The organism is Exilibacterium tricleocarpae (assembly GCF_007004655.1).
In the GTDB taxonomy this organism is placed as follows: domain Bacteria; phylum Pseudomonadota; class Gammaproteobacteria; order Pseudomonadales; family Cellvibrionaceae; genus Exilibacterium; species Exilibacterium tricleocarpae.
In genome coordinates this window covers 29,851-87,521 of record NZ_ML660108.1, presented here as the reverse complement: position 1 = coordinate 87,521, position 57,671 = coordinate 29,851, and the positions used below count along the sequence as shown (strand labels likewise).

41 protein-coding genes (1 of these 41 running past the window's edge) are annotated in these 57,671 nt (G+C 53.6%); 20 read left to right on the top strand and 21 right to left on the bottom strand.

What is annotated here, in order from left to right:
• The 6 genes from FKG94_RS24550 to FKG94_RS24525 all read right to left on the bottom strand — a co-directional run.
• Positions 1–9,421, bottom strand: partial view of an amino acid adenylation domain-containing protein gene (locus FKG94_RS24550; protein WP_142929601.1) — the 5' portion only. The gene continues 989 nt to the left of window position 1, outside the view; only the first 9,421 of its 10,410 coding nucleotides appear in the window; its start codon is at positions 9,419–9,421; its stop codon lies beyond the left edge, outside the window.
• Positions 9,421–14,214, bottom strand: coding sequence for a non-ribosomal peptide synthetase (locus tag FKG94_RS24545; protein ID WP_142929600.1), 4,794 nt, complete (start codon positions 14,212–14,214; stop codon positions 9,421–9,423). Before FKG94_RS24545 ends, FKG94_RS24550 begins: the two co-directional genes overlap by 1 nt.
• A 1,087-nt stretch (positions 14,215–15,301) precedes the next feature.
• Positions 15,302–15,526, bottom strand: coding sequence for an MbtH family protein (locus FKG94_RS24540; RefSeq protein ID WP_142929599.1), 225 nt, complete (start codon positions 15,524–15,526; stop codon positions 15,302–15,304).
• A 161-nt stretch (positions 15,527–15,687) separates the two neighbouring features.
• Entirely contained in the window at positions 15,688–17,811 is a 2,124-nt protein-coding gene (locus FKG94_RS24535; RefSeq protein ID WP_142929598.1) for an AMP-binding protein, read from the bottom strand.
• Positions 17,812–17,931: 120 nt separating this feature from the next.
• The gene (locus FKG94_RS24530; RefSeq protein ID WP_142929597.1) at positions 17,932–18,651 is read right to left on the bottom strand and encodes a 4'-phosphopantetheinyl transferase family protein; all 720 of its coding nucleotides are present in this window, start codon (positions 18,649–18,651) and stop codon (positions 17,932–17,934) included.
• Between the two features lie 294 nt (positions 18,652–18,945).
• The gene (locus FKG94_RS24525; RefSeq protein ID WP_142929596.1) at positions 18,946–19,431 is read right to left on the bottom strand and encodes an RNA polymerase sigma factor; all 486 of its coding nucleotides are present in this window, start codon (positions 19,429–19,431) and stop codon (positions 18,946–18,948) included.
• A gap of 591 nt (positions 19,432–20,022) precedes the next feature.
• Here FKG94_RS24525 and FKG94_RS24520 point away from each other — a divergent pair.
• From FKG94_RS24520 to FKG94_RS24505, 4 genes are all read left to right on the top strand, one after another.
• On the top strand, positions 20,023–20,898 hold the full coding sequence (locus FKG94_RS24520) for a helix-turn-helix transcriptional regulator (RefSeq protein WP_142929595.1): 876 nt from the start codon (positions 20,023–20,025) through the stop codon (positions 20,896–20,898).
• Between the two features lie 94 nt (positions 20,899–20,992).
• The gene (locus FKG94_RS24515; RefSeq protein WP_142929594.1) at positions 20,993–22,213 is read left to right on the top strand and encodes a cytochrome P450; all 1,221 of its coding nucleotides are present in this window, start codon (positions 20,993–20,995) and stop codon (positions 22,211–22,213) included.
• 194 nt (positions 22,214–22,407) lie between these two features.
• Positions 22,408–24,726: a TonB-dependent receptor gene (locus tag FKG94_RS24510; RefSeq protein WP_179957807.1), complete on the top strand. Its 2,319-nt coding sequence runs from the start codon at positions 22,408–22,410 to the stop codon at positions 24,724–24,726.
• Positions 24,707–25,168: a GFA family protein gene (locus FKG94_RS24505; protein ID WP_142929592.1), complete on the top strand. Its 462-nt coding sequence runs from the start codon at positions 24,707–24,709 to the stop codon at positions 25,166–25,168. Before FKG94_RS24510 ends, FKG94_RS24505 begins: the two co-directional genes overlap by 20 nt.
• Before the next feature lie 10 nt (positions 25,169–25,178).
• Here FKG94_RS24505 and FKG94_RS24500 read toward each other — a convergent pair whose 3' ends face one another.
• Positions 25,179–27,506, bottom strand: a complete 2,328-nt coding sequence (locus FKG94_RS24500) for a LemA family protein (protein ID WP_142929591.1) — start codon at positions 27,504–27,506, stop codon at positions 25,179–25,181.
• 126 nt (positions 27,507–27,632) lie between these two features.
• On the opposite strand from FKG94_RS24500, the gene FKG94_RS24495 reads away from it, so the two are divergent.
• Positions 27,633–28,079 carry a hypothetical protein gene (locus FKG94_RS24495; protein ID WP_142929590.1) on the top strand — a complete coding sequence of 149 codons (447 nt, stop codon included), beginning with the start codon at positions 27,633–27,635 and terminating at the stop codon, positions 28,077–28,079.
• A gap of 83 nt (positions 28,080–28,162) precedes the next feature.
• Entirely contained in the window at positions 28,163–28,531 is a 369-nt protein-coding gene (locus FKG94_RS24490) for a VOC family protein (protein ID WP_142929589.1), read from the top strand.
• A gap of 505 nt (positions 28,532–29,036) precedes the next feature.
• On the opposite strand, the gene FKG94_RS24485 is transcribed toward FKG94_RS24490, so the two are convergent.
• Both FKG94_RS24485 and FKG94_RS24480 read right to left on the bottom strand, forming a co-directional pair.
• Positions 29,037–29,375, bottom strand: a complete 339-nt coding sequence (locus FKG94_RS24485; RefSeq protein WP_142929588.1) for an MbtH domain protein — start codon at positions 29,373–29,375, stop codon at positions 29,037–29,039.
• Between the two features lie 116 nt (positions 29,376–29,491).
• Positions 29,492–29,878 (bottom strand): MbtH domain protein, encoded by a 387-nt coding sequence (locus tag FKG94_RS24480; RefSeq protein ID WP_142929587.1) that lies wholly within the window; start codon positions 29,876–29,878, stop codon positions 29,492–29,494.
• 218 nt (positions 29,879–30,096) lie between these two features.
• Here FKG94_RS24480 and FKG94_RS24475 point away from each other — a divergent pair, with 218 nt between their 5' ends.
• Positions 30,097–31,686 (top strand): alkaline phosphatase D family protein, encoded by a 1,590-nt coding sequence (locus FKG94_RS24475; protein WP_142929586.1) that lies wholly within the window; start codon positions 30,097–30,099, stop codon positions 31,684–31,686.
• A gap of 324 nt (positions 31,687–32,010) precedes the next feature.
• On the opposite strand, the gene FKG94_RS24470 is transcribed toward FKG94_RS24475, so the two are convergent.
• A complete protein-coding gene (locus FKG94_RS24470) occupies positions 32,011–33,096 on the bottom strand; it encodes a MerR family transcriptional regulator (RefSeq protein ID WP_142929585.1) in 1,086 nt (361 codons plus the stop codon).
• A gap of 115 nt (positions 33,097–33,211) precedes the next feature.
• Here FKG94_RS24470 and FKG94_RS24465 point away from each other — a divergent pair, with 115 nt between their 5' ends.
• The 4 genes from FKG94_RS24465 (at position 33,212) to FKG94_RS24450 (ending at position 38,209) form a co-directional block, all read left to right on the top strand.
• Positions 33,212–34,354 carry a sigma-70 family RNA polymerase sigma factor gene (locus tag FKG94_RS24465; RefSeq protein ID WP_142929584.1) on the top strand — a complete coding sequence of 381 codons (1,143 nt, stop codon included), beginning with the start codon at positions 33,212–33,214 and terminating at the stop codon, positions 34,352–34,354.
• Between the two features lie 42 nt (positions 34,355–34,396).
• Complete coding sequence (locus tag FKG94_RS24460; protein WP_142929583.1) at positions 34,397–36,169, top strand: AMP-binding protein; 1,773 nt, start codon at positions 34,397–34,399, stop codon at positions 36,167–36,169.
• Between the two features lie 436 nt (positions 36,170–36,605).
• A complete protein-coding gene (locus FKG94_RS24455) occupies positions 36,606–37,292 on the top strand; it encodes a nucleoside/nucleotide kinase family protein (protein WP_142929582.1) in 687 nt (228 codons plus the stop codon).
• Positions 37,289–38,209 (top strand): DMT family transporter, encoded by a 921-nt coding sequence (locus tag FKG94_RS24450; protein ID WP_142929581.1) that lies wholly within the window; start codon positions 37,289–37,291, stop codon positions 38,207–38,209. The genes FKG94_RS24455 and FKG94_RS24450 overlap by 4 nt, the downstream gene beginning before the upstream one ends.
• 117 nt (positions 38,210–38,326) lie before the next feature.
• Here the strand turns inward: FKG94_RS24450 and FKG94_RS24445 are convergent, their stop codons facing one another.
• Positions 38,327–39,055, bottom strand: coding sequence for a TetR/AcrR family transcriptional regulator (locus FKG94_RS24445; RefSeq protein ID WP_142929580.1), 729 nt, complete (start codon positions 39,053–39,055; stop codon positions 38,327–38,329).
• Positions 39,056–39,609: 554 nt separating this feature from the next.
• Here FKG94_RS24445 and FKG94_RS24440 point away from each other — a divergent pair.
• The 3 genes from FKG94_RS24440 (at position 39,610) to FKG94_RS28820 (ending at position 41,816) form a co-directional block, all read left to right on the top strand.
• Positions 39,610–40,470, top strand: a complete 861-nt coding sequence (locus FKG94_RS24440; RefSeq protein ID WP_179957804.1) for an alpha/beta fold hydrolase — start codon at positions 39,610–39,612, stop codon at positions 40,468–40,470.
• Between the two features lie 354 nt (positions 40,471–40,824).
• Positions 40,825–41,151 carry a hypothetical protein gene (locus FKG94_RS28825; protein ID WP_179957803.1) on the top strand — a complete coding sequence of 109 codons (327 nt, stop codon included), beginning with the start codon at positions 40,825–40,827 and terminating at the stop codon, positions 41,149–41,151.
• Positions 41,148–41,816, top strand: coding sequence for a DUF2461 domain-containing protein (locus tag FKG94_RS28820; protein ID WP_179957802.1), 669 nt, complete (start codon positions 41,148–41,150; stop codon positions 41,814–41,816). Before FKG94_RS28825 ends, FKG94_RS28820 begins: the two co-directional genes overlap by 4 nt.
• A 164-nt stretch (positions 41,817–41,980) precedes the next feature.
• Here FKG94_RS28820 and FKG94_RS24430 read toward each other — a convergent pair whose 3' ends face one another.
• Entirely contained in the window at positions 41,981–43,786 is a 1,806-nt protein-coding gene (locus FKG94_RS24430) for an ABCB family ABC transporter ATP-binding protein/permease (protein ID WP_142929577.1), read from the bottom strand.
• 214 nt (positions 43,787–44,000) lie between these two features.
• On the opposite strand from FKG94_RS24430, the gene FKG94_RS24425 reads away from it, so the two are divergent.
• The 3 genes from FKG94_RS24425 to FKG94_RS24415 all read left to right on the top strand — a co-directional run bounded on the left by FKG94_RS24425 (position 44,001) and on the right by FKG94_RS24415 (position 47,268).
• Positions 44,001–44,354, top strand: coding sequence for an FHA domain-containing protein (locus FKG94_RS24425; protein WP_142929576.1), 354 nt, complete (start codon positions 44,001–44,003; stop codon positions 44,352–44,354).
• Between the two features lie 16 nt (positions 44,355–44,370).
• A complete protein-coding gene (locus FKG94_RS24420; RefSeq protein ID WP_142929575.1) occupies positions 44,371–46,779 on the top strand; it encodes a serine/threonine-protein kinase in 2,409 nt (802 codons plus the stop codon).
• Between the two features lie 135 nt (positions 46,780–46,914).
• Complete coding sequence (locus tag FKG94_RS24415; RefSeq protein ID WP_142929574.1) at positions 46,915–47,268, top strand: FHA domain-containing protein; 354 nt, start codon at positions 46,915–46,917, stop codon at positions 47,266–47,268.
• A gap of 179 nt (positions 47,269–47,447) precedes the next feature.
• On the opposite strand, the gene FKG94_RS28815 is transcribed toward FKG94_RS24415, so the two are convergent.
• Positions 47,448–47,951, bottom strand: coding sequence for a fibronectin type III domain-containing protein (locus tag FKG94_RS28815; protein WP_179957801.1), 504 nt, complete (start codon positions 47,949–47,951; stop codon positions 47,448–47,450).
• Positions 47,952–48,355: 404 nt separating this feature from the next.
• Between FKG94_RS28815 and FKG94_RS24405 the strand changes: the two genes are divergently transcribed.
• Both FKG94_RS24405 and FKG94_RS24400 read left to right on the top strand, forming a co-directional pair.
• Positions 48,356–49,246, top strand: coding sequence for a hypothetical protein (locus FKG94_RS24405; protein ID WP_142929573.1), 891 nt, complete (start codon positions 48,356–48,358; stop codon positions 49,244–49,246).
• A 138-nt stretch (positions 49,247–49,384) separates the two neighbouring features.
• Entirely contained in the window at positions 49,385–49,609 is a 225-nt protein-coding gene (locus tag FKG94_RS24400) for a cold-shock protein (RefSeq protein WP_142929572.1), read from the top strand.
• 92 nt (positions 49,610–49,701) lie between these two features.
• On the opposite strand, the gene FKG94_RS24395 is transcribed toward FKG94_RS24400, so the two are convergent.
• The 8 genes from FKG94_RS24395 to FKG94_RS28810 form a co-directional block, all read right to left on the bottom strand.
• Complete coding sequence (locus FKG94_RS24395; RefSeq protein WP_142929571.1) at positions 49,702–50,142, bottom strand: VOC family protein; 441 nt, start codon at positions 50,140–50,142, stop codon at positions 49,702–49,704.
• 51 nt (positions 50,143–50,193) lie between these two features.
• Entirely contained in the window at positions 50,194–50,544 is a 351-nt protein-coding gene (locus FKG94_RS24390) for a hypothetical protein (RefSeq protein ID WP_142929570.1), read from the bottom strand.
• A gap of 76 nt (positions 50,545–50,620) precedes the next feature.
• On the bottom strand, positions 50,621–51,499 hold the full coding sequence (locus tag FKG94_RS24385; RefSeq protein WP_142929569.1) for a PDZ domain-containing protein: 879 nt from the start codon (positions 51,497–51,499) through the stop codon (positions 50,621–50,623).
• Positions 51,500–51,746: 247 nt separating this feature from the next.
• Complete coding sequence (locus tag FKG94_RS24380) at positions 51,747–54,266, bottom strand: PQQ-dependent sugar dehydrogenase (protein ID WP_142929568.1); 2,520 nt, start codon at positions 54,264–54,266, stop codon at positions 51,747–51,749.
• A gap of 180 nt (positions 54,267–54,446) precedes the next feature.
• Complete coding sequence (gene pspC / locus FKG94_RS24375; protein ID WP_142929567.1) at positions 54,447–54,911, bottom strand: envelope stress response membrane protein PspC; 465 nt, start codon at positions 54,909–54,911, stop codon at positions 54,447–54,449.
• A 55-nt stretch (positions 54,912–54,966) separates the two neighbouring features.
• Positions 54,967–55,212: an envelope stress response membrane protein PspB gene (gene pspB / locus FKG94_RS24370; RefSeq protein ID WP_142929566.1), complete on the bottom strand. Its 246-nt coding sequence runs from the start codon at positions 55,210–55,212 to the stop codon at positions 54,967–54,969.
• A gap of 173 nt (positions 55,213–55,385) precedes the next feature.
• A complete protein-coding gene (pspA, locus tag FKG94_RS24365) occupies positions 55,386–56,084 on the bottom strand; it encodes a phage shock protein PspA (RefSeq protein WP_142929565.1) in 699 nt (232 codons plus the stop codon).
• 43 nt (positions 56,085–56,127) lie between these two features.
• Entirely contained in the window at positions 56,128–56,277 is a 150-nt protein-coding gene (locus tag FKG94_RS28810; protein ID WP_179957800.1) for a hypothetical protein, read from the bottom strand.
• A 205-nt stretch (positions 56,278–56,482) separates the two neighbouring features.
• Here FKG94_RS28810 and pspF point away from each other — a divergent pair, with 205 nt between their 5' ends.
• Positions 56,483–57,508 (top strand): phage shock protein operon transcriptional activator, encoded by a 1,026-nt coding sequence (pspF, locus tag FKG94_RS24360; protein WP_142929564.1) that lies wholly within the window; start codon positions 56,483–56,485, stop codon positions 57,506–57,508.
• Positions 57,509–57,671 lie beyond the last annotated feature (163 nt).

Here is a 57,671-nt window from a genome sequence, read left to right as displayed (position 1 = left end):
TATCAAAGAAGTTTTCATATATGCTATGGACGTCATACTCCAATAAGTCTTCTACAATATTAGTCAATTTTAGTTCGATTTCATTACGAGGTTTTACTTTAGCCACGCCACTACTTTGATCAGGTTTAGGTAGGGCTTCGCGGTCCACCTTGCCATTGGGTGTTAATGGCAAACGGTCTAAAAATACAAACTTTGATGGAATCATGTAATCAGGTAGAGAAGCCAACAAATGTTTCTTTAGACTACTGGACGAAACCTCAGAACTGGAATCAACAACCAGATAGGCAACTATGTTCTCGTCGCTTCTATCTTTCCTAAGCGCCAGTGCCGACACAGCCACTTCATCTACGCCACCTATTTCTCGCAATACGTTTTCTATTTCACCTAACTCAATACGGAAACCTCGAATTTTAACCTGATGATCAATGCGACCAATATACTCTATATTCCCGTCGGAGAGATACCTACCCAAATCACCACTCCGATATAATCGATTACCGGCCGTATCGCTGTATGGATTGGGAATGAAATTCATTGCCGTTAATCCTGGGCGATTGCCGTAACCACGACCGACGATACTACCACCTACATATATCTCGCCTACAACATTGTTCGGAAGCGGATTCAATTGCTTGTCCAAGATATATATGTTTCCATTATCAACAGGTCGACCTATCGGGACAACACTTAATGGGCGGGAGAGATCGCAAGCCCAATAGGTACTATCAATAGTCGCCTCTGTTGGGCCATAAAAGTTATATAGCACTGCAGAACTATGCAGCTTCTTAAACTTATGAAGTACCGCAGGCGGCAACTCTTCACCGCCACAAAATAGGTAGCGCAATGACTTTATCTGGTCTCTTGACGCTTCTGCTATCAATTCGTTCAGTAATGATGGAACAACTTGAAAAGCTGTAACCTGCTGCTCTGCTACTAGGTCAATCAAGTACTCGGGGTCTCGATGGCCGCCCGATTTCGCGATTAGAAGTTTGGAACCAACAACTAGTGGTACAGACCACTCCCAAACAGAAACATCGAAGCCAATAGGTGTTTTATGCAAAACGACATCTTCACTGTTAAAACCAAAAACACGTTCTTTCCATGCTATATGAGCAGATAGACTGGCATGAGTGATCATAACTCCTTTTGGTTTACCAGTAGATCCAGATGTATAGATAACATAAAGTAAGTTATCCGGGCTCACGAAAATGTCAGGGGCACTAATGGGCTCTTCCGCGATAATGGGCCAATCCCTATCTATACACAAACGCGGGGTCCTTATGTTAACCGGCAGGATATCGCACAGATTTTCCTGAGTAATTAGCAGGTATACACTGCTATCTTCAATCACATACTCTATTCTCTGCTTAGGGTAGTCCACTTCAATTGGTACATAGGCTGCTCCTGCCTTAGCCACCCCCAATATACCAATAATCATATCAAAAGAGCGCTCTATAAAAATTCCCACTTTTGATTCCGGACCTACACCTTTCTTGAGCAGGTAATTGGCCAATTGATTGCTAGCGACATTCAACTCATCATATGTCAATATCCGGTCATCGTATATCAATGCTACTGAGTCCGGAGATTTGCCAGCTCGCCTCTGAATTAACTGGTGAATGCAGCGATCATCAGGTGAATAAACTGTCGTTTTGCTCAGATCTTCTATGATATGTCTCTTATCTTTTTCACTAAGTAGGGATATAGACGATAACTTCTTATGGGGGCTATTAGTCATACCCTTTAATATGTTCTTATAGTACTCAACAAATTTTTGCACAGTCGCCTTGTCAAACAACGCCACATTGTACTGCAAGATCCCCATGATACTGTCGCCTTTCTCAACCAAGCTCATTGACAAATCGAACTTCGCAGAGTAAACGCCACCAAAAACTGGGGATACATCAGCTTCAGGTAAGACAAGGCTATTGCGCTCAGTATTCTGTAAACTGAACATAACCTGAAACAATGGCGAATGGCTTAAGCTACGTGTAGGATTTAGTATCTCCATGAGACTTTCAAAAGGCAAATCCTGATGCGCATAGGCGGACAGTGCCACTTCCTTCGTCTTTGCCAGCAAATCTGTCACATGTTCCTCATCATCCAAAAGAGTGCGCAGAACCAAAGTATTTACAAAAAATCCTATAAGCCCTTCAAGCTCCGGACGCTGCCTATTAGCAACTGTAGTTCCAACACAAATATCTCTCTGGCCGCTGTATTTTGCTAATAGAATATTAAACCCGGCAAAAAGTGTCATAAAAATCGTTGTGCTGGATTTTTTGCTTAGTTCACGGACTTCTTGTAGTAATCCAGCTTCTATTTCAAAGCGATAGCTTTCCCCACTATAGGTTTGCGTTGCTGGTCTAGGCCTATCTGTAGGCATTTCCAATAAGGCTGGAGCCCCTTGAAGCTGCTTCTTCCAATATTTTACCTGTTCATCTAGAACATTTTTTTGCAACCATTTTTTCTGCCAAATAGCAAAGTCAGCATACTGAATACTTAAAGGCTCAAGAACAGCTTTCTTTCGTTCCTTATAGGACTTGTATAAGGCAGATAAGTCGTGGTTTAAGACGCTTATGGACCAACCATCAGAAATAATATGATGCATGTTAACTAGCAATATATGATCGTCTTCAGATAGTAATAGCAGAGTTAGCTTTATCAATGGTCCGTTAGACAGGTTAAAATTTGATGCGGTATTAGATCTTATATGTGAGGAAGAATCCTTTTCACAGATAGATATAACAGGAATATTAACTTCGAGGTATTTACTCACAACCTGCGCTGGCTCTCCATCAATATCGTGAAATGTGGTGCGTAAACTTTCATGGCGTTTTATCAAGGAATTGAAGGCTTCCTCCAAGGCACTAACATCCAACACACCGGTTAGTCTTAAAGCCCATGATAAATTGTATTGGGTCTGCCCATCACCCTGTAACTGATATAAAAACCAAAGCCTCTGCTGCGAAAAAGACAGCGGTGAAGACGCACCGCGCTCAAGAGAAATCAAAGGGTACTCGTCTCTGTCCAACAGGGGACTCGCGATCATAGAACCCTCTACAACAGCTCCCAGTTCTCGGATAGTGGTGGCGGCAAACAGGGTACGGATAGGTACTTCTACACTAAAAATCTTCCTGATATGACTGGCGACCCGAGCAGCAAGTAGAGAATGCCCACCTATATCAAAGAAGTTCTCATCAATTCCAATCTTTTCTACCGGTAGCTTCAGGACATTCGCCCATATTCTAGAAAGCTCTCTCTCTACTTCAGTCCTGGCAACCGCATGCTCTACTCTACAAAAGTCTTCTTCGTTAGGTGGAGGCAGGGATGATCGGTCTATTTTCCCACTCGGGGTAAGAGGGAGAGCCTCTACGGTAACGAAGATAGAGGGGACCATATACTCAGGCAAACCACACTTTAATTTATCGCGTAACTCTAGCTTATCCACCTCTCGACCTTCTTCTGGTACGACATAAGCCACCAAAATTGTAGACCGTAAGCTTTCACCCTGCTGGTGGTCTATTACTACTACTTCCTGAATTGACTCTTCCTCGATAAGAACATGCTCTATTTCACTAGGTTCCACCCTAAACCCACGGACCTTCACTTGATTATCTGTACGTCCTTTGTACTCGATAGAGCCATCTGAGCGATATCGAACCAAATCACCGGTTTTATATAAGCGCCGACGCTGTGAATTCATATCGTCAGTAAAAGTACACTCAATAAACCGTTCCTTTGTAAGACTATCCTGACCAAGATAGCCATTAGCTAAACCGTTTCCCGCTATGTAGAGTTCTCCATAGACACCTATCGGCACTGGATTTAAGTATTTATCAAGAATATAAGTTTTGATATTACTTATAGGTCGCCCAATAGTAGGCAGATATTCCCAAGTATTCGGGTCGCCTTTTAACTCAAGCGCAGTGGCTACATGAGTTTCAGAGGGGCCATATTGGTTAAATAATTTACAATCCTCTAAAACAGTAAAGAGAGTTCGGATATTTGGAGTTATCTGTAATTGCTCTCCTGCTGTTATGATCTCTCTAACAGAAGAGCTTGCTCTAGATTCTTTTGAAAGGGGGAAAGCCTCAGCTAGTTGTTGCAAGGCGATGAATGGCATAAATAGCCTATTAACTCGCATAGAAGAAATTAACTCCCACGTAGAAAATGGATCTCTGCGGGTTTCCTCCTGAGTTAAAACTAATGTACCACCGCTACAAAAAGTGGAAAACACTTCTTGGACTGAAACATCGAAGCTTAGCGAACTAAACTGCAAAGTCCTCGATCCAACAGTACAGCTAGAATTTTTATTCTGCCACTGAATAAGGTTTGTTAGTGCCAGGTGTGGCATAGTTATAGCTTTAGGACGCCCAGTAGAACCAGACGTGTAGATTATGTATGCCAGGTCAGATAAAGATTTTTTTATGTGTACCTTTTCCAGGGGCATCTCACTCTCTATACTGTAGTCTCTAATCTCCTCCAACCAGATAGTGTTATAAGAATCGTGCTCTACATCACCTGAATAACACCTATCCCGTAGTAAAATAGATACTCCGGCTTGTTCCAACATGTAGTCAATACGATCTTTAGGGTATCCAGGATCTATGGGAATATAGACACCACCCGCCTTAAAGATGCCTAAAATCGACACCATAAACTCAACAGACCTTTCTGCTAAAACGCCAACTTTAACACCAGTAACTACACCTTTACGATTTAGTCGATCAGCCAAGATATTACTTTTGTAGTTAAGCGCGCCATAAGTCAACCTCTTTTCACCGTCAACTATCGCAATGACATCTGATGCCTTCGTAGCTTGCACTTCGAACAAACTGCATACGTCTAAATCGATAAAGCTACTGACATCAGTACTATTCCAATCATTCACCACACAGCTGAACTCCTTTCCATCGAGCAATGGAATGGAAAAGAGCAAACTTTCTGGGTTTTCAATAACCTTTTCCAGAAGATAGATGTAATGATTTAGTATTCGCTGTACTGTTTCTTCTGAGAAGATATCAACATTATACTGCAACTTACCGTGAATGCTTCCATTCTTTTCTGTCAACGCGAAAGTAAGATCAAACTTTGATATTTTAGTTTTGCTGTCTTCTAAAACCACGTCGATACCAGTAAGCGAGAGTGATTCTTGCTCGGCGTTCTGCAATACAAACAGAATTTGAAATAGCGGTGAATAGCTCAAACTACGTTCGGGATTTAGTATCTCTACCAGATTTTCAAATGGGATGTCTTGGTTTTCATAAGCAGCAATAGCTGTTTTCTTCACAACCTGCAACAGTTGCCGAAAGCTAGAATTTAGATCCACTTTATTTCTCAAAACTAGCGTATTGGAGAAGAACCCTATCAAATTCTCCAATTCTGGCCTCTGTCTATTAGCTATAGGGCTGCCTACAAAAATATCCTCCTTACCGCTATAGCGTGCGAGAAGTAAATTGAAAACTGCCAGTAAAGTCATGAATAGAGTAACTTCAGACTGATTACTCAACTCCTTTAACCTACTAGTTAGCTCTCTGGAGACTACGCACTTGCAACTACTTCCGACATTGCTCTGGATTGAGGGACGGGATTTATCGGTTGGTAAATCGAGCAAAGGAGGCAAGCCTTTTAGTTGCTCCTTCCAATACTCCGCCTGACGGTCGAGCAGCCCATCTTTCAACCATTTCTTTTGCCACACTGAAAAGTCTGCGTATTGTATCTTTAACTCATCCAAAGAAGGCTTTTTACTCTGGCAGTAGCTAGAATATAAACAAGAGAGTTCTCTATATATGACACTCATTGACCAACCATCCGAGATGATGTGGTGCATATTGAGCAATAGTAGATTTTCTTTTAATGACAAACTAAGTAGCACTACTTTTATCAAGGGACTCTTGGATAGATCAAAAACATGCTGACAATAATTATTAATGTAACTTTCTACATTCCGCTCTTCAATGTGAATTACTTCAATATCGAGGTTCATGGTTGTACTAATTACTTGTTTCGCCTCACCGTCAATATTCTCGAAAGTGGTACGAAGAACTTCATGCCTCTTTACAATGCTATTAAACGCAAGAGAAAGGGCACTAATATTTAGGATTCCTTTCAATCTTATCGAAAGCGGAATGTTATAGTGTACACTCCTACCTTCTTCAAGCTGATTTAAAAACCATAACCTTTGTTGTGCGAATGACAACGGCGGATGTTCTCCTCGCTTAACACGTGCAATAGGATGCTGAGTCTCCTCAGTTAAAGAAGGCTTAGCTTCTGACATATTAAGCAAACACGCCAAATCCTCTATCGTTTTTCCAGACAGAATATCAGCGATATTCATCTCATAATTTATTGCTTCCCTTAGTCTATTCACCAATCTAGCGGCAAGAAGAGAATGCCCTCCCAAATCGAAAAAATTATCTTTCACACTTACATCTTTAACAGAAACTGCCAGTATTTCCGCACATATATCAACTAATAACTTCTCACCTTTTGTTTTAGGCTCTACAACGACATTTGAAGAAAAGCTACTATCGGTAGGATTCGGTAAACACTTCCTATCTACTTTTCCGTTGCGGTTTAGAGGTAATCTGGGCATAAAAAGAAAGAAGCTTGGCACCATATAGCTCGGAAGCTCTTCTTGGAGTCTGTTTCGAAGTATATTTTTGTTAACGATGCTTTCGTCGGCTACAATGTAAGCAGTAAGAAAGGTACCCTTTTTATCTCCTTCTATTGAAGCCGGCAAGACAACTGCTTCAAAAATACCACACTGATCTAGCAACACACGCTCAATCTCACCGAGCTCAATTCGGAACCCGCGCACCTTAACCTGAAAATCAATACGCCCATTAAATTCAATTTCACCGTCATCCCTATACCTAACAAGGTCGCCAGTCTTATATAGTCTCTCTCCTCCTGTTTTGCTGAATGGATTGGGTAAAAAAGACTCCGCTGTTAAATCTGCTCTGTTTACGTATGCCCGCGCCAGCCCATCTCCAGAGATATACAATTCTCCGACGAAGCCTATAGGTACAGGATTTAATAACTCATCGAGTACATATACAGTGGTGTTACTAATTGGGCGACCTATAGAAGGAGGGCCCTTATCCCCTGGATGCACTACACCTGAAGTCGAAATGACAGTCGCTTCCGTTGGACCATAGTTGTTAATTAGTGTATAGCCTGTATTTTTCGCTGGAATATAATTGAGGACATCCCCACCGGTAAACATATATCGAAGCGATGTGTTCTTTTTCCAATCCCTTGCCAATAACCTCTCTGCCAGTGCCGTTGTTAGAAAACTGTGAGTTATATTTTCGCTTTCGATTTTTTTAATTAATGTGTCCGGCTCAAGAACAATTGGTTGATCTACTATGCATACTTCGGAACCTAAGAGCAAATACGGCCAAATCTCCCACACCATCGCATCAAAGCCAATGTTTGCTAACTGTGTGGTTTTAGAGGAGCCAGTCACTGAAAATTCCTGCTGATGCCAAGCGCATAGCTTCATTAAGCTTCGGTGACAAACACCAACTCCTTTTGGCTTTCCGGTTGACCCTGAAGTATAAATCACATACGCTAAATTTAGCGGGTCCATTTCGACCGTTGGGGGTTCTATAGGATATCCGGAAACTACAGACCAGTTATTATCTGAACACAAATATGGAATTTTCCAACCATCAGACTTATCTATAGATATAGCTCGTTCTGTAACGAGGAGACTTAAATCACTATCGTTAATGACAAAGTTAATACGGCTTTTCGGATGAGTAGGATCGATTGGGACATAAGCGGCGCCGGCTTTCAAAATACCTAGAAGTCCTATAATCATCTCGTAGGAACGTTCAATTAGCAAACCTATCTTGGCTTCCGGACCGGCGTTTCTTTCTACAAGACAATTCGCTAGCTGATTGCTCTTCTCATCAAGTTCTCTATAAGAAAACTGTCTTTTCCCCCACCTAACCGCAATTGCGTCTGGGACCTTACTAGATTGCTTTCGAAACAAATCATGAACACAATGATTTGTTGGATAGGCCCTCTGGGTATTATTCCAATCGTATACCACCAGATCCCTCTCTTCTTGCCCAACTAGTGGCAGTTCACTCAACGGCCTGTTGGGATTTTTTGCTGTTTGTTCTAACAATTTACCAAAACAGCGAGACAATCGTGCTATGGTTTCTTTACTAAATAAGGAAGCATCATAGACAAAATCAACTACAATATCGTCTTTACGACTTACCACCAATGCCAATGGATAGTGCGTCTTTTCATATGCTTTCACTAGTGACATACGAAAAGCACCGTCGACGGAGTCTCCTAGTGCTGTATCAACAGGGTAATTTTCAAATACAAAAATTGAATAGAAAAGACTTGCTCCTCCACTAATCTCGCTCCACATGGAAATATCTGCTAAGGGAGTCGACTGATATTGAATTTGATCAATCTGGGAAGCATGTAGCGCCCGCAGCCAGGATAGCAAGTTGGCTAAAGGGTCGATATGCACCCTTAGTGGTACCGTATTGATGAAGGGACCAACCATTGATTCCACCCCTTCAAGATCAGACGGACGACCGGATACTACTTTACCGAACACTACGTCATTTTCTCGACTGTAACTGCCTAGTACTATAGCCCATACCCCTTGCATAAGAACATTTAACGTTATTCTTTCACTGCGGACTATGGCATCCAGAGCTTCACCTATTCTACCACTTACATGCGATCGAATCTTTTTAGATCTATCCTCATTTTGACCATGCTGCTTGCCGTGAGAGTCTTTCAATAATGAAGTGGGTGTATCAAAACCAGTGAGATATTGCTTCCAGTATGACTCACACTTTTTCTGGTCTTGCCGACTTAGCCAACGGATATAATCCTTATAGTTCCTATTCATCTGCGGTGAGAAAGAGACTTTATCGAGAACAGCTTTGTATTGACCAAGCAGCTCTCTGTATATGATAGGACCTGACCAACCATCAAAAATAGCATGGTGTCGACTCCATACAAACCAGTATTTTAGCTGCTCCAAACGGATTAGATATAACCGCATTAAAGGCGCTTGTTTTATGTTGAAACCTTGTTTTTTATCTTCACTCAAAAGTTCTTCTAAGCGGGAATAATGTTCGGCTGAGGACATACTCCGCCAGTCTTTTTCCTGCCAAGGAAAGTCAGCTTTCTTTAGCACAACTTGCACAGGTTTTTCAGTATCTACATTAGTGAAAAAAGTGCGAAAAACGGCATGCCTTTCAGATATTCGTGACCAAGCCTCTCGAAACGCCTGCGAGTTAACTCTTCCATTTAACTCAAATACAAATTGCCCCACATATAATCCACCAGAAGGCATCAAACTGGAATGATAAAGCATGCCTTGCTGTATTGGAGACAATGAATAGATATCTTCTATTTGTGGCTTGTGAGTATTCATTAATTGACCTCTAAATCCTTAACTATCTCGTCCAGCTCTTTCGCCGAAATTTCGACATCCGGAAAATCGGTCGGAGTGTAACCGTAGCTGTTTGAGTCTGTACAATGCTGTATTAGCGCCCGCAAAGCCTCTAAAAAGTATGAACTTAGCGCAGCTATTGTTTCTGTCCGATATTCAATGCAACTGTAGGCTATCGGCAGGTGTAGGCATCCATTTTTTACAGAACAGTTAATGACAAGTGAATACCGACGGCTATGATTTTTGCTTTGAAGCCCAGTTACAGATTCAGGCGCCCATTGGAATAATTCATCTCTACTAACCAGTTGATCAAACTGTCCAAGATAATTGAATACTACTTTTGCTTCCGGCATTAACTCCATAACCCTAGCAACTTCAGGGTCACGACAGCAGTAGCGCAGCAAACCATAGCCAATCCCTCGCTCTGGAATTCTTCGCAATTTTTCTTTTACGGCTTTTAAGGAAGAACCAATATGTGAGGACGAACTTAGCTCTAAAACCACGGGAAACACAGATGTAAACCATCCTACTGTGCGAGAGACATCCACATCGTTAAAGATATCTTCCCGTCCATGCCCTTCCAAATCTATTAACAGCTTATTTTGTCCGGACCATTTGTAGAAAGCTATCATCAGCCCAGTTAAAAGAACCTCATTTATCTGCGTGCTATAAGCAGTCGGCACTTCCTGCAGTAACTTCTGAGTCTCCTCAAATTTTAGGCTAGCTCTATGGATAACCTCAGAACCGACTGTTTTTTCACTATCTTGAATAGTAAAGTCTTGAGGGAAAGAAGTTAACTCACACTTGGAAATATCGTTCCAGTAGTGCCACTCTTTAAGTAGCTGCTCAGACTGGCTGTAACTTTGGAGTTTTTCCGACCAAGCCTTATATGATGTTGTCTTGGTAGGTAATTTTATAGAACTCCCAGATGAAATCTGCATGTAGGCAGTTTTAATGTCTTCAAGTAAAATCCGCCAGGAAACACCATCGATGGCTAAGTGATGAACAGCTATAAGTAAACGATCTGGATTTCCCTCCCCCATTGTAAATAGCACCGCCCGCAACAAGGGACCTTTTTCTATGTTCAGTTCCTTTTGAGTGGCTGAACACTTTGACTCCATTTGATCTATTTTTTCGACCATAGGAAGATCGGATAGATCAAATACTTCCAAAAGCTTTTCTGGTTTATACTCTTTGAAAAACTGTACCCATCCTGAGCCCTCTTTCAAAAATCTAAGCCTAAGAGCATCATGATGCAATACTAAACTTTCTATCAACGTTACTAGTATTTCTTTACTAATTTTCTCCGAAATTATAAATAGAATAGATTGATTAAAGTGATTAAAGTCCAATTTAGTATTTTCGAAGAAGCGGCGCTGAATCGGGGTCAGTTCAACTTCACCGGAAACTAACCCTTGATCAGCTATAATTTCATCAGAACTTTTCACTGCGACTTTCGCCAATTCGGAAATGGTTTGATTTTCAAACATCTGACGGGGAGTTAGTTGTATACCTTTATTTCTAGCTCTGGCAATAATTTGGAGACTCAAGATGGAGTCACCGCCCAGATCGAAAAAATTAGTATTAACCCCCAAATTCTCAGTTTTTATTCGTAGAACGTCAGACCATATATCAACTAAAGCCAGCTCGGTCTCCGTTCTAGGTGCCGCATAGCTTTGATCAGGCAACTCAGATATATCAGGTTCCGGAAGCGCTTTTCTATCCAACTTGCCGTTTTCCGTTAAAGGTAAAGCTTGAAGAAGTATAAAAAAGGAAGGAATCATGTATTCAGGTAGCAGTCTTTTTAGTTCATCGCGTAATTTACTTTGATCACAAGAGCTCTTTGATTTCAAAACAATATAGGCAGCCAAGTAATAGCTTTGAGACACTTGATCTCGACAATGGGCTACTACTACGGCTTTGTCCACTTCCGGAATTTCAAAAAGTGCACTTTCTATCTCGCCAAGTTCAATACGGAAACCGCGAATCTTCACTTGATAATCTATACGACCTATATACTCCACATCCCCGTTTAGAAGATAACGCCCCAAGTCGCCACTTCGATATAGGCGATCACCAGCGATTTCGCTATACCGATTAGGGATGAAATTCAGAGCGGTTATATCCTGTCGATTATCGTACCCGCGCCCCAAAATATCGCCACCAATATATATTTCTCCCACGACACCAATTGGGACGGGATTTAGACTTTTGTCCAAGATATAGATCTGCCCGTTGTCTACAGGTCGACCTATAGGAACGACTTCAGACTGCTGTGACGTGTCAAAAAGCCAGTATGTGCTATCAATCGTGGCCTCGCTAGGGCCATAAAAGTTATACATCAAAGTTTGGCTATTTAAATCTTTAAACTTACTACACAACCCTGGCGACAGAGGTTCGCCGCCACAGAATAAGTATCGTAAGGATCGAATTTTCTTTTCATCCGCTTCTCTTAACAGCTCACCCAAAAGCGATGGGACAGCTTGCACAACTGTAATTCTCTTACTTTCTATTAAATCAAGCAGGTACGCAGGATCCCGATGCCCGCCAGGTGCGGCAAGTTGTAGGTTAGCACCAGTAACTAACGGCACAGACCATTCCCAAACTGATACGTCAAACCCAATAGGCGTTTTCTGCAAAATAGTATCTTCGGCATTTAAGCCAAAAACGCGTTTCTTCCAAGCAATGTGTGCAGACAGGCCAGCATGAGTTACCATTACACCCTTCGGCCTACCTGTTGAACCGGATGTATAAATAACGTAAAGCAAGTTTTCAGGATGTACACTAACTTTAGGAGGTGCACAACTTTCTCTAGCTATCGTCGGCCAACTTTCGTCTATATACAGATGAGAGACAGCCTTAAGGTTTGCCGGTAGTTTCTGTAGACTTTTTTGGACAAGTAAGATGTAGATGCCACTATCTTCTATTAGGCTTTCTATTCTTTGTGACGGGTATTCTGTATCGATTGGAACATAGGCTGCACCTGCTTTGATAATACCCAATATTCCAATAATCATATCCAGTGAGCGCTCTATACAGAGACCAACTCTAACTTCGGGGCCAACGCCATTCTTTATAAGATGGTTAGCCAATTGATTACTTCTTATATTCAGTTCATTGTATGTTAGTCTTCTTTCATCATAAGTGACGGCTATAGAGCTGGGAGTTTTTTCAACTTGCAAAAGAAATAGTTCATGAATACACAGTTCTTTCGGACGTATGAACTTCGTCGAGTTCCAATCAAGGAGTATTTCCTGTTCATCTTTTTTATCTAACACGCTAATTTCGTCAACGAAGCGATAAGGCTCACTAATCATCTTATCTAACAGCAATCGGAAACTTCTAACCATGCGGTCAACAGTGCTTTTACGAAACAAGCCTGACTTATATTTTAGAATTCCTTGTATTTCTCCTCCAACTTCGGCCAAATCCATGATTAGATCAAATTTTGATGTATACTTTTCACTAACAACTGGAAGAACAGAAACATTAGGAAGCTCCAAGGTTGGCTCAGGAGTGTTCTGTAAGGAAAACATTACCTGAAATACAGGAGAATAGCTTAGACTTCTATTCACCCCCAACGCTTCAAGCAAGTATTCAAAGGGCACAGCTTGATTCTCATATGCAGATAGACAGGTGTCTCTAACGTTTTCAACAAGCTCTTTGACAGCAAGGCGATCATGAAATTTTGTGCGTATGACAAGCGTATTTACGAAGAGCCCGATTATACTCTCTAATTCTGAGCTTCTTCTTCCAGCTACGGGTGTTCCAATACAAATATCACTGTCCCCACTGTACTTTGCTAATAAAGCATTGAAAGCGGCTAAAAGAGTCATAAATGGGGTGGCATTCACACCGCGACTAAATTTCCTAATGGCTATGACAAGTTCAGCAGGTAGTGTAAATCGAATGCTGCTACCGCGATAACTTTGCTCAGCCGGTCTCGGCCAATCAGTTGGGAGTCGCAACAAAGTGGGAGAACCCGACAGCTGGACTTTCCAGTAGCTTATTTCCTTTAACAGTAAATCGTGATGTGATGTTTCTCTCTGCCAATGCGCGAAGTCAACATACTGGACAGGTAAAGACTGTAGTTTAAGCGTCTCAGAATTAATATGTGACTTATAGAGTTCACTCAGCTCTTTATAAAATATCCCGAGGGACCAACCGTCGGATATCAAATGATGCATATTGACTAAGAGAATATGTTCTCTGGGTAGTAAGCGAAGCAAGCTAACCCTAACCAAAGGTCCTTTTGTCAGATCAAATACATGCTTACTTTCTTTTTCTATATAAGAAGGCACCCAAGCGTCTGTCACTTCAACAATAGGGATACTTAGCTTTAGCTCCTTCACTATAGATTGCCCTGCCTCTTCCTCGCAGACGGCTATCACAGTCCGAAGACTTTCGTGGCGTTCTATTAATTTGTTAAAGGAGATTTGAAGAGCTTTTATATCTATTGTCCCTTTTAGCTTTAAAGCTGAAACTATGTTGTATGCATAACTATACTTTTTTTCGAACTGATTAATAAACCAAAGTCGCCTTTGAGGAAAGGACAACTTCATAATATCCTTTCTATTGATAGGCTTTATTGACTGGTAAATTTTTTTAGACTCAAGAAGGAGTATTTGAATAATATCTTCTTTATAGTACTTTAGTTTGTTCTTCAGAGAATTTGTGAGATAACCTCTTGGGGCAGTAATATCCAAACGGTTTTTAACGATAGATATTTTTATATTATTTTTTCCCAATTCTTCCAATAAGTCCAGCGCACTCATCTAAACTACTCCATATATTCAAAAATTATGTAACTCAACCAGTTATCGCAGAAGAACTATCAAAAAGGCAAAGTCATATTGGCTAACAGGATCGCTGCTAAACCGCATGAGATAAATCTCTAGGGTAGCAATTTATTTAGTCATCGAATGACTTTAGGAAAATTGAAGATTTAAATAGTGAAAAACCATGTCAACACATTAACAAGGTAACCATCAAAACAGCTAGAAGCATCCTCACGGTATTGACTTATCATGACAAACGGCACCAAAGAAATATTATTTGATTTAACGATGAGAAAATTACATGGAAACTTCAATGAAGACATCCTATGAACGGTTAGCGCCTGCCCATAAGGGAAAGTTCTCAAGAAGCTCATTACCATTAGCAAGATTCAGCAGCCATGAATGATAAGGCCTATTTTTTCTGTCTGCTAACAATATATGAGAGATATTTAGCAAGAGTGCTACATACTCGGCGTGACACAACCATTATTCATATTTATGTAAAAATTTTGATGCAAACTGCTCACAGCTTGGATAAGAAGTATAAATTTGATAGTAAAATGGAGATCTATATTTCTCGTTAGAAGCTAATATGGTGCCTTATTTTACCGCCATTGAAAATCGATAAGTTTAACGTATTATTATTACGAATTTTGTGCGCCAAACTTATCAAGGGTAGAGCGGATATACATGAGAGGACATATCCTCTATATGGTCTTAAAAGTTGAGCCTGCTGCTATACGTGTCAAAGTTTATACTTATACCACCCTAGAATTTTGCAAATAATATAGCTATTAATTGTATTTTGACCTTCTTATAGAAAATGGAGCCTCCTATTTATATACTTTTCAGGCAAAAGAAAAAATTTTTTAGTTTTCTCATCTAATCGCCACTTATCCCGTTTTAAATACGGTAGAACTACCACTATTACAAAGAGTGGTGACGTTTTAACTCAGATTTAATCAGTTCATGGGTTTAGTACATGAATAGAACAATCATATTAATTCTCTGTATTAGAGAGCTGATATCAAGGGGTATTTACAGCGGCAAAGAAGAAATATGAATCAAAGCTTAATATCACTAATTAAGAAACCCTCTCCACATCTTTTTCCATAGCCTCCCTCAAACTCTTAGGCCGCATATCCGTCCAAACTTCGTTAATATGAGCCAGGCACTCATCCTTGGGCCCTGTCACCCCAACCTTCTCCCAACCCAAAGGAAGCTCTTTATTCTCCAGCCAGATAGAATACTGCTCCTCATGATTAACCACCACATCATAAATCCGGGTATCTTCCTCTTCGTCATACATTTCGACGTCTCCTTTTTAGGTAAAATTTTTCAATCTATTACAGACACTGCCTGTCACATCTTTTAGAAAAACAACTACAGACTCTAGCTCTTAATAGCACGTATACTAATTTCGAATCTACCAAAGGGTCAAAGCCTATATGCTGAATATTTAGAGGAGACCTAACCTGCCAATTCCACGCTACCATCCGGCAAAAACTTAGCCTTATCCCCGGTCTTATAAAGGTACTCATTGGAGTCTTTTGCAAACGGACTTGTCACAAATCGCGCCTCGGTTAAACTCACCCGACCCAAGTAACCCTGCGCCAGTCCGGCACCACCCACATACAGATCACCCACCGCACCCACCGGTACCGGCCTAAGCAATTTATCGAGTATATATATCTTTCCGTTGGCAATAGGCCTGCCAACAATGGGGACGTCCTGCCACTTTTTGATTGGCGCTTCAAACAAGTAAGATGCGGCAACCTGTAATTCCGGTCGAGAATACTGCCCCATCAATTTGCATTTCGACAGTCGAGAAAAAAAACTTTTTATTTGCGGCGAAATAGCAAGCGGCGCCCCACCTGCAATCACCTCTCTTAATGCCTCCTGCGCCATAAATTTGTCACTGTCGTCAGACACAACTTCTCTGGCCTCGCAAATCGATTGCAAGGTACTGGCTCCCAAAAATATCCGCTCTATTTTTTCCTGCAGGATAAACCGCCACAACGACGCATAATTTCCACTGCGCTTTTTCGGCGCCAACACTAAGGAGCCACCACTACACCAAGTGGCAAAAATTTCCTGAAAACCCATACCGCAGGTTATCGGGTTGAGCAATAATGTCTTTGATCCTGTTGTACAACGGGACACACCAACCTGCCATTGAATCAAGTTGACCAATGCTCGATGCGGCATAACCACTGCAATGTCGTCAGCCGCCGCGGACTGCGAATACAGGGCGTAGGCCATATGCTCGGGTTCTATCGGCGTGATAGGATTCTTATTTGCCCAGGCGCCACCAACCCATTCGGTGTTGGTATCCAGGTAGAGGTTTTGCGGCCCTTGCTCCGGCAGGAAGCCTTTCAGTCCACTTAACGTCAATAAAGTTTTTATATCCGCATACTTTATGCGGCACGCTAATCTCTCTTTGCCATCGGCGACATCCAAAGGCACGTAAGCACCACCAGCCTTTAAAATCCCCAACAACCCAACCAGCATATCCAGCGAGGGCTCCACACACAGCCCAACCCTGACATCCGGCTTGACGCCCAAATCAATTAAGTAATGCGCCAACTGGTTACTCAAACGATTCAATTCAAAATAGTTGACTTCCTGGTCGTCGTAACAAATAGCCACAGCATTGGGGGTTTTACTGACTTGCTCTTCAAACAGATGTTGTACGCAGTGCGTCTCCAGAAAGGCAACCTCGGTTCGGTTCCACTCCTCCACAACCTTATGGCGCTCCTCTAGTGATACCAGGGACGTTACCGGACGACGTTTGATTTGAAGCTCAGGCTTCTGCTTCCAGGGCAGGGGCCTCCATATGTTGTAGTCGGCATAGTCAACCGAAACGACCCTTAAAGGCAGCAGGGCATCCCCGGTAAAGGTATTGTATAGCGCCAACCATTCCTGTAACAAAAACCCCCAGGATCTGTCATCGAGAATAAGGCGATGAAAAGAAAAGAGAATAATCTGCCGATCGACAGACTTGCCTGCCCCCCGATCCGAAAACTGCAGAACGCTGACGCGAAATAAGGGACCTCGCGCCAGGTCATAGCGGCTCTGGGCATGCTCTTTCGCTATATGCTCCAGGTTCTCGCTGATACTGGCAACACCGCTCTTACCCACCGTCACCAGCGGAATATCAACCGCAAACGGCGCTCTGACCACCTGCATAACCTCACCGGTGCCGGTGTTTTTCAGGAGGGTTCTCAACGACTCGCGCCGTGCGATCAACTTATTCAGGCTGCGCACCAGCAGTGGCAGGTTGACCTGGGCCTCTAGATGAATTTTCACCTGGGCGTGGTGAAGGTAATGGGGCCTGGCACTTTTTTGCGCAAACCACAGCGCCTTCTGTGCGGCAAGCGCGGGAAATTCCTTACCCGTCAGGGGCGGAAATTCATGTACCACCGGCTCCTTGCGCTTAAGCCAATCAAGCAGGTCCTGCTCCCGCTCGCGAATCAGGCTTTGTAACCCGGGCGAAATACTACCGATATCTTTCTTAGCACTTAACCTGCCGCCATCAGCCGAGAGCCGAATACCCTGTTCCGAAAGTAAACTGGTAACTTCCCGCAATTCCATCACTTGCTCTACACCTCTCGCCAGGTCTGCACCGGCGCGGCCGGCGCCTGGATCCCCTACAATAGGGGAGTCGATTGGATGATGGTAAAGCGACGGGTATTGATGGAGCAAAAAGTATATTTAAGATATTTTCCGCGTAGATTCTGCTGGCAATGCATTCTCCAGGCAGGCCATGGTGAAGATCTCATCGTCATATTTGGCGTATAAGATCTCAAAGTCAGTGCCGCACTGCCAGTTTGAATTCAACGTTTTCAACAGGCTCAAGGTCACAGCATTGGTGCCTACCCGCTTTATATAGAGGTCTTGAAACTCCATATATTGTTGCGTTGTCGGATACAGCGCTTTGTACAAACTCTCTTTGGCCGAGAAGGCCAGCGTGATAAAAAACCCAGTGCCACACTGCCGCAATTCTTCGCACTCAAGGTCCTGATCCGCCAATATCTGGTGCTGAAGTTCCTGCGCCTGGGGAAAGGCCATCAGCTTTTCGAAATCGATACCGAGGCCTATATATTCTTTATCACTGGCGACAATCGCCGCGGCGCGATCCTTACTGTGGGTGATCGACCCGACAACACCATGGGGCCACTTGGGGCTGCGATCCGGATTGATATCGATGCGGGAATCGGTGCCGAACACATTCACCAGCGCCCGACTGCTGCAATACCGGCCGGCCAGGAATTCTGATTTCCGTTTCGCAACGGCATTAAAGAGTGTTGCCGGTTGATGCACGCCGTAGCGCTCAAAGGCGAACTCGGTAAACTGTTCCGGGCGAAAATGACAGCCGCAGTACCCTATTTTTGCCAGCGCGACAGGGGGTGTAAAAGAGATATCGTATAGCACGTCCAGGTATCTAATTCGATGTCTTTGAATGAAGGGATATTGTAAGCCTTTTTAGTAAAGGGGCTACCCCATATTTTTGGAATATTGACCCCATGTTGGAACACACTCCACAGCCGCTCAATCTCCCGGTAAGCGTGACAGTGGTGGGCGAGGTCGGTGTTGAGCCTGGCCCTGCGGTCATCCCTGTCGGCTTGGATGCGATGCCCGAACCGCAGCAAGACAAACCAAAACCCGGCACACGCCTCAATCGTCGATATTTTGACGCCAGGTGCGAAAGGCTTGCGCCGGCCATGGTTAGGGGTCCTGGGTCAAATGCTTGAGCTGCACCAGGGCTTTCATCATATGCTTCTCCACCGCGCTGACACTGATGCCGCAGCGCTTGGCAATTTGACTGTAACTCAAGCCCTCATAGCGATTGAGGACAAACACGGTTCTCACACTGGGACTCATAGAGTCGAGGGCCTGTAGAAAGCGGGCATAAAGCTGATCACTGCTGAGGGTTAGCTCGGGCGACACCTGATCCCCTTTGGCGTAGGCCTCGTCAAAGCTCACATGCTGATTGCGCAGACGCACTCGATCTCGTCTCGATTTGTCTTTGAGCACACTCCAGGCCACGGTGTAGAGGTAGGATTCCGGATAAGGATCAACAGGTTCGTGGCTGCTTTTCAATATTTTGCAAAATACTTCCTGGGTCAACTCTTCGGCGTCCCAGGGGCTCTGCTCACGCCTGTTGAAAAAGCTCAACAAGGCCCCCCGGTACTGAGCTACAAGTTTTCTCATAAACAGAAGCTCTTAAGACATGGTGGTTCTATGGATTACTGCCCCCTTCCCAAGGTTCCAGCTATCAAAACTACGCCCATGTACAGTAATAATTATTGATTAGAATACCCCATCTCACCAGCCATGTGGACCTGGAGACCGGGGGGTGGCAAAAATTGTGACAGGAACAACAGAAAATTTTGACACTAAACAGGTATACTAACGCGGCTATATTTCTGCATGACAGTAGGCCTCATGAGTAGATACCACCACCTGAGTCCCGGATAGTGGGGTACAAGTGAGGTCGAGATGTGGGATGACATAAAACGGCCAGGTTATCTCGCTCCCGTGAAAGCTGCCACCCTGGTGAACAGGAATAATGACCCACATGAAAAAAGAGGCTGCCAGCAGTATTCTGCCCTATTTTTGCGTCTTCCCACTTACAGTTAAGTGCCGTTAATTGTATTATTCATGGTTCTTTATAAGGTAAAAAAGGTCAAAGTGCGCACTGAAGTAGCCGGCACCGGTTACTGATGGTAAAAAGTGTGCACTGGAGTAGCCGCTGAGGATACCGCGTTCGGCGACGTAGATACCTCTGGAGGGGTTAACACTATGACAGAGCCAACTGGACCCACCACGAGCGCTCCCCGGGATAACGCAAAGACGGATATGCCCAAGCCCCAGTTAGCACAAGACGACGCCAGCATCGCCGCCACCATCGATCAGATCGCCTTTTACCGGGACCTGACGTCCGCCAAGGATATGTCGGATTTTATGACCCGAATTCTGGGTGTAGTCAATCGGCTGGGCTTTTCCGACTATTCCTTTGCCCGCCTGGCCCTCAAAGAAGACGTCGAGCGACCCGTCACCACACTGCCGGAGGAAATGCCGAAAAACTACCGGGAAGAGGCCTTCTATGAACACGATATGCTGCTCGACTACGTAGCCGGCGGCAATACGGCCCCACTGTTCCAATCGCAAATCGGCAAGTCCATTGACCAGGCCCCCTTTCTCACCGAGACTTACAAGCGCAACCGGGACATACTCAACTTCAACTGGAGCTTTGGTTATAACGACTCCTACCTGATTCCCATGCACGCCCACAACGGCGGCGGCCCGGTTTTGTTTTCCATCACCTCCAAGGATATGAAGATAGAAGAGTTCCAGCGCCGCACCAATCTGTGCAAACCGGTGCTGCATTTATTGGGGGAAGCGGTGGATTATATCGGCACCACCAAGTTTCCGCGCTTCTTTCTCGGCCACGCCGATCAGCGCGATATCGTAATTACACCGCGACCGCTGCTGCTGTTGAGCGCACTGGCGCGGGAGGACTTGACCCTGAAGGAAGCAGCAGACAAACTCGGCATCAGCATCGATACCGCCAATAAACATATCGCCGCCGCCAAACGGGCCCTGGGGGTAAACACCCAGGCGGCAGCCATATACGGTGCAATTAAAGAAGGTCTTATCAATGTCGAGAGCGATTAGGGGACACCTGTCCCCCGCGGCCTGCAGTCCACAACAGGTCGTCAACCCCTGTGACCTCAGCCCGTCTATGCAGTGACCGAGGAGCGGCCCCGTCATGTCTTCCCCACCCCGTCCCGGCATTGCCTTTAACTCGGCGGCGCACCTCGCCGACCCGTTTGCCACCTATGCCACCCTGCGCGCCCGCTATCCGGTTTGCCGGGTGGAGCCCGACGGGCTCTGCGCTATTACCCGCTATGACGATGTGCAGTTTGCCATGCGGCGCCATGATATTTTCTCGTCCTCCGGCTTTAAACCACTGCTGCAGCCGGATTGGCTGAGCGAGGAATGCAACCGCGGCGGCTTTATGCTGGCGGAGGACCCACCGGACCACACCAAGCACCGGGCCATCGTCAACAAGGCCTTTGTGACCCGGGTGGTGGCCGAGCTGATCCCCCTTATGCAGCAGCGCGCCGGCGAGTTGGTGGAAGCCATACAGGAAAAAACCGATGCCGGGCGGCCGGTGGATTTCGTGCAGGATTTTTCCTATCCCTATATCGGTAAAATCATCGGCCGTATCACCGGCACCGAAGAAACCCAGACCCTGGAAGAAATCAGCGATTGGATCGCCCATCTGGAAACCATTCCCCCAACCCGCCCAGACGACGCTTATATCGAGGAACTGGAGGCCGTACTGATCAAACAGAACGACTATTTCCGCTCTATTATCCGGGACCGGCGGGCAACCCCCCGCGCCGACCTGGTGACGGCCCTGGTGCAAGCGGAGGTGGACGGGCAGAAGCTTACCGACGACCTGCTGCGCCAGTCGTTGGATTTATTTCTCGGCGCCGGTTTCCAGACCACCATCCAGACCCTCAACCACGCGATTATGCAGCTCGCCCGCCAACCGGGCCTGATGCACGATCTGCGCTCGGCACCGGCGCTGATACCGGCTTTTCTCGAGGAGGTGCTGCGCTTTAACCCGCCGGGGCACTGCGTACTCAGAAAAACCATGGAGAGCGTAACACTGTCGGGGGTAACCCTGCCTGCCGGGCAGTATGTACTGGTGGTAGTGGCCTCGGCCAACCGCGACCCCGAGCACTTCCCCGATCCCGATACCTTTGATATCGCACGCGAAAACGCCAAACAACATATGGCTTTTGGCTACGGGATACACGCCTGCATCGGCTCGAATCTCGCACGCCTGGAGCTTAAAATTGCGCTGGAAACTATTTTACAGCGCTTCAGCGAGGTCAGTTGCCCGGCCGATGCCGAACTGCCCTGGATAGACTCGTTTTTAAGCCGCGGTGTTACTCAACTGCCGCTGCGGTTTCAATAACGAAAGTACTGGCAAGAGTAAAGCAAAAATAAAGACAAAGGTTTCTTAATATTGTCCATCCGTCACCCCCGCAGCGGCGGGAATTCACAGACCCGTGCCCTGATTTACTCGATTTGCGGTTGAGTAGACACAGCGATGTGCGGCAGTGACGGTAGAATACAACTATGAAAACATTGAATAAGGCGAGACATTGGATGCATAGGCAAAACCACCCCGGCCCCATCGCCCTGGCCCCGGCGCTGCTGCTGGCCGCCATCGCGCAGGCAACAGGTGCTGACGTGAGCGCTGACAGAACAAACAAAGAAACAAGCGGGGCGCACGCGCTGGAAGAGGTCATCGTTACCGCGCAGAAGCGCGAGCAATCGTTGCAGGAGGCCCCCATCGCCATCTCGGTGCTGGGCGCAAGACAGCTGGAGGTGCAGGGCATCAGCAGCCTCGACGCGCTGGGCGATGGCGCTATCCCGTCACTGCGCGTGCAGCCGTTTGCCAACACCCCTTCCACCCTGAATATCGCTATTCGCGGTAACGGCCCTGCCGACGTCGGCCAGATAACCCGCGAATACCCGGTGGCGATCTACCTGGACGGCGTCTACCTCGGCCGTGCCCAGGGCCTGGGTATGGACCTGGCCAGTCTCGAGCGCATCGAAGTGTTAAGGGGCCCCCAGGGTACGCTGTTCGGGCGCAATGCCACCGGCGGTGCCGTCAATCTGATCTCCCAGGCACCCACCGGCGAGTTGGGCATTAAACAGGTATTCGGCTCGGGTCGTTTTGACGAGTTTCGCAGTGCCACCCATATCAACCTGCCGGAATTTGCCGGTATCAGCGCCCGCTTCGACTACCGCCACGCGAAACGCGACGGCTGGGTCGACAACACCGCCCCCGGCGCGGCGGACTACAACGAATACGATAAGGACACCGCCCGCCTCAGCCTGCGTTGGCAGCCGCTGGATGCGTTTACGCTGGACTACGCCTATGACTACTTCGATGTGGAGGCAGCACAGAACTACCTGCAAATGTACGACGACAGTATTATCGGCCTGATCGATCCCACCGGCAGAGAGCGCCAGCGGCAACGGGAAACCCGGTTCCCCATCGCGTTCCTGGAACCGACAGTGACCGAACAGCAGGCCCACACCCTGACCGCAACCTGGGACATTAGCGACGGGCTTACCCTCAAGTCCCTAAGCGCCTATCGGGAGCTGGACGAGGCGGTCCGCAATAATTACGCCGGTGTGTTTTACTTCAACGGCCTGGTATTCCAGGAGGACATCGAACAGGAGCAGATTTCCCAGGAATTTCAGTTGATCGGCACCGGTGAGCGCCTCGAGTGGCTGGCCGGGCTCTATTACTTCAAAGAACAGGCCGAGGACGCGCAGCAGAACCTTTTCACGCTCGACACGTTCGGCTGCCTGACCGGCGAGCCGCTCACCCCCATTTTGCCCACCAATGTATTCACCACCTGCGGCCCGGGCGGTATCATTTTGAACAGCGTGCCGCTGCCGCCAACCCTGGTGGACGCCGACTCCGAATCCTACGCCGCCTACGGCCAGGCCACCTGGACACCGCCGCTGCTGCACGACCAACTGGACCTCACCCTGGGACTGCGCTACACCGAGGACAGAAAATCCGGCACCCGCGAGCAGTTCGTCTTCGAGGACTTCGCCGACGACTGGGAGCACTTCGATTTTGCACTCACCATGGACTACCACTGGACACCCAATATCTCCACCTACCTCAAACGCAGCACCGGCTATCGCGCCGGCGGCGTCAGCCTGCGGGCCTCACGCTTCGAGCCCTACGATGAGGAGGTGGCGAGAACCTCGGAGCTGGGCCTGAAGTCGGAGTTCTGGAACCGGCGCCTGCGCTTTAACGCCGCGGTGTTCGCCACCGATTACAAGAACATGCAGATAGACTTTGCCGACCCCGGCAATATCGAAGTCATTCAAACCATCAATGCGCGGCGCAAAGTCAGCGTCGACGGTCTCGAGCTCGACCTGACGGTAACCCCGATACAGGACCTGGTGCTGGGCCTGAGTTACACCTATCTCGACGGCGATATGCCGCCGCAACCCAATCCGCTGGCAACACCACCGCCCGCTACCGATCCCGACGCCGTCCCCGAACCCGTGCTGAGCAGCTTCAAGCTGACCCAGACACCCAAGCACGCCGGCGCCGTCACCGTGGACTACAGCTTTGCGCAGGGTCCCTGGGGCAAAGCGAGTGCACATTTCAATGCCACGTCCACCGACAGCTACGCCTACCTGCCGCTCGGCTTCCAGCGCTTTGATGCCTACACATTGTTCAACGCGCGCCTGACTATCGAGGACTTCAAACTGGGTAACAGCAGGGGTGGATTTACCCTGTCCCTTTGGGGCAGAAATATCACCGACGAGAAATACATTGTTTACGCCGCGCCGGTAGGCGGCCAGCCGGGGGGGCCGCCCCCGACGGCCATCACCCAAGTTTTTGGCGCCCCGAGGACGCTGGGTATCGATGTCACTTTTGAAATGTGAGGTTATAACCGCCGCTGCGGACCGAAAGAGCCTCTCAATAAACGGCAGTTGTGTGTGCGGTGCGATTGAGTTCGAAGCCGAGTTGATTCCCGGCATGGTTTTTAACTGCCATTGCAGCCGCTGTCGAAAATCCCACGGCGCCGCGTTTGCCACCCAGGCGTTTGCCCGGCGCGAGACGCTGCGTTTTATCCGCGGCAAAGAACACTTGCGGGAGTATGACTCCACCGGCGGTATTCGCGCCTTCTGCAGTCACTGTGGTTCGCGGCTGATGAATTTCGCCAAAGACGGCGGTGACTACCTGAGCATCGCCCTGGCCTGTGTCGACAGCGCTCACGATGCAAAGCCCGTCGCCGATGTCTGTGTCAACAGCAAGGTAGACTGGCAACCGCTTAGCGACACCATCCCCTCTTATCCGGAACTCCCCGACGATATCGCGGAGTAACCTCAATCACTCACCCGCCGGCGGGCGATATATCGTGCAGGAAAGGTAAAGCGGTAAACTGAAACGGGCGCGCAAATGCCAGGTCCGGAAAGCTGGCAATTCTCGCGTTGTAGAGTTCCACCGCGTCGTTGTAACCGGCGCGCAGTAACGAGAGTTCATTTTCCAGCCGCGTGATGGACGCCAGTAGTTTGCCGACAATTTTGTTGCCCTGCAGCGCCGGATAGTCCTCCAGCGTCGCTTTGAATTGCTCGCCGATACTGTGCAGCACACTGAGGAACAACGGCATCTGCCCCGGGTCATCAAGTGAACTGCCGTGGGCGGTGCGCATCCGCGTCAGCATCTCGGTCAAACCGCGCTCATGGGCTAGGTAACGCCGGCACAGCTTTTCCAGATTGGGCACCAGGTTTTTGCGCTTGCGCAGCGATACCTGGATATTGGCCAGGTTGCGCTGGGCCCGCTCGCGCAGGTAAATCAAATCGTTGTAATGCAAAATCAGCATCAGCAACAGCATATAGCCGGGGGCGACCAGTGCCGCCGCCAGAAAGTCGGTGGCGGCGAAGCTGCCGCTGTAACCAAAGCCCATCAACAGCGCCAGCAACAACCCCACAAACGCCATATTCAGGCTAAACATACCCCAGCGGGCCTTGCGCAGCATGACCGTGGCCTCGTCGTAGTTACTGAGGATAAACGGCTCGTGCGCGGCGCCGGCCTTCAGCACCAGGGTATCCGGCCGCTGCCGGTCGATATCGGCAAAGCCGATAGCATAGAGCGCATCCGCCAGGCGCAGGCTGTTCTCTCGGTAACGCAGCCGGCCTTCGCGCCGCACCACTCGGTGCCGGCTGATGATATCGGCCCCTTTGGGGTCGATGCCGACCCGGCCCTCGTCGTCGCGACAGTGAAACCGCCGCTGCTCGGTGCGCTCCTCCAAGGTTACCCAGCGGCTGTTCTTACCGCTGCCGCGCTTTTCTTCCACTTTATAGTCATACCAGGTACAGTCGGCGCCACTGAGAGGCGCCTGCAAGGGCGTGCCATCCGGCGGCAGCACCACCTTGCCTTTTACCTCGGCAAGACCGCAGCTCACGCCTAACGTTTTACTGGTGGGAATGTTTTCGATCAAGCGCTTGTAACGCACCTGGCGAAAGCCGTACCCGGTCAGGACCACCGCCGCCAGCAAGCCGCCGCCAAAGGCCAGCCACAGCAGCGCACCGCTGAGACGCGTGGGCAGATAGGCCGCAGCGCGCCGGGCCAGTTCGTCGCGATCGGCGGCCGGCAGTGCCGCGGGCGCCGGCGGGGCGGTGATATCCCACAGCGGCACCAGCCACTTTTCCGGTGTCGCCTGCAGGTGCTGCAACAGGCGCTGGTGGGCTGCCGCCAGATTTAAACGCACCTCACGCAAACGCAGGCGTTCGGCCGGGGGCAGCGCGGCGTAGGCGGGCCCGGTAAAGTCGCCGGCATCGGCCCAACCCTGCCAGGACAGGCCGCCGGCGCGCAACTGGCGCTCCAACAGCGTGGTCGCCGCCGCAGCCTGGCGCTGGTAGCGTTCCAGACCGTTGGTAAGGTCCTGGCGCATCATGGTCAATGCCAATTGCACCAGCACCAGGGTCAGCACCAATGTCAGTATCGACAGATAGACCAGCAGGCGGTGAATCCGCAGTGCGCAAATGCCGCCGAATACGCCGAGCGACACCAGGGCCAGCCCACCCCACAACGCCAACAGGCCGTAATTACCCATGCCGGCGCTCTCATGGGCGAGGCCGAAGGTAGAGATAATCGGGCTGTAATGGCCGGGTGTGGAGAACCCCACAGACAATTCACCCGGTGCGCCCCTCACTTGACCAACCGGCGCCTGGCGGGCAAATCCAAAGACAAACAGCGTATTGCCGGGCTCAACCCGCCACTCCGTGTGACGGTATTTGCCGCTGTGTTGACGCAGGCTGCGGGTCACTGACCAGTCGATACCCCTAACATCGCTGCCGGCCTGCACCCGCACGCGGCCGCTGTCGTCCACCAGCCAGAAATCCACTGCCTCGGCCACATCGATAACCGTGCTCCAGGAGGTTTTGCCATCGCTATCGCGCTTTTCTTCTTCCTTGAGATAGCGGTAGTAAATGCTGGGCGTGCGACTGTAACGACTGCTGAGCAGTGGCTGGTCCACCTCCGCACGGGCGGTGATATTGACCTCGCCGGCCAATGCGGCAGCGACCTTGGTGGCCGGTACCCGCTCCAACTGGCGCATCTCCTGGATGGTATTAAAGCCGATCCGCGTAACGAGCAACCCCAGGCCGATCGCCGCCACCGCCAATAGCAGCAATAGCCCCCCCTTGACCACATTGTTCATCACTTATTCTCCGGATTCCCTGCCTGCAAAACGCCCTATTGTGCTATAGCCCACTGTGATTTACTCGCTTTTATTCGGCGCCCCGGTTTGCTAACTTGACAGGTCGCCACCGCAGAGACAATCGCAATGGACCAGGACCCCTATAAACCACCCACCTCCGATCTCGACAAGGGCGATCCCGGGCGCAGCAACTCATTTTGGTGGAAATTTTACTGTTGGTTCAACGCCAGCGCCATGCTTATCGCCATGATCGCCCTGCCCCAGTTGGAGGGCCAGACGCTGCTGGATACGCTCGATGTGGCGGTGTCGGTGGTGGCGACCGTGGGGCTGTTCGGATTTGCCTACTACAAACCCATCTACACCATGGTGTTCTGGCGCTACTTTTTTTATGTGGCCCTGCTGGAGACCCTGCTATATTCAGTGCTATTGCCGGCGTTGGGGGTCAAACGCTACGGCGAGGTATCGGCCCTGGACGGCTACTATCTCTTTGAGCTGGGTTACGCGACGTTGATGTTGTCGGCATTGAATATGTACGCTTACAAGCGACCGTTTATCTGGCGCCGGGCGGCTTAGCGCACTCGGTTCTGCGGTCGCCAAACCAGCGGCTAACTGGTACAGTGAATCACTGACAACCGACTTCGGTAGCAGGGGAAGGTATGGCTAAAGCGCTGGGTATAGGCGGAGTATTCTTCAAATGCCGGGACCGGCAACAGCTCAGCCAGTGGTATGCGCGCCACCTGGGCCTGGCCATCAACGAACAGGGCGGGGTCGAATTTAACCGCGCGGACTTACCCGGCAACAGTTTCAGTGTCTGGGGGCCGTTCGATGAGAACAGTCGTTACTTCAGCCCCTCCACCAAGCCATTTATGATCAACCTGATTGTCGACGACCTGGCCACAGCCCTCAAGCAGGTCGAAGCCGGCGGCGCGACCCTGGTGGGCGGCATAGAAGACTACGACTATGGCCGTTTCGGTTGGTTTATCGACCCGGAGGGCAATAAGATAGAACTCTGGCAACCCGGTTAGTCGGGCCGTGCAGTCTGACTTGCATTACGCCGATGATCGGACACACGGCACAATATGGAATAGCGCGATGCGCGGCGGCACGGTCCAGAATAGCGCGGCACGCAGTGGCACGGTACGGGGTCAGACCAGAATGGCGCTCGCTCTAGACACCTACTTCTGGTAGTCAAACAAAGACGTGCTAATTGACCGGCCTGCCTCTGGAGGGGGCTTTCAGAAACACGTCGTGAACCCATCCATGGGGACTTCACGACAGCATCCCTGCTGTCGAGAGTTTCTGAAAGCCCCCTCCAGAGGCAGGCCTACCCAAAGTATTCTTAGTCAAGTCCGATACGACTGAGCAGGGGTCGATAAATCGGCGCAAATCCTCTTAAATTCCAGAAGTAGGCGTTTGAAGCAAGTGCCATGCGAGCCAGAGCAAGAATTGTCTTTTCATTTTTGCTCTGGCCTATGCCAGAGAGTGCCACAAACCAACCCCATGCCACCACCATATTACCCGGAACCACCGCTAAGCGGCGCTCTCCTCATCATCTTCCAGCGGCACCAGGTAACCCTCGCCTTCCAGGTTCTCCAAGTTGATATCCGCCTTGCACCGCACCTTGACATAATTGAGTTCCAGATCGCCCTCAATATGCACACTACCGGTTGCGGCTTCAAAATCCGCCTTTGAAATATCGCAACTGTCCGGGTCCATACGCACGCCCAGATCGGTGCCGCCTTTGGTTTCCGTAAATTTGACAAATACGTAACCGCGGTCGATCTGGTCTTTAAAATCCTGCACGCCTTTACTGTTACTACCGTTGATAACGCGCTGGGGTTTGGTAAGAAATTCGACTAATTCATTCATTGGTGTTGCTCCTCGTTAACAGGTGGTTTTTCGATATACCGGTGACAATTGAATAGTTTGCAATCGCTCAGGGTTTAGAACGGCTTGGGGTTTAAAACATGTTGGTCCCCGCAGAGTCAAGCCGTCGGTTGTTCTTGATTTCTGTACTTTTCCCGCGCCGCTTCATAGGCTGCAGATTCGGGCATTTCCTCAAGCGGCACCAGATAGCCTTCCCCCTCGAGATTTTCCAGATTCACATCGGCCACCAGGCGGCACTTGACGTAGTTAAGACCCACTTCACCTTCCAGGTGCACGGTACCCGTGCCGTTTTCAAAGTCCGCATTCTCCCAATCAGACGTTTTCGGATCGGGATGAATCGCCAGATCGAGACTGCCCTGAGGCTCGGTAAACTTGATAAACACATAGTCTTTATCGATTTGTTCCTTAAACGCCCCCAGACCGCGAAAATTCCCGCCGCCGATAATCGGTTGCTTTTTGCTAAGACTCTCTACAAGTTCGTTCATACATAGGTTCTCCGTATATATAGGTGCAGTCGGCACGACTGCGTTTTATTCTCTACTACTACATGGGGGCAATACACAGGTTTTGGCAGGATATATAGAGAATATTTAGCTTTGGGCATCTACCGGCAGCGACACCTCGACACCAATGGGACGCCGTCACGTAATTGTCAACTGTGTTGACTACAGTGGAACGTCACAAAAAGCAAAAGGAAGCGACTATGGGTGGAAGTGCCCGCCTGTTGATACCGGTGTTGAAGCCGGAGCTGAAGCTGCCGTTAATACCGATATTGATACTGTTTTCGATAGCCTTGTGCCTGCTTCCACTACCGGCCGCGGCACAGAAAAGTCCCGAGCGGCTGCCAAGCCACGGGGTGGCCGTGGGCGATGTCACTGAAAACAACGCCGTCATCTGGTCGCGGGCCTCCGCCGCCGCGTTTATGCACGCGACAGTCAGCGCCGAACAGAGCGATAAGATTTTGCGCCGATACGCCCGCGTCGAGGCCGACACCGACTTCACCGGCAAAATCCTGTTCGACCAACTCCGGCCCGGCACGCGTTATCGCTACCGCGTCTGGTTCAGCGCGGACCGGGACAGTGACGGATCGCAGGTCTACAGCGCAGGGCACTTTAAAACAGCGCCGCCGGCAGCGGCGCGGGTGCCGGTAAACTTCGCCTGGAGTGGCGACCTGGCGGGTCAAAACGTCTGCCGGGACGCACGTGAAGGCTTTCCTATCTTTAACGCTATCAACCGCGAGCCCATCGATTTTTTTATCGGTCTCGGCGATATGGTTTACGCCGACGGCATCTGCACAGCCACCGGCCGCTACGGCAACCGGCAGGTACCCGGCCACTTTCAACCGGCAGCCGATCTGGAAAACTTTTGGGCCCACTGGAAATACAACCGCGAAGACACGGGACTGCGTAAACTGCTTGCCTCACTGCCCTATTACGCGGTCTGGGACGACCATGAGGTCGTTAACGATTTCGGTCCCCACCACGACACCCGCGACGACGCTCCCTATACGCCCGGTGCCGCACTGCTGCCGATAGGTTTGCAGGCACTGCTCAATTACAACCCAATCCGCGAAGATCCGGCGGCACCCCATCGGCTCTATCGCCGCATTCGCTGGGGCCGGCACTTGGAGCTGTTCCTGCTGGACAACCGCCAGTATCGCGATGCCAATCTCGACAAAGATACCCGCGACGGCAACAAAAGCATGCTCGGCAAAACACAGTTGCAATGGCTGCTGGAGGGGCTGGAGCACTCCAACGCCACCTGGAAGGTGATTGTATCGAGCGTGCCCATATCGATTCCCACCGGGTCACCACCGGAGCTGGGGCGGGACAGTTGGGCCAACGACGACGCCAATAGCGCTCCCACGGCGACCGGTATCCCGCAATCGGCAACGGGGTTCGAGCGAGAACTCACCGTTATACTTAAACATCTGCGCACCGTTAACGCCAACGCTTTGTTTATCACGACCGATGTGCATTTTGCCTCTGTATTTCGCTATCAGCCCTTTGCCGATACACCGCAGTTCACTGTTCACGAAGCCGTTACCGGGCCACTTAACGCCGGCCTGTTTCCCAACCGCCGCTTCGATACGTCGTTCGGTACCCAGCGGTTGTTTTTTTATGGTCCGGAGACAGTCGACAGCGTGAAGACCTGGGAACGGGCCAGACGATGGATGAACTATGGAAAGATCCAGATCGACAAACAGGGAACACTTGCGCTGGTAGTGGCGGATGTGGATGGTAAAGCGGTTTTTCAGACCCGTTTGCAGCCTCGCAACGCAGATAAAAAGTAGACGTTGATCAATCCATCTACCTACGCGCAACTGTTTGAAGTGGTCTATTTTTTTGCAATACCGCCCTGTTTGAAATCGGGGCGCTCGCGATTAACCCCTGAGCTTCTTGTTCCAAGCTTTTTAAAAGCCATGAGAAGAAAACTGAAGGCAAGCCTGAAGAATCAACTGAGGGCGCCCCCTGCTGAGACCGTGCACGGCAGGGAAGCCGTGCGCGAGCCCTCAGGGGTGGAGTGAGAACAGTTGATTCGCCACACTCCGCAATAAAATTATAGCCCCATAGACATTATTTATGGGTACTTAGATGTGGACTATCACCGACCACGCTCAACCCTCATCCAACTCAATCCCTTCAGCATCAATCACACGACCGAGCATATCCTCCATCAACGCCCGCACCCCCGCAGTAGTACGATAGATATCGCCGTGCAAAGCCGCATCGTCGCTATCGCGACTCTCACACTGCTGGCTGTAACGCTCAAACGCCGACAACGACAGGATCAAGCTCGCCAGATGCTGCGGGCACTCGCAGTCGATCCCCGTACTGATTTTGCTCAGGTAACTCAACTGTTTACGTTTGAACCGCGGCGGCGACACCTCGCCCGCCAATGTAATGCCGTCGATCTCCGCTCGGCGTTTCTCCCGCGCGCCGGCACCGGCCGTCACACACTGCAGCAATTGACCGGTGTCGATGGGCGCACGCAGCAGTTGCGCCCGCATGGCGCGCAACTCGGTAATAATCTCCCGGCGCGCATAGTGATACACCACCACCAGCCGGCCCGGCGCCACATGGTTTTGCATATTGCGGAAAAACCGCAGGTTCTTGCGCTCGATAGTGTCCATCTCCAGAATCAAGCTATCCACCCTGACGGCATCGAGACCACTGTTCAATGTGGCGATGGAATCGGTGCTGATCACAATCTCCAGAGCCGACAAAACCTGTCCGTCCCTTTCCATCACACCCGGCAGCCAATCGCCCCACACTGCGACCCGGGGCACACTTTTCACCGACAGGGAGCACATCTCCTCGAGCTGCGCCATGGCCAGCGGCAGTAGCTCGCTGACCTTGTGACCGGTGGCAAGCAGCTTCTTGATCAGCTTGAGACGGGCGATGTCCTCCTCGGTATACAGGCGCCGCCCATTGGTCGTGCGACTAATGGAGAAATCGGCGTAGCGCCGCTCCCATACCCGCAGGGTATGGGCCGATAAACCGGTATAGCGGGTCACCGCACCAATGGAGTAACCGGGCGCCTCTGCCGGTTTGCCCTGGTTGCCCTGGTTGCCCTGGTTGCCCTGGTTGCCCTGGTTGCCCTGGTTGCCCTGGTTGCCCTGGTTGCCCTGGTTGCCCTGGTTGCCCGCGGATTTTGGCCCTATTTTTTTCGACTCCGCTTTTTTTGGCCTTACTTTTTTCATAGTTATACGCCACTTATAAAGTCTATATATATGCTAGACATAATTTCGACATTAGTTCAAATAATACGCTACTCATGCTTAAATATCACCATATTGTCTAAGTTTGTAGTTAACTATGAACGATTTTATACACACCCTGATCGACAGCATTGACGCAGACGACGCCCCATACGACGAGCTGACCCTCGCCGATCTCGACGGCGACAGTGCCGGCTCACGCGACGAAGTCACCGAACTGCGTCCACCTGCCAAGCCACCGCCGGCGTCCGATATCGAGGCCGGGGATCGCACCGAGGCACCGCTGCTGCTCTATCTCCGGGAAATAAGCCGATACCCGCTGCTTTCCAGCGCCGAGGAAGCGGCTTTGCTGCAGCGCCTGAGCAGTGACGTTGAAGCCCTGACCCAATTGCTGCCCGGCGACCCCTCGCCGGCGGACCACGCCGGCTTGCTGCGCGCCGCCACCGAGCAGTTGCGCAACCCCGACAGCGGCCTGAATCGGGCCGGGCGGCGGCGCCTGCGTCACCTGCAGCGGCGTGTCGAAGCCACCCGGGAGCAGGTTGTAAACGCCAACCTGCGCCTGGCCGTCCATATCAGCAAACGCTACTGGAGCCCGCTGTACAGCATGACGGACCTGATCCAGGAGGGAAATCTGGGTCTGCTGCGGGCCCTGGAAAAGTTTGATATCACCAAGGGCTACCGCTTCTCCACTTATGCCTACTGGTGGATTCAACAGCGTGTCTTCCGCTATGTCAGCGACCGCTGGCGCATTATCAGGCTGCCGTCCAATATCGCCGATGAATTGCGCATCTGGAAACGCCTGGCGGCAAAACAGGCGGCGGCACCGGACACGCCACTGCCGCCGGCGGAGCAAACCAAATTCGACAAGCTGGACCGGAAGTATCGCGCCAATGAGCTGCTCAGCGCCGAGCACACCTTATCCCTCGACCGCCCCATGGCCGAGGAGGGCTCTCCCACCCTCGGCCAGAGCATTGCCGGCGGCCAGGCCAGTATCGAAACCCAAACCGGCCGCGCCGCCGTCGCCACCCTCATACACCGCCATATCGCCCGCCTGTCGCGCCGCGAACAGACCGTTATCCGCATGCGCTACGGCATCCAGATGCCCGACAGCTACACTTGTCGGGAAGTCGCCGAACAGGTCGGTGTCAGCGTCGAGCGAGTGCGCCAGATCGAGCACGAGGCCCTGGCCAAACTACGCGATTGCGCGACTGCACTTGTGAAGGACAACGCCCCCCGCTAACCTGACGTTTTCAGCAGGCTGACAGGCACGGGGAGAGACGCGATGCAACATCTCGATCAGATAACCACGGTCTACGAGCTAATCGAGCAGGCCGCCGCGGTCGGCGGTGACAGTACGGCCATTACCTTTCTCGAAGCCATTACCCCGGAGATTCGCGACAGCCGCACCAGCTACACAGAGCTGCTTGCCGCCGTCAACCGCAGCGCCCGCCTGGCGCGCAGCCATCTCGACGATCGCAGCGGTGTGGTTTCCCTGCTGCTGCCGAATATTCCCCAGACCCAGGCAATTTTGTGGGGCGCCGAATCGGTCGCCATCGCCAACCCGGTCAACCCACTGCTCAGCGAGACGGCCCTGGCCGGTCTGCTGGCCACCGCCGGCACCGAGGTGATTTTTGCGCTGGGCCCCAACCCGGTTATCGATATCTGGGAAAAAGTACAGGCAGTGGCGCCAAAGCTGCCGCGCCTGAAACAGATCTATAGTGTCGTATTTCCCGATCCCGGCGGTACCCGCCCCCATTACGATCAGGCCGTGCTGGAACAGGACGCGGGAGGGTTACCCGATGCCTGGCGCCCGCGCCCGGACGATGTCGCTGCTTACTTTCATACCGGCGGTACCACCGGTATTCCAAAGCTGGCATTGCACACACACAAAAACCAGGTCACCACCGGCTGTAACCGGGCCCGCTACAGCGGCAACGCAGCGGGCGATGTCGTTATCAACGGCCTGCCGCTGTTTCATGTGGCCGGCTCGACCGTCAGCAGCCTCGGCACCCTGGCGGCCATAGGCAATATGCTGCTGCCGACGCTGGGCGGCTTTCGCAACCCGGAGGTGATCAGCCACTGCTGGCGGCTGGTGGAACACTACCGCATCGCCTTTACCGGCGGCATCCCCACTTCGGTCGCCGCCATGATGCAGGTGCCGGTCGGGGACGCCGATATCAGCAGCCTGAAAATGGTCGCCGCAGGTGGCTCGCCGGTGCCACTGTCGCTTATCGATGCAGTGCAGGCGGTGACCGGTCTGCCGATCCACCAGATGTACGGTATGACCGAAACCGCCGGGTTAATTACCGTACCCAATGCTGCGGTAACGCCGGTGCGCGGCAGCGTCGGCTGGGTGCCGCCGGTAACGGAAATCCGTATCGACGGCGCCGCCGGCCAGCCGGGCGAAGTGGGGGAAATCTACGTGCGCGGACCCCAGGTGTTCGGCGGTTACCTGGGCAGCCAGCCCTCGCCGCTGGACGCCCGGGGCTGGCTGCACAGCGGCGACCTGGGTTATCTCGATAAGCACGGGCACCTGTTTTTAACCGGGCGCGCCAAGGACCTGATTATCCGCAGCGGCCACAATATCGATCCAGCGGTCATCGAGCACTGCGCCGAGCAGCACCCGGCGGTGTCGCTGGCCGCCGCGGTGGGCAAACCGGATGCCTACGCCGGCGAGTTGCCGGTGCTCTATGTGCAACTCAATTCGGATCGGCAAGTGGACGCCGACACCCTGCAGGCGTTTATTGCCGAGCGTATCGAGGAGCCCCCGGCGTGCCCGAAACAGGTCACCATTATGGAGGCATTGCCGGTAACCGCGGTGGGCAAAATCCACAAGCCGAGCCTGCGGGCAATGGCGGCGGAGTCGGCGGTGCTGGAGAACTTGCGGCGTGACTTTCCCGACCTCGAACTCAGCGCCGCCGGCGACCAGACCGAGCGCGGCGAACTGCGGGTGACGGTCACGGTGCCGTTGGCCAGTCTTGAGGCTGTCGCGGCAGCGGCAGAGGCAGTGGCCACGCGTATGAATCTGCTGGTTACCGCGGTGGTGGCGTCGTGAAGGTCTTGAAAAACGGTATTTAGAAAGAACCGAGGGACGCCTGCAACTTAGCAACTGATTAAAGTTCATTGAGCTTTATCGGCTCGATGATATGGATCTAAACTGCTAAGTTGCAGGCGTCCCGAATGGCACTGCTTTAAGCAAATTTGCGCAGTTTATCGACCTCCACACTATCCCTAACGATCTTGGTTAAGAATATCGGAAGTAGGTTTACCGCTGGGTGGGGCTTTCAGAAACTCTCGACAGCAGGGATGCTGTCGGGAAATCCCCAGGGATGGGTTCACGATGTGTTTCTGAAAGCCCCACCCAGCGGTAAACCGGCCAATTAGCACACTTTTGCTTAAAGCAGTGCCATTCCAGGCGTCCCTCAAAGCCGCACAATTTAGCGGTGTTATAATCTAGCGGCCATGGAACACCGCAAAAACCGGAGTGCCGCATGCAATACCTGGACGACCCTGTTGCACACCTATTGCACCAACTCAAGCGCACCCCCTCCCCCAGGCTAATCGCCCTGGCCGGCCCACCGGGCGCGGGCAAGAGCACCTTAACCGCACACTGGACTGCATCGTTAAATTACCAACTCGGCGCCGGCAGCGCCGCCGCACTCGGCATGGACGGCTTTCACCTGACCAAGGCACAGCTCGAACAAATGCCCGATCCGCAGCACGCATTGGACCGCCGCGGCGCACCCTGGACTTTTGATGCACCGGGGTTTGCCGACAAAGTCCGACAACTGCGCGACGCCGCCGGCACCACCGTTATGTGGCCGGACTTTGCCCACGAGGCGGGCGATCCGGTACCGGACGCCATCGCCGTGCCGGCCGGCTGCCGGCTGGTGTTTATCGAGGGTTTATACACACTCTACCGGGCCGGTCCCTGGCGGGCGCTGGACGGGTGCTTCGACGAATGCTGGTACCTCGACACCCCCCTGGAAACCGCGCTGGCGCGGCTGCTGCAACGCCACCAGCGAGTATGGCGAATCAGCGCCGCCACAGCCGGTGAACGCATCGCCGCCAGCGACCGCAAAAATGCCCTGCTGGTGGCGGCCACCCGTGCCGGGGCCGATTGGCTGGTGCCCGACAACACCGGCACCGCAGACTCGAGCCGGCAGGCACCGTCTTGAAAATCCGCAGCTACCGCTTTTCCGGCTCAAGCCTGCTCGAACTGCATCTCGCCGTATTGCTGCTGGGTATGACCGGCCTGTTCGGCAAGTTCCTGGCCGTCAACCCAGCGACCATTATCGCCGGCCGCTCGCTGTTTACCGCCGTCGCCATCTACGCGCTACTGCGCCTGCTCGGTATCAGCCGCGCGGTCAAGTCGACCCGGGAGGCCGGCCTGTTGCTGATATCGGGACTGGTGTTGGCGCTGCACTGGTTTGCTTTCTTCTATTCGATTCAACTCTCCACAGTTGCCATAGGCGTCATCGGCTTCTCGACCTACCCGGTGTTCGTCACCTTGATGGAGCCGCTGTTATTCGGCGAACGACTCAAGCTTCTGGACATGATCAGCGGTCTGCTGGTCTTCGCCGGACTGCTGTTGGTCGTACCCGACTTCGATATCACCGACAGCCAGACCCTGGCGCTGGCCTGGGCGGTAGCCTCAGGCTGGGTGCTGGCGCTGTTCACCCTGATGAACCGCAAGTTGGTCCGCAGAAATCACTTTCTCCTTATTACCTTTTATCAACACACATCGGCAACGCTGTGCGTATTGCCTTTCGTCGGCCTGCTCGGCGCCTGGCCCGATGCCGGTGAAATAGCCATGCTGGCGCTGCTGGGCGTGATCTTTACCGCCATTCCCCAATCGCTGCTGGTCAGAGCGCTGGCGGTGGTGAAGGCGCAACTGGCCAGTGTGATCGTCGGCCTCGAACCGCTCTACGCCATCGCCTTCGCGGCGCTGCTGCTGCGGGAAATCCCCAGCCTGACCACCGTGGCAGGGGCGCTGGTAATCCTGTTTGCAGTGTGGGTGGCGATCAAGTCCCACGCCGAACCGCGGCGTTCCGGACGGCCTGCAGAGCACCAGCAAAGGGAGCAAAGCAGGTAAACCGAGAAAGTGTCACTCGGTAAAAAAAGCAAGGCCGATTTGACGGCTTAGCCTGGTATATTCAAAAAAAAAGAGGTCGGAACCGCAGTCGAAATCGCTTGTCGGCCGACAGCGATATTATCGCGTACCAGTCTGCGCGTCCAAAAGCTCATCCTTAAGTCGCGTCCAGGTAACCCGGTAATCCTGCTCCATCGCCAGCGGCCGCCAATCGAGACCATCCAGAAACACGTTGACATGCCAGAAAATTTTCTCCTCCAGCGCCGCTCTGCGCGCCTTCGCCTGCGCCCGGTTACCCGCATGCATCAGGTTATAGGCCGCCAGCCCGAACTCCGCCGACCAGGAACTGTCGGCAACGGCCGCCGCGCTGACGCCGGGTGCCAGCACCAGGTCACCCGCATCGACGCCGGCACGGACAAAGCGCTCCGCGTTGCGGCGGAATTGTCGCAGCAGATCGTCGCCTTCGCGCAACCGCTGCCGCGAGGCTTTTTCGCGCACAATGGGTGACAGGGCCTCCAGTTCGCTGAAAAAATGTATGGGATATAACTGGCTGTAGAGAAAGTAAGCATAGGCGCGCGCCAGGTAACGCTCACGGGTGCCGCCCGCAAACCGGTAGGCCCGCTCCATCAGCGCCAACAGTTTGCCGGCGCCACTGTTGGTGATGGCGAGCAACAGCTCCTGGGTGCTGTTGAATTGCTTGTAGAGACTGCCCTTGGAATAGGGCACCCGGGCCACCACCGCGTCCATAGTGAGCCCGGCAAAGCCAAGCTCACCGATAATGTCGCAGGCCGCATCAATAATAACCTGCTCGCGCTCCATCAATTGTTCCGCAGTGACAACTTTGGGCATAGTCGGGTCCCGAATGATGGTATCAAGTACTTGCTTTATTAGTGACGAAGCGTCATTATACCCCCATCAATAGTGACGATACGTCACTAATAGATAAATCCGCCCAAACGACGCTCGCTGTGACTGCCTACTTTCGCCTAAGGCGTCTACCTTTGGTGGTGATGTTGGTGCATAACGGGACTAGTGGCACCTCTTCGAGTGGCACAGTGCGGGGACATAACTTTAGTTGTGTCCCCCTAGAATGGGGCCACAGAGCACATTAAAACCACCACTTCCCACGCGTAGTGATGTTGATTGATTCTTTGGAAGGCGGAGTGAATCGGTGGCGGGGGTTTAAAGAAACAACGTGGCACCACTCTAGGGGGACACAACTAAAGTTATGTCCCCGCACCGTGCCGCCGCGAGACCGATTTCGGCTGGTAACGCACTATGCTCCGGCTGCCACCGACGCCTCCGGTAGTCGCCCTGGAGCCACCGGACTTCGGGCAACCCAGCAAGCCCCCCGAAACCAACAGAAACACGGACATCAATACGACAACAACAGGCACAAACCCATGCACAATAACCAGACCTCCGCCCTTCACCATCAACCCGTCAGCCATAGAATCACCTGCGGGGATTTGGAACTTCACTACCTGGCCTGCGGCGCGGGCGAGCCGCTATTGTTGCTGCACGGCTGGCCCACCTCATCCCACCTGTGGCGCAACGTTATGCCCTGGCTGGCGCCGACGCACCGGGTCATTGCCCTGGACCTGCCGGGCTTCGGAGAATCCAGCAAGCCGCTCGGGCGCACCTACAGCTTCAAGTTCTATACGGCGGCCATCGACGCCTTTCTGACCGAATTGGGTATCGCCCGTACCGCCTTGGTGGTACACGATCTCGGCGGCCCGGCGGGATTGATGTGGGCGGCCAAAAACCCGCAAAAAGTCAGCCGCCTGGCACTGCTCAATACCTTGGTGTACCCAAAGGTGTCCTGGGCAGTAAAAGCCTTTCTATTAGCGACGGTGCTCCCCGGGGTGCGCCATTGGCTGGTCAGCCCCGCCGGCCTGCAGTGGACACTGCGGCTGGGAGTGGTGAACAAGGCGGCTATCACACCGGTGGTAATGAAACCTTACTGTGCCCCATTTGCCTCCGCCTCGGCGCGCCGGGCGCTGCTGCAGGCAGCCCGCGGTATGCATCCCGGCGGATTCACCTATATCGCCCGGCAATTGCCTCAAATCGGCGTGCCGGTGCGGCTGATCTACGGCGCCAAAGATCGTATTCTGCCGGATATCGCCGCCACCATGGCGCGCCTGCAGGCCGACCTGCCCGGGGCGGAACTTACCGCCCTGCCTGACTGCGGCCATTTCCTGCAGGAGGATGCACCGGCCGAACTGGGCCGCCTGCTCGCGGACTTTTTTAACCCCGGTACTTGAGCTGTGCAAACAACCCTCAGCAGCACTACGAACAGCAGCGCCCTACCCATGCCAGGAATTGCCATCCCGCCCCACCAGGAAAAACCGGTCACTAGCGGCACCTCTTCGAGCGGCACGGAGCGGGGTCGGAGTGCTTGAATTTTGACCAGAAAACTCTGGTCAAAATTCAAGCACTCCGACCCCTTTGAAAGGGACCACGCCCACCGGCGGACGGCACCAACCCCAAGCACCAAAAAGCCCCTAAGCCGCCGTAAAAAACAGCCCTGAACGGTGATAATAAAAAAACCCCCGCCATGTCGATTTTCGATACCGTCAATCGTCTAAGGGTTATAAGACCCCATCAGGAGATCAACAATGGTGACCCCGGACGACGAATTTTCACGCATTGCACAATGGTATGTGGCCCACAATCCGGACGTACAACTCGGCAAAATGATGAGTTCCCCCGGACTCAAATGCAACGGCAAGGTCTTCGCTTTTCAAAACCGCGACACTATGGGGTTTCGCCTGGGCCCCGACTTCAACCCGAAAGCCATAGGCCTGAAAACCTCCGCCCCCCTGAGCCCTTTCAGAACCAAACCACCGCTGCGCGGCTGGTTCGTGGTGACGGCCCGGGAACAAGACCGCTGGCAGGGACTCGCCGACGCCGCCCTCAACTTCACCAGGACGCTGTTGCCATGAGCATTCTCGACGCCGAGGTATTCGACTTCCTGACCGATCTGCAGATCAACAACAACCGCCCGTGGTTCGAAGACAACCGCGACCGCTACCGCAGCGTCGCGGCGACATTCGAGCAGTTTATCGGCGGCCTGATCAACAATATCGCCCGCTTCGACCCGGACATCGGCCGCCTGCAGCCGCGCCAGTGTATTTTCCGCATCTACCGCGACACCCGCTTTTCGAAAGACAAAACGCCCTATAAAACCAGCCTCGGCGCCCACCTGCTGGCCGGCGGTCGCAGCCATGAAGCCAACCACGCCGGCTACTACCTGAAGATCGCCCCGGGTGGTTCGCTGCTGGCCGGCGGCGCCTACCTGCCACCCGGGTCATGGCTCGGCCCCATTCGCCAGGCCATCTGTGACAACCCCGCCGCCTTCAAGAAAATCATCGCGCAGAAAAGTTTTAAGAACTACTTCGGCACCATCGAAGGGGAGAAGCTCAAAACCGCGCCCCGCGGCTTCGCCAAAGACCACCCTGAAATCGAGCTGTTGCGCTACAAAAGCTTTCTTGCAGTGCATAACCTCGACGACGAGCAGGTAACAGACGCCGGCTTTATGGGCCACACCACCCGGGTATTCCGGGCACTGCAACCCTTCGCGGCGTTTTTAAACGCTGCGGCGCCCTGAGTTCGCTGATATTCGGGACGAGAAGTCAGGGCGGCAGGATTGACACTGCCTTAAGCGAGTCCCCAGGGACGGGTTCATCGAGGGGACGCCTAGTCCGTGTTTCTGAGAGCCCCACCGAGCGGCAAACCGGTCAATTGGCACACTTTCGCTTAAGACAGTACCGTTCAGGGCAAAGGGACCGCGACTGCCCCCCGCTCCCGCTGCTGTATGTCCCACAAGCGGGCATAGGTGCCCCCGAGCTGTAGCAGGGCCGCATGGCTGCCCTGTTCCACAACGCGTCCCTGGTCCAGCACGATAATCGTATCGGCATCGACCACGGTGGACAGCCGGTGGGCAATCACCAAACTGGTTTGACCGCGGGCAATCTCGGCGATGGCCTCGAGAATACTCTGTTCAGACTGACTGTCGAGCGAGGAGGTGGCCTCGTCAAACACGATAATGGGCGGGCGTTTAAGCAGCGTGCGGGCAATCGCCACCCGTTGTTTTTCACCGCCGGAAAGCTTCAGGCCGCGCTCACCGACGCGGGTATCAGCCCCCTGCGGCAATTGCCCGATAAAACCTTCGAGATGGGACAGGCGAATCGCCTCGCGCACCTCGTCGTCACCGGCGTCGATGCGCCCGTAGCGGATATTTTCGAAAATGGAGGTGTTGAACAACACCGTATCCTGGGGCACCACGCCGATCGCCTTGCGCAGGGAGTCCTGGGTGACGCGGCTGATATCCTGCCCATCGATCAGGATGCGCCCGCTGTCGAGGTTGTAAAAGCGAAACAATAACTTCAACAACGTCGACTTACCGGCGCCGCTGCTGCCGACAATGGCCACTTTGTGCCCGGGCGGTACGGTGAAACTCACATCGTGCAAAATACGGCGATCCGGGCCGTAGCCGAAACCAACCGCCTCAAATACAACTTCACCGCCGTTGACCCGCAGGGGTGGCGCACCCTCGCAGTCCCGGACCCGGGGCTCGTGCTCCAGCAATCCGAACATTTTCTCGATATTGGCCAGCGAGCCTTTCATCTCGCGGTAGACGAAACCGAGAAAATTCAGCGGCATAAATATCTGCATCATAAACGCGTTGATCAGCACAAAGTCGCCGAGCGTCATGCGCTCGGCCAACACATCGCTGGCGGCAAGCACCATGGCCGCGGTCAGGGCGGCGGAGATCACCAGGGCCTGGCCGCCGTTCAACGCAAACAGAGACAGCCGGTTCTTGCGCCGCGCACTCTCCCATTGCGCCAACTCCCGGTCGTAGTGCCCGGCCTCGTGGGCCTCATTGGTGAAGTACTTCACCGTCTCATAATTGAGCAGGCTGTCGACGGCGCGAGTGCTGCTCTCGGACTCCGCCGTATTGGCGAGCCGCACAAATTGGGTGCGCCACTCCGTCGCAACCACGGAATAACTGATGTAAACCACCACGGCGGTGGCGGTGATGACCGCAAACCAAACCTGGTAATTCCACAGCAAAACCCCGATCACCAGACTGATTTCCAACAGCGTCGGCACGATATTGAAGACCATAAAACGCAGCAGAAAGCTGATACCGTTGGTGCCGCGTTCGATATCGCGGGACAGCCCGCCGGTGCGGCGGTTGAGATGAAAATCCAGATCGAGCGCATGCAGGTGGCGAAACACCTTCAGGCCAATGCGGCGCATGGCCCGTTCGGTAACGCGGCCGAACAGCGTATCGCGCAGCTCCGCAAACAGCACATTGCAAAACCGTACCAGCCCATAGGCCACCAGCAGCCCCAGCGGCAACAACACCACCGCCCCGATTGCCGCCTCCTGATCCAGGTGATCGACGACATGCTTGAGGATAAACGGCATCCCCACACTGGCCAGCTTCGCCCCGACCAGGCACAGCAGCGCCAGCACGATGCGCCCTTTGAATTCAAGCAAATAGGGCCACAGGGATTTCAGGCTGTCCCAACTGACTTCGCTAAACGCAATATCCGTGTTTTGACTTCGCATGATAACTCGACTAAAAAGCTGGCCACTGACAGCGCACAGCTTAGCGCAGCCGACAGCGATAAGCAGCCGCAAACTGTCAGCTAAGCTCCCGATGGCAGATTCTGTGCCAAACTGTGAATTTGGCACTTCAAATTAGGTGTGTAACAACATTATTATTATGTTCATCGACAACACCCATAATAACCACTGTGCACTGCGCCGGAGGAAACCCGCAATGCCCTTTTTGCGCCACTGGGTCAACGGCAATGCGATAAGCTTATATGAATTGGGAAAAACCATTACTCTGGGGCGCGCCAAGACCTGTCATATCCAGCTCGATGACGGTACCGTAAGCTCCGCACACGCCGAGATTCGCCCCGCCGGGGCGGGATATGAGGTGGCCGACCTCGGCAGCACCAACGGCCTGCGGGTCAACGGCGAGAAAGTGAACCACGCGCTGCTGCAAGCGGGCGACCGCCTGACGATCGGCACTCATGAATTTGAATATCTTTTGCAACTGCCCAATAATCTCGACCGGACACAAAAGATAAGAAAAAGCTGGATTCCCGGCGTTTATTACACGGAATAGCGGCAGAGGGGAGTGGATGGCCAGGCTTTGGGAGTTCACTGCCGCGGCGCTAAACCTGCGCACTCTGGTGCTGGCAGTGGCGCTGGGGCTGCTGCTGTGGCCGTGGCAACCGCTGCAACTCGGTCACGAGCGGGCACTGTTTCGCCTCGGTACCACGCTGATTACGCCACCGCCGTTGCACCTCGGCCTGGCCACGCTGGAACTCGAGACCGATGTCATCCACCAATTGGTGCACGGCCCGGGCCTGTCGGGCAACAGCGCGCCGCCGTGGATGGGGCAGTTACTGCCGATACTCGCCAACCGCGACACCACCGTGGGCCTGGTGTTGCCCGCCGCACCGGTATGGCAGCAAGACGACCCGCTGTATAAAGCGGTGAGCGCCACCCTGAAAGCCGGCAAGCAACCCAAACTGGCCCGTTTTTTTCGCCAGCGCGATCTGCTGCACCGGCGCCTGCACGGCGATCGCGTAACCCTGGGACTGCCGCAGGCCCAGTGTGATCCAACCGCCCACGCCCCTTTTGCCGCCACCTTGCCCGCACCTCTGAATGTCTCCGCCAGCGCCCAGGAGACCTACTTTCAATGGCTGCCGCAGGGCCTGCGCCCCCGGCCCCCGGCACTCACCGCAGCAGCGCTTAACGCGGTTCCCATGGCCCCGGTCGCCAGTTGCCCGGGGCTCTACCAACCGCTGCTGTGGCAGGTGGAACAGGACACCCATGCCGGTTTCGCACTGGCGGTTTACAGCCGTTTTGCCGACAGCCTGGAACCACACTGGCAGCGTTACGGCCAGCTTAACCTTGACAGTATCGGCCTGCCGCTGTCGCCCTCGGGTGCCATGATCCCGCTTCCCGATCTGCGCCAGCCCGAGAGTTTCTCACTGGAAAATTTTAAACCTGACGCCAGCCCCGAAGTCCTGCTGATCGGCGAGAGCGGCAATGCGGCCCTGCGCCAAGCCGCCCTCAGCCTGCTGGCGCTGGAGCACCGGGCCTACTTTCACGCGCCCGCCCTGGGTTTCTGGTTGCACAAACTGCTGCTGCTCGCCCTGGCGATTTACCTTATCTGGCTGGTGCCGCGCCTGAGCGTGTTGGTGAGCATACTGCTGTCGTGCCTGATTGCCCTGGTTATGCTGGTGGCACAAATCGGTTTCCAGATTACCCAGTGGCAGTGGTTGCCGTTGACCGAACCGCTGGGCTACCTGACGCTCGGCCACCTGGCGATGGCCTGTTGGGTGACACAAAACAAGCGCCAGCAACGGTTGCAGGCCAGCACCGATCAGGCGCAATATCAGTTGGCGCTGCAGTTTTACCGGGACGGGCGCAGCGAAGACGCCCTCGGCGCAATTGCCACCACCACCACGTCCAAGACACTGCTCGACCTGCTGTATGATATCGGCGCGCAATTCGAGCGCAAGCGACTCTACAGCGAGGCCATGAAAACTTACCAGGCCCTCGAACAACGCCAGCGGGGCTTTCGCGATGTGAAAGACAAGCTGTCCAAACTCGCCAACCTGCAACTGATGGAAAGCGGCAGCCTCAACGGCAACCTCGGTCTCACCAAGACCCTGGTGTTGACCGATGCGCAAATGAGCAAACCGGTGCTCGGGCGCTATGAAATCGAAAAAGAGATCGGGCGCGGCGCCATGGGCGTGGTCTATCTCGGTCGCGACCCGAAAATTGCCCGGCCGGTGGCGATCAAAACGCTGAACTACTCACAGTTCAACAGCAAACAGCTACCGGAACTCAAAGAGCGCTTCTTTCGCGAGGCCGAGGCCGCCGGCCGTCTCAGTCACCCCAATATCGTCACCGTCTATGATGTAGGCGAGGAGCGGGACCTGGCCTTTATTGCGATGGACTACCTGCAGGGCAAACCGCTCAGTGATTTTATCCACCCCGCTTCGCTGCTGCCGGTGGAGCGCGTGTATTTTATTATGGCAGAGGTGGCCGATGCCCTGCAGTTCGCCCACGACAAAAAAATCGTGCACCGGGACGTCAAACCCGCCAATGTGATTTACAACCCCAAGTCAAGCCAGGTGACCGTCACCGATTTCGGCATCGCCCGTATCACCGACAACTCCCGCACCCGTACCGGCGATATTATGGGCAGCCCGTTGTATATGTCGCCCGAACAACTGCGCGGCGACAAAGTCAGCCGCAGCGCCGATATTTTCAGTCTCGGTGTAACCATGTATCAGCTGCTTACCGGTCGCCTGCCGTTCCAGAGCGACAACCTCGCCAACCTCACTTACCGGATCATTCACGAAAACCATAAAGCCGTGCGTGAGTGGCGCAGCAGCCTGCCGACCAGCGCCACCCGCATTATCAACAAAGCACTACAAAAAAATCCGGCCAAGCGTTTTGCCACCGCCGCAGAAATGTGTGACATTATTCGTAAATGCAGGCGCAAAGACTTTAACTCAAAAAGGTTTTGACTTAACAAGACTTAAAACTAAAAAAACTTTAACATGGGCACTGAAAATCGCAGCGACACATCGCTGCAATTATTCGAGCCAGTTGTATTTTTATGACGCTCGCTGGCGCGCCCAGCCTGAAACAGGAGGTAATCTATGGCTATACTGGCCCAACTGAACGACAACGTGGTCGTGCACAAATTTACGTTGACAGCCCCCGGGGCCAGTCTCGGCAGACATCCCGATAGCGATATTCAGATCGAGGACAACGCCATCAGCGCCAATCATGCCCGCATTACTCTGGAACCCAATCAATACTTCCCGCAATTTTTCGAGATATTTCTCGAAGACGTCGGCAGCACCAATGGTACCTTTATCAACGACCAACGGGTGCTGGGCAAGCAGCGCCTACACGATAAAGACCTGGTCCGGCTCGGCTTCAATTCATTCAGGTTTTTGGATGACAAGGAAGAGGAACTGGAAAAAACCGTGCATATGCTGCACGGTTAAATCGAGGTTAACGGCTTTTATTTTTACCTGCCGCCGGAGCGGCGGCAGCGCCTTGTCATTTCGGCATGATCACTGTAATACCGGTCGACTGTAGTCTTGGGCGTCTGCGATATCAATCGACCGGGATCATAGTTGCCTGTGATACCAAGCTGTCGGTAATGGCAAGCTGCCTGCCGTAGCTAGTCGCCACTGATAACGGTGGTAAACGGCTGGGAGAATTCACCGTAAAGTCCGTCCGCATCAAAGCTGGCAATACTGAACTCATAGGCACCTTCAGGCAGGTCTTCGACAACATATTCAGAGATACTGGCATCGTTGATGACGATCGAGGTGTCGAGTTCATCAGCGGTGTTTCTGTAAAGAATTTCGTAACCACCAATCTCACCCACTGGCAGGATGTCGCCATTTTCGCGCTCTTCAGGCTGTGTCCAGGACAAGGTGACGTCGGCTGTTACCGGCTCGGGCTCAGGTTCGGGCGGCGGCTCGGGTTCTGGCTGGGGTTCAGGTTCCGGCTCGGGTTCGGGCTCTGGCTCTGGCTCAGGTTCCGGTTCCGGCTCAGGGCCGGGCTGCACAATCTCCGGCTCCGACTCACCACCGTCACCGTCGCTACCGCCGCCGCCACAGGCGATCAACATGGAACTAAGAAAAATAAGCAAAAATATCGACTTGGCAATCTGCGGCATGTTTGAACCTCTCTACATCACAACAACCATGCTTGGTTGAATTAAAGGTGAATCGCGGCGCCGCAACAAGCGCCCAGGAGGATTTAGATACAGCGTTTGTCAGAGTTTAGAGAGGCATCCACTTGTTTGTGCGACCCAGTCTTAAAAAAAATGCCAACTGGCTCACACAAAGCCGTTATCACACTGTCATATTCTTTTACATGCAGCCGGCCTGTTTCCATCGATTCGGCGGTTGCGGGTGCCGGGAAATGCCGGCGTCCAACTCGCAGGTCGAATAAGGTAGAATTCAGGGCGCCGTTATCCGGCAATAGGCGCCAGCAACCGACAAAACGCGAACCAGCTCACATTTTTCGCCGCGTCGTGCTGTCATTTTTTTTTACAACCGATCGCATTGCCATATCACCATGGACACTGTGTCCCCAAGCACGCTTGAAGCTCTCTGGCAGCAACAGTTAGAAGACCTGGCCAGGTCCCATTTCGACGCCGCGAGACAGCGGGTGGACGACGTCTACGGGCGTCACTTTGCCAAACTGTCCGTTATCGCCCGGCGCCACTGGCAGCACCGGCGCGACATTCCGCGGGACCTGGCCAATATGCCGAGAAGCCTGTGGCACCTGGGTCGGCGCCTGGCGGGAAAAGACGCGTCAGAGGCCCGCCCGCTGAGTAGTAAAGAACGCACAATCATGCAAATTGTGGTCGAAGAGTTGTTGGCCATTCCACAACTCGAGAAAAATATCCTTGACCATATTCAGCAACACCCCAGTATAGACCCCACGGCAGTGGCACAGCTGCACCTGCTGCTGGAGCGATATACGCCGCAGCAGGCACAACAGCGCCTGCAACAGGCACTGGCGCGGCTGACCGTGTCCCAGGAGGGCGGCAGGGATATGTTTGTCTTTATCACCCTCGGCGTGCTCGGCCGCTCGTTGAGCGACAAGGTCGCATTTGGCAGCGCGCTGGGACTGGGCGCCACCGCCGCCACGGGTATCTACCTCGGCCAGCAGTCGTTCCTCGCGGCCCTGTGGACCAAGTGGTTTGGCGTACCTGCGTGGGTTTCCGCATCCGGGGCGCTGTCGGGATTTTTGGTTTTGCTGCTGGTGACGCCGGCAATAGCACCACTGACGGAGTTTGGCATTAACAGAATTCGAGCCAGGGTGTTGTTACACGACATGATCGATCGGGTCGAACACAATGTCCTGCACACAAAGCTCGACGCTACCAGTGTTGCCGGACATATCGGCTCTTACATGCAGTTGCTGCCGGATTTCCTGCAGCTTTTGCGGTCGCTCAGATAGTCGAGCGCCGGCTTTAACTGCCAAGCACCGCAGTGCAAACACTGTAAAACGCAAAGCTGTTGGTTAATAATACGCGCGCCGCGTGGCGCCGCACGGTGGACCCAAGGGTCAGAATTGTTTTGATATTGACTAGCAATTATGAATGATACTTATATCGTCGAAGAACTCGGCACAGTTGAATACTACAATTTAAATCTTGGCTACGGCTTTTTGGTTTCGCAAGACGGCGAAAAATATTTTTTCCACGGCAGTAGCATAGAGGGAAAGGTACACCGGTCAGTGCGCCCGAATCAAAAAGTCAAATTTGTACCCAGCCGCAATGAAAAGGGACTCTATGCCCATAGAGTCACCGTGGTGTGGTAGCGGTCACAGGGTGCCCGCAATGCACCTGTTGTAATTAGATGCACCTGTTGTAATTAATAGTACGTGTAAGAACAAGTGCAGGCACAGGCGTTTCAAGCACTGACATCGAACAACTGCCTGTCAATATCGGCAAACGCTTTAAACTCCAGGGCGTTGCCGGAGGGGTCGAGAAAAAACATCGTCGCCTGCTCTGCGGGCTGTCCCTTGAAGCGCACGCAGGGCTCTATCACAAACTCGCCGATAAACGCTGCTACCCGCTGCGACAGTTCCTCCCAATCCGCAAGATTTAACACCACCCCGAAGTGCGGCACGGGAACGCCCTGCCCATCCACCGGGTTGACCAACTGGTTGACCTTTCCGTGCCGGCCCAGGGCCGGATTCAGGTGCACGACCAACTGGTGGCCGAACAAGTTGAAATCGACCCACGCCTGTGTCGACCGCCCTTCCGGCAACTGCAGTTTGCCGCCGTAAAAATCCCGCGCTTCGGCGATATCCCTGACCTGAATGGCAAGGTGGAAAGGTGTCAGCGTCATATTTTCTCCCAGTGGTTCGTTGCCCTGCTTGACCGTGCGCAGGTCGCCGCCTCAGGAGGCGGCAGTGGCTGTGTTGAGATACCAGTAGGCCCCATAGGCACCGGGCGCCGTCAGTGTGAATATCGCCAACGGCACCCAAAACTTCGGCTGTTTGATGTTGTTCATTACGGCAAAGACAGTAAACCCGAAAATCAGCAGGCCCACGATAACCGCGGCGAACAGGTAAACACTGTCGGCGATAACAGACAGCACCGCGCAGGCCAGACCGCCAAACAGACCGGCAATGCCGATCCGGACATCGTGAAAAAGACTCTGCAGCAGCAATACGGCATAGGCCGTCACCGCACTGACGGCGCAGAGGGTAAAGACCATCTGCCAGGTCTGAAATTCGTCAAAGGTCATAAAAACTGCTCCCCGGCAGTAATACTACTTGTTGGTATCATTTGTTAGGATCATTCGTCAGGGCCATTCGTTACGGTCATTCGTTGGGATCGACCCGCTTGCGGCCGCCGCCCCACATGCCGAGGGGCCCGCGCGGCAGATACAGGGTGTCGCGCCCGCCGTCGGCCCGTTCGATTTCGAGACTGATCGTCTCGCCCTTCTGGCCCTGGTGACTGAGGCGAATGATATCATTCATTCGAAACACCCGCTGGCCGTCGTAGCTGAGAATGACATCGCCGCGCTGCAGCCCGGCCTGCTCCGCCGGCGAGGTGGCAATCACACCGTTTACCCTGACGCGATTGCTGCGGCCGCTGGCGTAGAGGTAGCGGTCGTACTGATCGTCACCGAGTTCCTCGCGCAGTTGGTCGTGGTAATTGCCTAACGGGTTCGCCGGCGGCGGCTCTCTGCCTTCAATCGCCGCGTAGCGGCGCTCGTAGCGCTGGCGCATCATATCCATGCGCAACTCCCCCTCGCGCTCCGTAATACGCGCCGCCGTCTCCTCGTCGAAACCGTAGCTGACCAGCCGCTCGCGGCGCCGCTCAGCGGCGCTGGCAGGCCGGTCTACGCGCTGTTGGCGCGCTTCGCCGTTGCGGTCGCGCAAAGTCGCTACCGCAGCGACGCCGGCCTCTTCCGGTACTCCGGTCTGATCACCCAGTTGTTCGTCCAGCAGGGCCTCCAGGCGCAACAACTGCTCAAACAGGTCCAACTGGGTTCCCACACTGCGGTCCAACGCCGCCTCCAGCGCCGCCACCCGCTCGGCGAGCGGCTTGCCCTGTGCCGCCGCCACCAGCGAAGCGCCGGCGGCGGGCGCCGCCGCGCCGGCTGACACCGAATCGGTGCCGGCACTTCCCTGCCACAACACCGCACCCACTCCCAGTGCTATGCCCAGCACCAGGACCACTCCTGCTTTAACCACGACACTCTCCTCACCAAGTCAGCGATTATTGTTATTTGGGCCAGGTTAAAAAGTCAAAGTTCCACTTTGGGAGGGCTCCCTCCCACACCGATTCCCGGGGGCAGAACCGCAGCCGCCGCTGGGGTCCGGCGCAATCCACAGCGTTGCCATCAAACTGCTTTGGCATGTCCAAAGCACCCGCTCGCAAAAGGCCGGCGAAGTCTTCAGGTGTTTGGAGCGAAACAGGTGGGTCGCGATCAGACCCGCTTTACAGGCCGTCAATCCACTCGCCGATCAGGCTGACGGCGACGGCATCGACCCGATGGCTGACCCGCGGCGGCATGCGGCTGGCGTCGGTGCGGCGCAACCGCTCCCAGAGCAGGCTGCGCGCCCTCTCACCAGGGGCGATCAGGCGTGCATCGGCGATACCCAGATCACCGGCGGCAGGGACAACATCCAGAATATTCATGGCTGCCAATGGCGTGTCGAAACGCAGGTCCATAGCGGTGGGCGCCGGTCCGTCGGGCCGATGACAAACCGCGCAGTTGATAGCCAGGTAAGCGCGGGCGCGCCGGGTCAGTTCGGTACTTTCATCACGGGGGTCGGGGTAGGCCGGGTACTGCTCAGAGGCAGCCAGCGCCCGGTCAAACAAGCCGATAAAGTCAAGGGTGCGAAGTTGGTTGTCGACCGCGGCACCATAATCAAAGTCACCGTTGAGCTGCGGCGTCCTGAGCCCCAGCACCGCCCCGGCGACATCGTTGTGACAGCTCAAACAGAGACTGCGGCCCGGGTAGGTGTAACGCTGCAGGCGCACGCCGCCGCTGTTGTCGCGAATGCTCAGTTCCTCACTCTCCCCGTCATTGATCAGCAGCGCCTCGGTCTGCTCGCTGTTCCAGCGGTAGGTATAGCCGGCCCAGCCGTTGTCGTGATGAACAAAAACGCGGGTTTCCAAACGCCGCAGCGATGTCGGGTCATTGTCGACCAGCGGCATATCGAACTGCTTCACCAGCACACTGCCGACGGGAAACGTCCAGTTACCCGTATCACTAAAGCCGATGGTGCTGACGCCAGGCAGGGAAAACCAGCGGGTTTTGACAGCGCCGTCACTCCAGAACGGGCCGTTGACGGTGTAGGGAATCAATCCCGGTGCCGGCGTCAGGCCGGCCAGCTCGGTAAACAATCCCGTCTCGCTGAGACGGCCGGGCAACTGCCCGTTACTCTGATCGGTGCTTTCCACCAGGCGCCAAATACCGCCGCCCCCGGTATTGCCACCATAGTCGACCAGATACAGCTCCCCCGCCGTATCAGTGCCAAAGGCACTGATACTCACGCCGGTATCCATCACCTCAACATTTTCGACGTCGCCTTCAAGGGTTTCAGTATTCAGCGCCCAGAGCTTGCGGCTGACGAAATCCCCGTAGAAATACCAGCCGCGCCAGTCGGGCAGGCGACTGCCGCGGTAGACGGCGCCGCCGGTGATAGAGAAGCCTTCATCGTGGCTGTATTCCACCACCGGCCAGATCACATCGGCCGGGGCGTTGTCGACATCTTCAAAATCGTGGTTGCCCTCGAAAAAATCCCAACCGTAATTGCCGCCCGCCACGATCAGATCGACCTCCTCCCAGTTGCGCTGCCCCACATCGCCGAGCCACAGGCGACCGGTCGGCGCATCGAAGGAAAAGCGCCAGGGGTTGCGCAGGCCAAAAGCCCAGATTTCCTCGCGCCAGCCCTGATCGTTGCCGGCAAAGGGATTGTCAGGCGGTATCCGGTAAGGCAGTGAGTCCACATCCAGCCGCAAGACACTGCCGAGCAGGTTGTTCCGCTCGCGGGCGTAGCCGTCGGGATCGCCGCCACTGCCGCCGTCGCCGAGGGCGATATAGAGAAAACCGTCGGCGCCAAACGCAATCATACCGCCGTTGTGGTTGGCGAAAGGCTGGCGCTGGGTAATCACCGTCTGCTTCGAATCGGGATCGCCGCGGGTGGCAATAAAGTTGCCATCGCCATCGCGCTGCAACTGAAAGCGCGCCACCACGGAGCAGGCGCTGTGGCGGCGCGCCAGTTCATTGACACAATCGTCACCGGTGGCGAAGCGCTGGGTGTAATGGAGATAAAAATAGCCGTTCCGGGTAAACCCGGGATCGAAGGCAAAACCGAGCAGTCCCTCTTCCGAAGCGGTCGCCAGCGGATCGGGCACCGTCATAAACGTGCCGCCGGCGCTCAGCTCATCCGGCTCGAACCAGAGGATGGTGCCACCCTGTTGTGCAACCAAATGCAAATCCGTACCGGGAATCTGTGCGAAGTAGACAGGGCTATCGAGCCCGCCGTGCACCCGCTCCAGTTGCAGCGCCGACTGTACCGGAGCCCGCACCGGAAACTGATGCGCCAGCGCCGGCGGGCGCCGGGTCAGGCCAAACGGCCGGCCGGGGTCCAGTACGCGAATGGCGACCAGCGCCGTATCGGAGGCGCCGGCGGGGTCGGAAACACGGACGGTTAGCTCGTGGTTGGCAAGGACGGCAAAATTGAGGGACTGCCCTTCGCGGACCCGCAGGCGTCCGGTCGGGGACAGGGAAAACAGCGTCGTGTCGCCGCTGTCGATAACAAAGGTCAGGCTGTCACCGTCGCCGTCGGTCGCCTCAAGCTCCAGCAGATCAACGGCATCTTCGTTGACGTTGATCTGCACATCGTCGATCACCGGCGCGGCATTGGCGCCGGGATCGGGGTCTGAGTCGGATGAGCCCCCGCCCCCGCAACCGGTGAGCACTAGCAGCAGTCCCGCAAGATATTTCATGATCCTATATTCGCGACCCTTCGCGACCCCAGGCACCTGTTGACGCGACCCGGTCTGGCGCGACCCGGTCGCTTTGACAGTGTCCTTTTTACGCTTTACCCGGCGAAAAGTTGTTGATCCGCTTCACAGCGGCGGACTTTACCGGGCCCAGGCGGGGTTTGGTGCGCCACTGGCGCGGCGCTATTTTTCTATGGCGGCGAACGCCTTGTTGAGTTCGTACTGGCGCGAAGTCACGTAGGCCTCCATGTCCTCGACCCGGCGCAGGGCCCTGTTCAGGCGCTCGCGCGCGCGGCGCAGGCGCACACTGGGACTGTCGGAGTACTTGAACATATTTTTGCGCTGGTAGCTGTGGCGCTCCTCGTCGTATTCGAAGGCCTCCACCGAATCATCGCGCCGCGGGCTCAGCAGCACCCAGCCGGCGATATAGGCCAACACCGCCAGGGTGCCGGTGATAAAAAAGCCTCCGATAAATATCAGCCTGATCACCCAGGGATTGAAATCGAAGTGATCGGCGATCCCGGCGCAAACGCCGGCAATCTTGCCCCGGCGTTTGTCGCGATACAGATTCATGTCCCAACCGTTATAACTGCGCGAGCGAATGCGCTGGCGGCGATGGCGCCACGGGCGTCTGTGTCTCCTGGGCATAGTCTTCTCCTGTTTTTGCTCTCTAATGAAGGTTGCTCTCGGGTGAATGAGGGGGCTATTGCTGGGCGGTGCGGGCCCTGACCTCCCGCCACTTGGGCTGGGTGTCGTCGAGTATGGACTCCAGGGCCTCGATACGTTCGGTGAGCTTGTCTACCGCCTCGAGCATCTCTTCGATAGTCTGCCGATCCTCATCGTTGAGGCCGCGTTGGGCCCGGTTGGCGCTGCGGTAGTGCATCACTATCCAGATAGGGGCGACCACAGTCAGAAACAAAACGGTCGGCACAAATAAAAAGTCGAGCATGATCTAGGTCCTTAACTTGTCAATCCTGTCCATTCCATGGCCTGTCGGTCCTGTCCATGGGCCTTGGCCCCAAACCCCGGGGCTAAAAGGGTATGAAAACGAATGGTACGGACTCCCGGCAGTTTACGCGACATTGGCTGTTGCGCCTACCGATGCGGCGGGTCGCGACCCGCTCAGGCTTTGCCGTCACCGTCTTTCCCGGCATCTTTGCCGGACATCTCCGCCTTGAGCCGGGCCAGTTCGTCATTGACCTTTTCGTCATTGACCAGGTCTTCAATTTCGGTGGCCAGGCCCTGCTTGCCGTCGCGCCCCAGGTCCATGGCATCCACCTGACCTTCGAGATGATCCATCCGCCGCTCGAAGTGTTCGAACTTGGAAAACGCATCGTCCAGCGCTTCGCGGTGGACCTGGCGCTTGACCTTCAGGCGGCTGCTGACGGTTTTGACCCGCATCAGCATGGCTTTCTGCTTGGCTTTGGCATCGTTCAACTTCTGTTGCAACTGGCTGATTTCGTCGTTCAGGTGCGCCAGGTGATCGTCCAGCGCGCTCAGCTCCTGCTCCACCGCGGTGATTTCCTCAGCGATGGCCTGCTTTTCCGCCAGTGCGGCACGAGCCAGGTCTTCACGACCTTTGCTGATTGCCAGCTTGGCCTTGGCTTCCCAGTCGCCCAGTTCCGCCTGCACCCGCTCGAGGCGGCGTTCGGCTGTTTTCTTGTCGGCAATGACGCGGGCGGAGGAGCTGCGCACCTCGACCAGGGTTTCCTCCATCTCCTGGATAATCAGGCGAATCATCTTTTGCGGGTCTTCGGCCTTGTCCAACATCGCATTGAGGTTGGAGTTAATAATATCGGCCATACGTGAAAATATACTCATCGTTAAAATCTCCTTAACAACTGCCTGAGCGGCGAGTGTTTAGTTAAAGGCTGATGCTCATCAGGCTTTCGAAAGTTGCCGCCACCGTTAAAAAACTGGCCAGCGCATCCAGGCCCACCAGCGCCACACCCAACACACAGCAAATCAGGGCCAACAGCAGGTGAATGAGTCCGTGCTTATCCAGACTAGTCATTGATTCCCTCCCGTACCTTGGTTATTCAGTCAAACTACTTTCGTTGGTTTCGCGGATGTTATATCAGGAAGTGTGCCAAATAGGTCAACCACTTGATTTTATTGAATTTTCCATAATATCAGCCTATTTCGGGCAGATAGAATTAGTCAGAAAAAACAAAGTGTGGTAATTTTCACCTGACTAAATTGGCGGCGTTAACCAACCTATGGCTGAACAACGTATTATCGGCAAGTCCCCCAGTTGGGTCGAGGCGCTCGATCACGTGTCGCAGCTCGCCCCCATCAATCGTACTGCGCTGATCATCGGCGAGCGGGGTACCGGCAAGGAGCTGATTGCCGAGCGGCTGCATTTTCTCTCGCCCCGCTGGGACCAGCCGTTTATCAAGATCAACTGCGCCGCCTACACCGACAGCCTGTTGGAATCGGAGCTATTCGGCTATGAGCCCGGCGCTTTCACCGGGGCCAACCGGCTGCACCGCGGCCACTTCGAGCGGGCCCAGGACGGCACTTTGTTTCTCGACGAGTTGGGTACCCTAGGCGATCGCGTGCAGGAAAAAGTACTGCGGGTTATCGAGTACGGCGAGTTCGAACGGCTGGGTGGGCAGAAAACCCTGCAGGTCGATGTGCGGATCGCCGCCGCCACCAACGCCGACCTGCAGGCGATGGCGGCGGCCGGCAAGTTTCGCCACGATCTGCTCGATCGCCTGGCGTTCGATGTGGTGCACCTGCCGCCGTTGCGACGGCGGCGCGAAGACATTGCCGACCTCAGTGAGTACTTCGCCGTACGCATGTGCCATGAACTGGGGTGGGAGTTGTTCCCGGGGTTTGCGCGGGAGGCGATGGACGTACTGCTCGACTATTCCTGGCCGGGCAATGTGCGGGAGTTGAAAAATGTGGTGGAGCGGTCGGTGTATCGCTGGGGCAACCCGCAGGAGCCGATCGAGCGGATCATTGTCGATCCTTTTGCGGCGGACGTTGAGGGCGCTGCGGAAAGTGCGGGCGGGGTGGAAGGAAAGGGCCGGGAAGGAGAGCACCAGGCGATCGCAGCGCCAACGCAAGCCGCGGGCCCGATTGATTTCGAACAGGCGGTGAAGAATTTCGAAGTTCAGCTGTTACAGAAAACGCTGCAACGCTGCCAGCATCACCAGGGCGAGACAGCGAAGCAACTGGGGTTGACCTACAATCAATTTCGCGGACTTTATCGAAAATATCGGCTCAACGCACCGCAATAACGAGCACCAGAAGCAGAAAGCTTATTGTTAACACTACCCGCGGCGGCACAGTGCGGGGTCGGGGTGCTTGAGTTTTAACCAGGCTTGGCACAATGCGGGGTCGGGGGGGGGGTGGTGTTTTAAAGTATAAGAAGAAGAGGGATAAAAAAAGACAACCCACACA

Coding starts and splice junctions, on each gene's coding strand:
- FKG94_RS24405 (WP_142929573.1), top strand. CDS start 48,356: ATGGACACTGTGTCCCCAAGCACGCTTGAAGCTCTCTGGCAGCAACAG.
- FKG94_RS28820 (WP_179957802.1), top strand. CDS start 41,148: ATGAGCATTCTCGACGCCGAGGTATTCGACTTCCTGACCGATCTGCAG.
- FKG94_RS24380 (WP_142929568.1), bottom strand. CDS start 54,266: ATGAAATATCTTGCGGGACTGCTGCTAGTGCTCACCGGTTGCGGGGGC.
- FKG94_RS24480 (WP_142929587.1), bottom strand. CDS start 29,878: ATGAACGAACTTGTAGAGAGTCTTAGCAAAAAGCAACCGATTATCGGC.
- FKG94_RS24535 (WP_142929598.1), bottom strand. CDS start 17,811: ATGGAATTGCGGGAAGTTACCAGTTTACTTTCGGAACAGGGTATTCGG.
- FKG94_RS24445 (WP_142929580.1), bottom strand. CDS start 39,055: ATGCCCAAAGTTGTCACTGCGGAACAATTGATGGAGCGCGAGCAGGTT.
- FKG94_RS24420 (WP_142929575.1), top strand. CDS start 44,371: ATGGCCAGGCTTTGGGAGTTCACTGCCGCGGCGCTAAACCTGCGCACT.
- FKG94_RS24400 (WP_142929572.1), top strand. CDS start 49,385: ATGAATGATACTTATATCGTCGAAGAACTCGGCACAGTTGAATACTAC.
- FKG94_RS24495 (WP_142929590.1), top strand. CDS start 27,633: ATGGACCAGGACCCCTATAAACCACCCACCTCCGATCTCGACAAGGGC.
- FKG94_RS24490 (WP_142929589.1), top strand. CDS start 28,163: ATGGCTAAAGCGCTGGGTATAGGCGGAGTATTCTTCAAATGCCGGGAC.
- FKG94_RS24540 (WP_142929599.1), bottom strand. CDS start 15,526: ATGTATGACGAAGAGGAAGATACCCGGATTTATGATGTGGTGGTTAAT.
- FKG94_RS28825 (WP_179957803.1), top strand. CDS start 40,825: ATGGTGACCCCGGACGACGAATTTTCACGCATTGCACAATGGTATGTG.
- FKG94_RS24440 (WP_179957804.1), top strand. CDS start 39,610: ATGCACAATAACCAGACCTCCGCCCTTCACCATCAACCCGTCAGCCAT.
- pspA (WP_142929565.1), bottom strand. CDS start 56,084: ATGAGTATATTTTCACGTATGGCCGATATTATTAACTCCAACCTCAAT.
- FKG94_RS24470 (WP_142929585.1), bottom strand. CDS start 33,096: ATGAAAAAAGTAAGGCCAAAAAAAGCGGAGTCGAAAAAAATAGGGCCA.
- FKG94_RS24455 (WP_142929582.1), top strand. CDS start 36,606: ATGCAATACCTGGACGACCCTGTTGCACACCTATTGCACCAACTCAAG.
- pspF (WP_142929564.1), top strand. CDS start 56,483: ATGGCTGAACAACGTATTATCGGCAAGTCCCCCAGTTGGGTCGAGGCG.
- FKG94_RS24465 (WP_142929584.1), top strand. CDS start 33,212: ATGAACGATTTTATACACACCCTGATCGACAGCATTGACGCAGACGAC.
- FKG94_RS24510 (WP_179957807.1), top strand. CDS start 22,408: ATGCATAGGCAAAACCACCCCGGCCCCATCGCCCTGGCCCCGGCGCTG.
- FKG94_RS24520 (WP_142929595.1), top strand. CDS start 20,023: ATGACAGAGCCAACTGGACCCACCACGAGCGCTCCCCGGGATAACGCA.
- FKG94_RS24415 (WP_142929574.1), top strand. CDS start 46,915: ATGGCTATACTGGCCCAACTGAACGACAACGTGGTCGTGCACAAATTT.
- FKG94_RS24475 (WP_142929586.1), top strand. CDS start 30,097: ATGGGTGGAAGTGCCCGCCTGTTGATACCGGTGTTGAAGCCGGAGCTG.
- FKG94_RS24460 (WP_142929583.1), top strand. CDS start 34,397: ATGCAACATCTCGATCAGATAACCACGGTCTACGAGCTAATCGAGCAG.
- FKG94_RS24515 (WP_142929594.1), top strand. CDS start 20,993: ATGTCTTCCCCACCCCGTCCCGGCATTGCCTTTAACTCGGCGGCGCAC.
- FKG94_RS24525 (WP_142929596.1), bottom strand. CDS start 19,431: ATGAGAAAACTTGTAGCTCAGTACCGGGGGGCCTTGTTGAGCTTTTTC.
- pspC (WP_142929567.1), bottom strand. CDS start 54,911: ATGCCCAGGAGACACAGACGCCCGTGGCGCCATCGCCGCCAGCGCATT.
- FKG94_RS28815 (WP_179957801.1), bottom strand. CDS start 47,951: ATGCCGCAGATTGCCAAGTCGATATTTTTGCTTATTTTTCTTAGTTCC.
- pspB (WP_142929566.1), bottom strand. CDS start 55,212: ATGCTCGACTTTTTATTTGTGCCGACCGTTTTGTTTCTGACTGTGGTC.
- FKG94_RS24395 (WP_142929571.1), bottom strand. CDS start 50,142: ATGACGCTGACACCTTTCCACCTTGCCATTCAGGTCAGGGATATCGCC.
- FKG94_RS24485 (WP_142929588.1), bottom strand. CDS start 29,375: ATGAATGAATTAGTCGAATTTCTTACCAAACCCCAGCGCGTTATCAAC.
- FKG94_RS24505 (WP_142929592.1), top strand. CDS start 24,707: ATGTCACTTTTGAAATGTGAGGTTATAACCGCCGCTGCGGACCGAAAG.
- FKG94_RS24425 (WP_142929576.1), top strand. CDS start 44,001: ATGCCCTTTTTGCGCCACTGGGTCAACGGCAATGCGATAAGCTTATAT.
- FKG94_RS24430 (WP_142929577.1), bottom strand. CDS start 43,786: ATGCGAAGTCAAAACACGGATATTGCGTTTAGCGAAGTCAGTTGGGAC.
- FKG94_RS24545 (WP_142929600.1), bottom strand. CDS start 14,214: ATGAGTGCGCTGGACTTATTGGAAGAATTGGGAAAAAATAATATAAAA.
- FKG94_RS28810 (WP_179957800.1), bottom strand. CDS start 56,277: ATGACTAGTCTGGATAAGCACGGACTCATTCACCTGCTGTTGGCCCTG.
- FKG94_RS24390 (WP_142929570.1), bottom strand. CDS start 50,544: ATGACCTTTGACGAATTTCAGACCTGGCAGATGGTCTTTACCCTCTGC.
- FKG94_RS24500 (WP_142929591.1), bottom strand. CDS start 27,506: ATGAACAATGTGGTCAAGGGGGGGCTATTGCTGCTATTGGCGGTGGCG.